General features: G+C 50.9%; 32 protein-coding genes and 3 pseudogenes. 21 read left to right on the top strand and 14 right to left on the bottom strand.

The window, feature by feature from the left end:
- Window positions 1–430: 430 nt before the first annotated feature.
- The 3 genes and pseudogenes from CLV88_RS18595 to CLV88_RS18585 all read left to right on the top strand — a co-directional run.
- Window positions 431–625, top strand: a pseudogene (locus CLV88_RS18595) (transposase); the annotation flags it as partial.
- 226 nt (window positions 626–851) lie between these two features.
- Window positions 852–1742: an NAD-dependent epimerase/dehydratase family protein gene (locus tag CLV88_RS18590; protein WP_106609921.1), complete on the top strand. Its 891-nt coding sequence runs from the start codon at window positions 852–854 to the stop codon at window positions 1740–1742.
- Window positions 1735–2346, top strand: coding sequence for a sugar transferase (locus tag CLV88_RS18585; protein ID WP_106609920.1), 612 nt, complete (start codon window positions 1735–1737; stop codon window positions 2344–2346). The genes CLV88_RS18590 and CLV88_RS18585 overlap by 8 nt, the downstream gene beginning before the upstream one ends.
- An 86-nt stretch (window positions 2347–2432) precedes the next feature.
- Here the strand turns inward: CLV88_RS18585 and CLV88_RS18580 are convergent, their stop codons facing one another.
- Window positions 2433–3506, bottom strand: coding sequence for a tyrosine-type recombinase/integrase (locus tag CLV88_RS18580; RefSeq protein WP_106609919.1), 1074 nt, complete (start codon window positions 3504–3506; stop codon window positions 2433–2435).
- 57 nt (window positions 3507–3563) lie between these two features.
- Between CLV88_RS18580 and CLV88_RS18575 the strand changes: the two genes are divergently transcribed.
- From CLV88_RS18575 to CLV88_RS23425, 5 genes and pseudogenes are all read left to right on the top strand, one after another.
- On the top strand, window positions 3564–3839 hold the full coding sequence (locus CLV88_RS18575) for a ribbon-helix-helix domain-containing protein (RefSeq protein WP_106609918.1): 276 nt from the start codon (window positions 3564–3566) through the stop codon (window positions 3837–3839).
- Complete coding sequence (locus CLV88_RS18570; protein ID WP_106609917.1) at window positions 3823–4182, top strand: type II toxin-antitoxin system RelE/ParE family toxin; 360 nt, start codon at window positions 3823–3825, stop codon at window positions 4180–4182. Before CLV88_RS18575 ends, CLV88_RS18570 begins: the two co-directional genes overlap by 17 nt.
- A 168-nt stretch (window positions 4183–4350) precedes the next feature.
- A complete protein-coding gene (locus CLV88_RS23075; protein ID WP_165798942.1) occupies window positions 4351–5460 on the top strand; it encodes a hypothetical protein in 1110 nt (369 codons plus the stop codon).
- Window positions 5352–5723, top strand: coding sequence for a WGR domain-containing protein (locus CLV88_RS23795; protein ID WP_423827745.1), 372 nt, complete (start codon window positions 5352–5354; stop codon window positions 5721–5723). The genes CLV88_RS23075 and CLV88_RS23795 overlap by 109 nt, the downstream gene beginning before the upstream one ends.
- A gap of 701 nt (window positions 5724–6424) precedes the next feature.
- Window positions 6425–6704: pseudogene (locus tag CLV88_RS23425) on the top strand (integrase core domain-containing protein); the annotation flags it as partial.
- A 413-nt stretch (window positions 6705–7117) separates the two neighbouring features.
- Here the strand turns inward: CLV88_RS23425 and CLV88_RS18550 are convergent.
- Window positions 7118–7618 (bottom strand): hypothetical protein, encoded by a 501-nt coding sequence (locus CLV88_RS18550; protein WP_106609913.1) that lies wholly within the window; start codon window positions 7616–7618, stop codon window positions 7118–7120.
- A 21-nt stretch (window positions 7619–7639) separates the two neighbouring features.
- On the opposite strand from CLV88_RS18550, the gene CLV88_RS18545 reads away from it, so the two are divergent.
- From CLV88_RS18545 to CLV88_RS23420, 4 genes are all read left to right on the top strand, one after another.
- Window positions 7640–8311 (top strand): FkbM family methyltransferase, encoded by a 672-nt coding sequence (locus CLV88_RS18545; protein ID WP_106609912.1) that lies wholly within the window; start codon window positions 7640–7642, stop codon window positions 8309–8311.
- An 809-nt stretch (window positions 8312–9120) separates the two neighbouring features.
- Window positions 9121–9675: an RNA polymerase sigma factor gene (locus CLV88_RS18540; RefSeq protein WP_106609911.1), complete on the top strand. Its 555-nt coding sequence runs from the start codon at window positions 9121–9123 to the stop codon at window positions 9673–9675.
- On the top strand, window positions 9668–10270 hold the full coding sequence (locus CLV88_RS18535; protein WP_106609910.1) for an anti-sigma factor: 603 nt from the start codon (window positions 9668–9670) through the stop codon (window positions 10268–10270). The genes CLV88_RS18540 and CLV88_RS18535 overlap by 8 nt, the downstream gene beginning before the upstream one ends.
- A 1-nt stretch (window position 10271) precedes the next feature.
- On the top strand, window positions 10272–11846 hold the full coding sequence (locus CLV88_RS23420; RefSeq protein WP_133170002.1) for a S8 family serine peptidase: 1575 nt from the start codon (window positions 10272–10274) through the stop codon (window positions 11844–11846).
- Window positions 11847–11932: 86 nt separating this feature from the next.
- Here the strand turns inward: CLV88_RS23420 and CLV88_RS18520 are convergent, their stop codons facing one another.
- Both CLV88_RS18520 and CLV88_RS18515 read right to left on the bottom strand, forming a co-directional pair.
- Entirely contained in the window at window positions 11933–16000 is a 4068-nt protein-coding gene (locus CLV88_RS18520; protein ID WP_106609907.1) for a glycosyltransferase family 2 protein, read from the bottom strand.
- Window positions 16001–16047: 47 nt separating this feature from the next.
- On the bottom strand, window positions 16048–17946 hold the full coding sequence (locus CLV88_RS18515) for a glycosyltransferase family 2 protein (protein WP_106609906.1): 1899 nt from the start codon (window positions 17944–17946) through the stop codon (window positions 16048–16050).
- A 272-nt stretch (window positions 17947–18218) separates the two neighbouring features.
- Between CLV88_RS18515 and CLV88_RS18510 the strand changes: the two genes are divergently transcribed.
- The 4 genes from CLV88_RS18510 (at window position 18219) to CLV88_RS18495 (ending at window position 33432) form a co-directional block, all read left to right on the top strand.
- Window positions 18219–30443, top strand: a complete 12225-nt coding sequence (locus CLV88_RS18510; RefSeq protein ID WP_106609905.1) for a calcium-binding protein — start codon at window positions 18219–18221, stop codon at window positions 30441–30443.
- A 110-nt stretch (window positions 30444–30553) separates the two neighbouring features.
- On the top strand, window positions 30554–32251 hold the full coding sequence (locus tag CLV88_RS18505; RefSeq protein WP_165798939.1) for a tetratricopeptide repeat-containing sulfotransferase family protein: 1698 nt from the start codon (window positions 30554–30556) through the stop codon (window positions 32249–32251).
- Entirely contained in the window at window positions 32193–33086 is an 894-nt protein-coding gene (locus tag CLV88_RS18500; RefSeq protein WP_341477190.1) for a SapC family protein, read from the top strand. The genes CLV88_RS18505 and CLV88_RS18500 overlap by 59 nt, the downstream gene beginning before the upstream one ends.
- Before the next feature lie 103 nt (window positions 33087–33189).
- Window positions 33190–33432: a DUF6447 family protein gene (locus CLV88_RS18495; protein ID WP_106609902.1), complete on the top strand. Its 243-nt coding sequence runs from the start codon at window positions 33190–33192 to the stop codon at window positions 33430–33432.
- 346 nt (window positions 33433–33778) lie between these two features.
- Here the strand turns inward: CLV88_RS18495 and CLV88_RS18490 are convergent, their stop codons facing one another.
- The gene (locus CLV88_RS18490; protein WP_106609901.1) at window positions 33779–35122 is read right to left on the bottom strand and encodes a glycosyltransferase; all 1344 of its coding nucleotides are present in this window, start codon (window positions 35120–35122) and stop codon (window positions 33779–33781) included.
- Window positions 35123–35541: 419 nt separating this feature from the next.
- Between CLV88_RS18490 and CLV88_RS18480 the strand changes: the two genes are divergently transcribed.
- Complete coding sequence (locus CLV88_RS18480) at window positions 35542–37731, top strand: calcium-binding protein (RefSeq protein ID WP_106609899.1); 2190 nt, start codon at window positions 35542–35544, stop codon at window positions 37729–37731.
- Window positions 37732–38370: 639 nt separating this feature from the next.
- Here the strand turns inward: CLV88_RS18480 and CLV88_RS18470 are convergent.
- From CLV88_RS18470 to CLV88_RS18450, 5 genes are all read right to left on the bottom strand, one after another.
- On the bottom strand, window positions 38371–40290 hold the full coding sequence (locus CLV88_RS18470; RefSeq protein WP_106609897.1) for an ATP-binding protein: 1920 nt from the start codon (window positions 40288–40290) through the stop codon (window positions 38371–38373).
- 85 nt (window positions 40291–40375) lie between these two features.
- Window positions 40376–41533, bottom strand: coding sequence for a UDP-galactopyranose mutase (gene glf, locus CLV88_RS18465; protein ID WP_279338361.1), 1158 nt, complete (start codon window positions 41531–41533; stop codon window positions 40376–40378).
- 31 nt (window positions 41534–41564) lie between these two features.
- The gene (locus tag CLV88_RS18460; RefSeq protein WP_106609895.1) at window positions 41565–42302 is read right to left on the bottom strand and encodes a Stf0 family sulfotransferase; all 738 of its coding nucleotides are present in this window, start codon (window positions 42300–42302) and stop codon (window positions 41565–41567) included.
- A gap of 90 nt (window positions 42303–42392) precedes the next feature.
- Window positions 42393–44222 carry a DUF4422 domain-containing protein gene (locus tag CLV88_RS18455; protein ID WP_106609894.1) on the bottom strand — a complete coding sequence of 610 codons (1830 nt, stop codon included), beginning with the start codon at window positions 44220–44222 and terminating at the stop codon, window positions 42393–42395.
- Window positions 44223–44407: 185 nt separating this feature from the next.
- Window positions 44408–45373, bottom strand: a complete 966-nt coding sequence (locus tag CLV88_RS18450) for an NAD-dependent epimerase/dehydratase family protein (protein WP_165798937.1) — start codon at window positions 45371–45373, stop codon at window positions 44408–44410.
- A gap of 205 nt (window positions 45374–45578) precedes the next feature.
- On the opposite strand from CLV88_RS18450, the gene CLV88_RS18445 reads away from it, so the two are divergent.
- A complete protein-coding gene (locus tag CLV88_RS18445; protein ID WP_106609892.1) occupies window positions 45579–48098 on the top strand; it encodes a glycosyltransferase in 2520 nt (839 codons plus the stop codon).
- A gap of 95 nt (window positions 48099–48193) precedes the next feature.
- Window positions 48194–49354, top strand: a complete 1161-nt coding sequence (locus CLV88_RS18440) for an NAD-dependent epimerase/dehydratase family protein (protein ID WP_106609891.1) — start codon at window positions 48194–48196, stop codon at window positions 49352–49354.
- Between the two features lie 246 nt (window positions 49355–49600).
- Here CLV88_RS18440 and CLV88_RS18435 read toward each other — a convergent pair whose 3' ends face one another.
- From CLV88_RS18435 to CLV88_RS23060, 4 genes are all read right to left on the bottom strand, one after another.
- Complete coding sequence (locus CLV88_RS18435) at window positions 49601–50905, bottom strand: HlyD family type I secretion periplasmic adaptor subunit (protein WP_106609890.1); 1305 nt, start codon at window positions 50903–50905, stop codon at window positions 49601–49603.
- Window positions 50902–52887 (bottom strand): type I secretion system permease/ATPase, encoded by a 1986-nt coding sequence (locus CLV88_RS18430; protein ID WP_106609889.1) that lies wholly within the window; start codon window positions 52885–52887, stop codon window positions 50902–50904. Before CLV88_RS18430 ends, CLV88_RS18435 begins: the two co-directional genes overlap by 4 nt.
- A gap of 226 nt (window positions 52888–53113) precedes the next feature.
- Complete coding sequence (locus tag CLV88_RS18425) at window positions 53114–55030, bottom strand: polysaccharide biosynthesis protein (protein ID WP_106609888.1); 1917 nt, start codon at window positions 55028–55030, stop codon at window positions 53114–53116.
- A 396-nt stretch (window positions 55031–55426) separates the two neighbouring features.
- Window positions 55427–55579 carry a hypothetical protein gene (locus tag CLV88_RS23060; RefSeq protein ID WP_165798936.1) on the bottom strand — a complete coding sequence of 51 codons (153 nt, stop codon included), beginning with the start codon at window positions 55577–55579 and terminating at the stop codon, window positions 55427–55429.
- Window positions 55580–55671: 92 nt separating this feature from the next.
- On the opposite strand from CLV88_RS23060, the pseudogene CLV88_RS18415 reads away from it, so the two are divergent.
- Window positions 55672–56120, top strand: a pseudogene (locus CLV88_RS18415) (transposase); the annotation flags it as partial.
- A 429-nt stretch (window positions 56121–56549) separates the two neighbouring features.
- Entirely contained in the window at window positions 56550–57512 is a 963-nt protein-coding gene (locus CLV88_RS18410) for a glycosyltransferase (protein ID WP_243403724.1), read from the top strand.
- Window positions 57513–57671: the final 159 nt, after the last annotated feature.

Genomic DNA, 57671 nt, shown 5'->3' with positions numbered 1-57671 from the left:
CAATAGGTGTCGGCATCAGCGAACCCCTGAGCCCGGGCAGCCAAGTCCTCCGCTTCCCGACGAGGAAGACCACCATCGTATTCAGCGATAGCGGCCCTCTCTTCGAATTGATCGATGTCGGGTAGGGTTGCTCACGACGGCTGACGTCCATCAAGCCCTTCGGTTTACAATTTCCAAGGCCCCCAATCGCAGGTGTCGTCGCCGTTTCGCATGCGAAACATAGTCAAGAAAAATACGAAAATTCAGATACTTATGTGAGAACCTTGTGGAAAACATTCCTGGAGCATGGTCGCAATTAAAAGTGCTGTGTGAAATTTGGGGCGGCTTAGTGTATAGAAGGCAGATGCCTTTTTTAAGCAGGGCTACTGATCCAGCGCCCTGAAATCAGGCCATTGAGGTGTTAGTAATCCGTTCAAGCAAGGGATGGACTATGAAGCGCAGATTTAGTGACGAACAGATCATTGGGATGATCAAGGAATATGAAGCTGGCGTGAAAGCGCATGAGCTGTGCAGGAAATACGGGATCATCGATTCAACTTTCTACAAGTACAAAGCCAGGTTCGGCGGCATTAATGTATCTGATGCGAAGAAGCTGCAGGCGCTCGAAGGCGAGAATAATCGTCTGGGGCGCAATGAGTATGACACTCGAGGGTCGTAGCTTGCGAGGCATGATCCTGCAGCACCGAATGAGACTTAAGGAGTCGCCAGCAAGACGCCTTTAGCTTTGCTCCGGTGGACTAGAACTCAATCCTAATCTAACAATCGAGATATGGGGAACTCGGCAGGATATTTCGTTAGCGATTTGGCCGCCACTGAGCTGTGTGGATAAACTGGTTGAAATATTGGAACGCATGACTGCAGATCGAAAAAAAGTTCTCGTCTTGGGTGGTCGAGGGCGCTTGGGGCGTCTCTTATTCAGAGTATGGGGAGCTGTTGGAACCAGTTCTTTTCCGGTGATTTGGCACAGCCGGAGATCACCCATCGATGACTCCGGAGATTGGGTTGCTTGGGATTTACTCAAACAAGGGCCTCCCACTTGTCTAAAAGGAGGGATAAATACTGTCCTGAATCTTGTAGGCGTTGTTCCGGGTGGCAAGCAGGATCTTTCTTTAAACCGCGAACTCGCGTTGGCCGCAACGGAAGCCGCAAGGGTTTTGGGAGCCCGACATATCTTCCACCTGTCATCTGCAGCGGTATATGGAGACGGAAAATTTGGATGGCATGAAGGCGTGGAGCTCTACCCTGTGTCGGAATACGGAAGAGCAAAGCTGGACATGGAGAGGGCCATTCTTTCGTTAACGTCTTCGGCTAATCCAAGTGAGCCACGTCAGGTGTTGCTGCGATTGGGAAATGTTGTGGGAGCGGATCAGCTTATTGGTGGTGCTGTTGCGAGAGGGGCTGAGTCTTTGGTTCAGTTAGACCAGTTTCCGGACGGGCTTGGTCCCGTAAGGTCTTACATTGGCCCTGTAACCTTGGCTGATGTGTTGCAGGTCTTGTTGCAACGCGCCAGTTGTGTTCCGGGTCTGCCACCAATCTTGAATGTGGCTGCACCGGTGCCAGTTTCTATGGACAGCTTGCTGGACGCATCTGGAGCTGCATGGAGATGGCGGTGCGCAGGAGAAGAAGCCATACAGTACTTACGCATTGATGTCTCTGTTCTTTCAGGACTGTTTTCCTTTTTGCCGAGGCATTGCCAACCTGACCAGATGGTTCGTGAGTGGAAGCGTCTAAGTGATGCCTAAATTGGACTCAAAGAGGATCTTTGACATCATACTTGCATCCCTTCTGGCGATTTTACTGCTCCCAATTTTGTTTATCCTCCTAATTTCTTTGATGGTGCTTGAGGGGCGCCCACTCTTTTTTGTGTCTGAGCGTATGAAATCCCGAGAGGAGTCGTTCAATCTTTGGAAGCTGCGTACAATGCGCCCAGAAACTTCAGATCAGGGTGTTTCAGGGGGGAACAAGGATGAGAGGATCTTTCCGATGGGCCGGCTTTTAAGGAGAGTTAGGCTCGATGAAATACCGCAACTTTGGAATATTCTGAAGGGCGACATGAGTTTCGTCGGCCCCCGTCCTCCTCTGCGCCAGTATGTTGATAGGTTCCCTGATACCTATGACCGAGTCTTGTCTGTTAAACCCGGACTAACAGGATTGGCAACACTTGTTTTTCACAAAAGGGAGGCGGTGCTTTTGTCACTCTGCGAAACATCTGAACAGACTGACGCGGTTTATTCTCGAATCTGCATACCCAGAAAGGCTCGGCTTGATCTTATCTATCAACGGCACCAAAGCCTATGCTTTGATGTCTATTTGTTGAGCCGCACGATAAGAGCCATTTTTACTTAGAGAAGTCCCCCAAGAGTATCTCGGGTGGCGTTTTTCTTTTTTGGCAACTCAATGGGTGGAGAAATAGTACATTTCCACTGCGCCGTTCACCCCAACAGGTCTGCTGCTGGGTTTTCGGCCACATCTACATCGTCATAATACTTCTGAGCCTGCGCCATGGACCGGTGCAGGCTCAATCGCATCGCGGCCTGAATTGGCGCACCGTCCAGCGCCGCCTGAGTCAGGAACCCAGAGCGCAATCCGTGGGGAGAGGCAAATCCGTCGGGATACCCGGCAAGCGCCAGACGCTTGCGCACGATCTGATAGACCGCATCCGGGCTAAGGTTGCGGGGCAGGGCTCGTCCTGATTTCGAGATCGCCCGAAACAATCCACCCTCGGTGATCCCGGCTACCTCGATCCAGTGATACAGCGCCTGCGCCCCGCGACCCTTTAGAACGAGCCTTGGCGTCTCGCCCTTGGATGTGGTTTTGCTCTCCACCATCTGAATCCAGATCAGTCCCTTGCACTGGAACTCTTTTAGCGACACATCTTCCCGCATCAGTCTCGTAATCTCTGATCGCCGCCGTCCACCAGAGGCCCATCCCAGCATCAACAGCGCCCGATCCCGCACACCACGCAGTGATGCATCACAGGTCGCCAAAAGCGCTTCCAGCACCTCACGTGTGATCGGATGTGCTGATTTCGGGGCAGGGGCCCTGGCTGCGGCCTTGCGCCCCTTGGCACGGGCTTGCTTGATCAACGGGGCCGCAAACGGACTCTCAAGGTTTTTCATCCGGTGAAACGCTCGCCACGAGGCAATGCGCCGATCCAGCGTCGAAGGCGCAGGGCAGGCGAGAGTCTTGCGCAATTCCCGTTCAATTAGAGCCTCTGCCACCTGTCGCGCAGGGTCATCATTCGGCGCTTTGTTCAAATCTCGGGTGTGGTCGAGAATGAACATCAGGGCGATGTCTTCCTGTTCGGGCCAGCAGAGAACGGGCTTAGAGCCCACCTGGTCCGCTCTGAGGGCTTTCCAAGCCGTGATGTAGGTCAGATCCCGCTCATAGGCCCTGAGTGTGTTCTGTGGCGTTCCGCGCACATAGAGATCATGTAGCGCGTCGCGATCATGCGCTGAGAGGGCCGGGGGGCTGTTGGGAAGATGTGTCTTAGGCGCTAAGGGCATGTCTACAGGCCTTGCATTCGGTGCGACTGAGTAATACTTTGATTGCAGGAGGCAGGCATGACTGTAAAATCTTCAATCTCTTTGACAGACAGCCAGGCTGCGTTTGCGCGTGGGCTTGTGGAAAATGGACGTGCGGCCAGCCTAAGTGCGGTGGTACAGCAGGGCCTGGAATTGTTGCGAGAGAAACGAAACGCGGAAGCGGCAGAGACCGAGGCCTTGAGGGCGGTGCTCGAAGCCCGCGCCCGCGGCCCATTTGTGGGTGAGGAAGACTTCCGTCGCCACACCGACCAAATGCTGACCGAGGCTTCGCGCAAATATGCCTTGGGAGATTGAATTCTCCGCTTCTGCCGAGCGCGACCTTGAACATCTCTTTTTTCACCTGGCGGACAGCTTCCTAGAATTTGGATCAAATCGAACCGAGGCGGCGGAGCAAGCTTTGCGCCGCGTCCAAACCATTCGCGACACGGCACAGCGGATTGCCTCCGCACCCCATCGTGGCAAGGCTCATGACGACTTAGTGCCCGGCCTGCGCCATCTGACCTTGGACAGGGCAATCTATTGGTTTCTAATTGAGGAAGAGCAAAGCAGGGTGCGTGTTGTTGCGATCTTCTACGGCTCGCAGCATCACCAGCGAAAAATGCTCCTGCGCCTTTTAGAAGACCTTCCAAAAGGGTAGAGGGATTTACCCGACTTCTGACGATACTATCCTGCATTCTAAATCAAATCTTACGGCACTTCGTACTTCATTTCAATTACACATGATAATTGTTACTTATCATGTTTGATTGATCAAACGCCAAATTCACTTGGGTGAAAAACAAAAATCTGTTATTTTGTCTTTAAAATGAAAAACCAAAGAGAAAATAAAGCCAATTTTGAAGAGGCGCAGAGATCTCTTTACGATCCGGAACCGGTGAATGAAGAGGATTTATGGTTTCTGCCCGCGACGCCCGAAGATGTGGCGCCGACTGATATGCCCTGGCCAGTGGCTGCACGAGAATCCAACCTTGAGCCGGAGGTCTGGCAGGCGGCGGAGAAGGAGCAATATCGGGCTTTGCTGGTGGCAGTTCAGGCTGTCTCAAAGTTTGGTGAGCGCCTTAAGCAATTTCCGCCAGAGGTAGCCGAACGCTTTGCCATCGACACGGTGTCGGCCGTGTTGCGCAGCGAGGGCAACTGGCTGAGTTCAGAACAGATTGCGCTCTATCGCACCTTGCGCACTGCCAGCGATGACGCGGCCCAGGATTTGAGTCGCGCTAGCTGGGCCGTGCGACGCTTGTTTGTCGGCCACCAATCGGGGGTTGAGGCAGGGGAGGCTTTGGGCGGACTGCACGGGTTTTTAGGGCGCACACACCTTCTTTCTCCTCAACAAATGCCGGGGGAAGAGCGTGCTGTCGGAGATGAACTCGCTGCCTTAAGTGATCGTTGGTGTGACGGGGTTGGGCGCCTGCAAGCTTGCCACCCTATGACGAGAGCGGCCTATGGGTTTGCCAGCTGGCGAGCGGAGGGCATCACGCCATACGAAGAGTTATTGGAGCCAACTATGGCCGCGCTGTTGATTGGCGCATCTGGACTGGCGCCGTTTTTGCCGATGGCGCAGGGCTATCGTCTGGATCGCCATTCTCTGCGACTGGGCTCGGCGGGAGCGGAGCAGAGACTCGCGGTGTTTTATGGGGCCATTGAAGCGGGTGCGCTCAGTGCGGTGTTGGAACTAGATCGGTTAATGGCCTGGAGAGAGAATGCACAAGAGTCGATTTCTGATCTGTCGGGGCGCACGCCACCCATGATGGCCGAGGCGTTCTTAAGGGCGCGCGTGGTCTCGGCAGACTGGTTGGCAGAGGAAGTGGGGTGCTCGACGATGACAGCGCGACGCAATCTGAACCTATTTATGGATCGCAGCTTGGTACGCGAAGTTACGGGGCAGGACCGGTATCGGTTCTGGACGGTGGCATTGTGAAGGGTGCGACAGTTTATCTTGAGCGCCATGAAGACGAAAACAACATTCATCGCTTCTATGCGGTAGAAATTGTGCGCGATCTGTTTGGAGCTTGGATACTGATACGCCGCTGGGGGAGGGTTGGAACAGGACAGGGGCAATGTCTGATCCGGACGTTCGAAACTGTAGGTAAAGCACGAGCGGACGCCGTAGCAACCTCGCAGGCTAAGCAGCAACGAGGCTACCAAATCATTGCGTCCCGACATCAGACCAAGTGTCTCTAAAGTTCCGCTACATCCCCCCGCCTTCAATGATCATGCCGGAGCTACACGGCAACAAAAGATTGAACCGCCCCTTGTTTCCCAGCGTGAGCTGACCCGCGTGGATTACATCTCTATTTCAAAAGGAAAAGGCCATCCGTTTCTAGGTTTTGGCCATCCGGCCTCATGGGCATCCTTAATATGGCGCTTAAATTTTCGCCCATCCCCCCCAATCTCTTTTACAAGCATATGACCTGCATAAAGCAGGTATGACTGGGCAACATAATCTCCGTAAGCCGCGTCATGATACATACGCATTAGGAATATCCACCAAATGTCTCTCTCTCGGCGGGAAAGTGGCCTCTTTTTCAACTGAAATACCACGCTTTGGAATGTTTTGTTGATCTGCTCAAACTGCTGTTGGAGCGATCCGGATTCGACCGACCCGAACTGGTGAACGTGTGAAAGATACAAGGTCTAATTTGAAGAAATATTGGCATTGGGCGATATTTGCGGCGAAGCACAGCAATGCTGTCTTTTCTGCGCAAGCCAGCTGGGGCAATCCTGATGTCCTTAACGATCTTCTCGTCTGCGTTCGTGGTTGTCTTTCGCATCGTTTACTCCTCGGCGGCTACGATGAGCCAGAAACTCTCTCTTATCAAATCGCCCTATTGTGACCCATGCGCAGATGTTGGACATTCATCTAGCGTGGCCTTGATTTGTAGGCCTATCAGAAGGATGCGGTTCTCGACCCTCTCGACCGAGAAAATCAACGGATAGCTTCTTCATCGAGAGTTTCAACGGTAAATTCCGAGTAGAATGTCTGAACACACACTGGTTAATGAGCCTTGCTGACGCTCGTTCAAAATGGAGGCGCGGCGGAAAGGCGACAGCGAAGTTCGCCCACATAGCGCAATCGGGAATAACCTTAACCGGTTCACCCGCAACGCTGTTACCCACCGGCACTGGCTGATCTTATTTGACGGTCCTCACGACACGTTTTAGCCTTGCAGTTTCAGAAAATATTTAGGAAATGCATTTCAGGCTATCTCATCCCCCATGGATGGCTTTCCACCAGATGCCGTCCCAAGCCACTGGTGGAAGTAATCGCGCAGACTCTAGCGTTGCTGCGATTACAATGTTGAGGCCTGCTGATACAGAACTCTCGGCGGGTCTCAACTATCCTGCTTCATCGAAGCATTCTCCGTCGCCTTTTCTGTCGGTCTCGCCCGGCTCGGGCTTTGGGCGCATTACTATTCTTGCATGCCTAAATCTCGCCAATATTGGCCGTTACTTGAGCAACGTGAGTAGCGAGAGTGCCCCCACCCTCACTTTCACAAACGCGGAGAGAGGGTCCGTCACTGCTGGCAGCTAGTGGCGGGCCACTTCGAGAGTTTACCCTCAATACCGATCCGCACCTACCAAGCCGTGATGTCTGTATAGGCGCTCATTTTGTCGGGGCCGGGACTGGACCGATGTCGACGGCCGCTTGGAGGCTGAAGCCTGGGCAGCGTCCAGAATCGCCTGAATGTCATTGATGCCCGCTGCGTCAATTGCAGTGGCCGGAACAGATAGTTGTAATCAGGGTTGACAGCCATGCAAAGCGTGTTGCCGCCATTGCCAGCCGTGAGCAAATGGTTGCCGGGCTGCGACACCGAAGAATAGTCGAAAATGCCACCGGACTGATCGTTCTCCAAGACCACACCGAAGTCATGGGCGCCGCCTGAAGTGGGGTTGGAAAATGTCACTGTGACAGCGCCGCTGCCGAGTGTCAGCTTTGACAAATTTCCGAGCGCTTCGATGTCCGTCTTGAGTTGATCCAGATCCACGGCTTGCGTGGTCGATAGCCAATTGACCTTGGCATTGTCGCCGGACTCAATTGCAGGACAGTGCAAATCCCCGTAGGTCTCAACAATCATGCACAACTGAACGGAAGTCAGATGCCCACCTTTTCACTTTCAGGTATTAAACTTAGTTTACCCAAGCTTCTTTTGACAGAATCTATCCGCCGGATGCTTGAGAAGGGATGGTATGAAGTTGAGGAGCGAAAAGCGCTGGAGGCGCACCTGCGTTCCGGTGATCGTGTTTTGGAACTGGGTGGCGGGGCAGGGTTTCTTGCGGCATTTAGTGCCCAGTTTGTTGGCGCAAGCCAAGTTACAACAGTAGAGGCGAATCCCAAAATGCTTGCGGTTCTTCAGAAGAATCTTGCAGACAATGATTGCTCTTTGGTCAATGTGCGCCATGGCGTGGTTCTTGGAAAAACAACAGAGAAGGAAACCTCCTTCCATGTTCCAGAGGCTTTCTGGGCAGCTTCGCAAGATACATCTGCAATGGATAGCTCTTGGCTGTCCGTTTCAGTCCCGACACTTTCTTTTGACGCCTTGCTTGGTGAGGAACAACCGACAGTATTGGTGGTAGATGTCGAGGGTTCAGAAGCCAGCTATTTCTTTTTGGATCTGCCTGAATGCCTACGCCTAATCGTCATTGAGCTTCATCCGCAGAAGTATTCTCCCCATGCCATCAGGGCCTTGTTTAATCGCCTTGACCGACAAAGTTTCATATTCCAGCCGCTGGGGTCTCACGGGACGGTTGTCTGTTTTGAGAGGCTCTAGAGTGTGACAGGGGCCTTGTTGAACGAACACTGCAGGAGCTTCTCAGAGCAGATGAGAGTTGCAATTATTAAATTACGCATGGGAGGATATCAGATTTTGAACGCAATAAAGTTGAGTAGGTATAATGGCTTATGACTTCCTGCTAAAAATAATTAGGTTTTCTGGTCGAATTTCTGACTATTGAGTTGAACCAAACGGACTTCTGGGGCGACCCATAACAGAGGACCACCGTCAGAGGATCAGGCTGGCCGGCCCTCTTGTATTAACCATATGGGTCCGGAGTATGCATGCCAGCAAAGTTGACAACCGAGGCGTTTATCGAACGAGCGCGCCAGATTCATGGTGACAGATATGATTACCGCCAAACCCGATATTTGGGAGCAACAAAATCGGTAGAGATCACCTGTATGGAACATGGTAGTTTCAGCCAGCGTGCCTCTCGCCATTTGTCGGGTAGGGGCTGTCCTCTATGTGGTGAGGCTATGAAAGGCCATAATTTCAGAGTGGCAGAAGAGGAGTTTCTTACCCGTGCATCCAAAACTCATGGGAACCGATATGACTACTCAAAGGTGGAATACCGCTCTCTTTCGGTTCCAGTGAAAATTATCTGTCCACTGCATGGGGAGTTCTTGCAGACGCCTCTTTGCCACATGGAGGGGGGAGGATGTGATATCTGCACTTCAGAAGCCGTGCATAGCCAGTGTATAATTTCGGCTGCTTAGGCTCTCTTGTCTGACCACGAACAGATAGCCCCAAGCGCCCAGATAAATGGTTGGCAACGGGTATCACATTCGAGGGAATACAACAGAATGGACGAAGAGCATGTGCGCTTGCTGAAACGTGTGGCCGAGAGGGATCGTCTTGCATTTGCAAAGCTGTATCGCTGCTTTGAGAAACCCCTATTTCGATTTGTGCAAAGCAAATTGAGCGATCCCATCGAAGCCTACGACATACATCATGACACGTTCTTGGAGATTTGGCGGTCTGCAAGAAGGTTCAGCGGGAAATCGAAAGTCAAAACTTGGGTATTTGGTATAGCGTATCACAAAATCATCGATCGGCATCGACGGGCAAAGTGGTTGGAGTATCCAGGAGAATTACCTGTTCAGATAGACGTCAGCAATGATGCGGAGAAAATTGTGTCTAGTATTCAGGAAAGCGATCACCTTCACTTCTGTTTGAAACAGTTGTCGCCTGAGCACAGCATGGCCATTTCCCTCGCGTTCTTTGAGGATATGTCCTACGCGGAGATTTCAGATATCACAGATGTACCGCAAGGGACGATTAAGTCCCGTGTATTCCACGCAAAAAAGGAACTACTGGAATGCTTGAAACCATTCTTGGGGAGGGCAAGGAATGGTTGAATACTCACGAGAAGAAATTCAGACATTATTGCCCTTTATGGCCAACGGGTCTTTGGATGAACAAGACAGAGAAGTAATCGAAATCTGGTTGGAGAGCGATCTGTTGCTTCAAGACGAACTAACGGATTTACAGCGTTTGCGAGATGCCTTCCGTGCGACTGAAATTAGTAGCCCTGGCCAGACTGGGCTGAACCGACTGCTGAGTGAAGTTGGCGAAGTGGAGCCAAAGGTGACAGAAAAGCGCTCCTTCGGACACCTGTCGTCATTGCGTTTTAAAGCAAACAAGGCGCAATGGGTTGTTGCCCTTCTCATTTGCACGCTCATGGTTCATTTTGGGATTTGGATGTATTTAAGAGATGGAGCGCGTGTCGAGCTTGCATCAAGTACTGAGACGGCCAACTTGATTATCGCGTTTCACCCCAAAGTCACAGAAGAGAAAATGCGTTTCGTTTTGTTAGAGCTTGACCTGCAAATGGTTGCAGGCCCATCTTCTCTAGGCCTCTATCGTTTATACAGCAAGGAGCCGGAAGCTGCTTTGCATATTCTTAAGGGATACACGACCGTTGTGGAGAGCGTTACGTATGCGAACGACTAGGTTGGTTCACTATCTCCTTATTACCTTGGGCCTCTGTATTTTACTGAATGTGTTGTCACTTTCTCCTAGGACGGAAATGGCAGCCCATGCGTCTTCATATAGAAATGATGGCGTAGAATCATCTTCACACGGGGAACATGGAGCTCGCAAGGACCACGATCGCGATGGCCGCGAGTACGATGATGAAGGGGAGGACGATGAGGGCTTGGGTAAAGACCGTGATGATCACCCGAATGAACCCAAGGAACCTGAAGAGCCCAAGGAACCTAAGGAACCTGAAGAGCCCAAGGAACCTGAAGAGCCCAAGGAACCTAAGGAACCTGAAGAGCCCAAGGAGCCTAAGGAACCTGAAGAGCCCAAGGAGCCTGAAGAGCCCAAGGAGCCTGAAGCGCCCAAGGCACCTGAAGCGCCAGTATCTCCAGAGAGGCTGATACAGGAGCCGTGGGAGCCGTCGCCAGGCAGTATAGCAGCAGAGTTGCGCCCGTCGCGTCAGGCCGGTGGAACCGTCGTTATCCTGCCTGCAAGTGGGAACCCTGAAATTGTGGCTATTGGGCCGACTAACCAGAGCAATTCTGCGATTGCAGCACTAGACGGAATTGGCGCGACGTTTCTCAGATCTCAAGAACTTTCCTCGTTGGGGTTTAGGGCTTTGTTTTTCGAGTACCCTTGGGGACAGTCAATGGAAGAAGCCGTTGATGCACTGGCGGCCGTAGCCCCAGAAATGCGTGTTGCTTTTAATACGATCTATAGATTTTCAGGAGGCTCACCACGACTCTATGCTTCCTCTTTGGTTGGGGCGGAGCCAAGGGAGGGGTGCAGACTACCACGTTCTGTAAAAATCGGGATGATAGACGGCCCGATTGATACATTGCACCCGGCATTGGCCAGTGCGCGTGTTTCAAGCATCTCTCTTCTGAGAAAAAATGAAAGGGCTGCTCTGAGCGCGCATGGAACGGCAATCGCGGGCTTGCTTGTAGGGCAGGATCCCGCTGGAGAGCTAATGGGCTTCGCAAGAGGAGCAGAGTTACTTAACGTAGAGATTTTCTCCCGCCGGTGGGGCCGCGCACGTGCCGACACAGAACGGATAGTTGTTGCGCTCGATTATCTGATCAGACGTGGGTTCTCAGTGATCAACATGTCTTTTGCGGGTCCGTACAATGCTGCCTTGGAGCTTGTTTTGGACGCTCTGGCGGATCAAGGAGCGCTCATGTTTGCAGCTGCTGGTAACTCCGGTAAGCAATCAGCGCCTCTTCCGGCAGGGGCAGCAAATGTTATTGCCGTGACAGCCGTGGATTCTGATCTTCGCCGTTTTCGAGCCGCGGGTTATGGACAGCATGTGGAATTCTCCGCGCCTGGAGTAGATCTATATGTCGCGCACCCGAAGGGAGACCGCTATGTTTCTGGGACTTCCTATGCGGTTCCAGTTGTTACGGCCCTTGCCGCTGGATATGTTGCGCGCGGCTCAACATCACTGCAGGCGCTTCGGAGAAAGTTGTCGTCATCAGTGCGAGATCTTGGTGCTCCGGGTCGTGATCCGCTGTTTGGTTGGGGTTTGGTTACAACGCCATGGTGCTAAGCGACTTTGCCTTTAAAACTGGGCTATTATTTCGGTTGAGAAAGGGGCCAGATACGGCTCAAAAGTGATACTCGGACTAAAATATTCTAAAGCCGGATGCCCTTTAGAATATCTTGTACATCGGTGCTTTCGTGCCAGCGGCATGATAGATGCGCTTGGTAAATGGTGTCGGTGGAGCCAGACAAACGGTTCTGGTAACGTCTATATTCTTCCGCGTTATTGAAATGCTGGTTGCGGTTCACCTCCTCGTGTATCTTCTCTAGGAACCTTGCATGATATTTAAAGTGCCAAAACAACAGATCCCGCTGGGCAAGGGTGATATCGGCGGCATAGTGTAGCCCAGCTGAAAGTTGCATCCAGGGTTTGTATTTCAGAAGGGCTATTTTTTGTGCCAGAAAAAGATTGGGCCGGGCATCTGGAAACAGGCGGTGACGCGTGGCGCTTGTGAAGGTCTTGCCGTTGCAGAAACGCCCCAGCCCCGGCCATGTCCGCAAAAATGGAGCTTTATCTATATAGCATGCTTGTTCAATGGGGTCTCGTGTGTCGAATGGCGTTTTACTTAGAGGCCCGGAGGGATACATGTCCAGCATGAGCACCCGTCCGGCGTCTGCACCGAATGCCTCCATTTCTTCCAAAAGAGCGTTGAACGACGAGAGACTAGTGCCTTCCAGCACCAGGAATTCATCTGCATCCGCAATCAAGCTCCATTTTCCAACCCTAAAATTCGACAGCAGTGTTTGTTGCCAGACCGCCCCATATTGCGCGGCCTTGTAATCGGTATCTGCTGAAAATACGCTGACGTCTGGCTGATCGAGAAGATACTCTAGCGTTCCGTCATCAGAGAGATTGTCGACAATCAAAAAGCCTTCGACACCGAGCCGACGATAATGTTCCAAAAATTGCGGCAGCATGCGCAATTCGTTACGGACGCAGGACACAACAGTGATGGGTGCAGCAATAATATGCTGCAGAGTTTTTTCCGAGCTGACCAGTTCTAGCGCGTTGCTATTGTAGCGCAATTTCGGGGCAGAGTAGCTGGGCCAGATTTTCTTTGGGTAGAGCTTCCAGCTTTCTTGCAGTTTGACCGCCAAAGACTGTCCCGATATTTCATCCAGATGATGCTGAACTACAGGTGTCGCGCGGCTGGAGAAGAAGCTGTTCTCCCATCGTGGAACAGGGGGAGAAGTAGGGGACAGACGCCTCCGTATGGACACATAATAGTCCTCCTCGCTTACCGTAATTTTAGAAAGCGCAAGAAGATCGCCGATAAGTTTGTCTTCCATGAAGGAGCTTAAGATAAGGTCAATACCGTCCAAGCGGCGCTGGTTTTCTAAGAGGTGAGCCATGGCGCGGCGGCTAAGACAGTATGCGGAACCGCCATCTGCATATGTGGAGGGTTCCGGAGATTTATCGATTTCGAGGCGCCCACGCTTAGACGTTGATTTCTCGCAATGCCACAGACGGTCCATTTGTCCCACTTCGCGTGACAGGAAGCGTCCGTAGTAATCAAATTTCCGGTAGCTTTGGGCATGGAAAAAAGCATCGGCGTCCAGAAAACTATCGTCATCTATCTTGAGTAAGTGACTATAGCAGGTTTTTTCGTAGACCCATTTTACCGCAGCCAGCGTTTTTTGGGGTAACCCCTCATAGTCATCCGGGGCATCCAACTCAAGGATGTCGTCATTGAGTGTTCCTTGTCCTTGTCCCACGACAACAACATAGGGAATTCCCAAGGCATCCAGTTTGCCAAGCCAAGCCGTTTTCATTGCGGGAATGCGGCTATCCAAATGTGCGCGGCAGGAAAACACAACGACCAGAGTATCGAAAATTCCGGAAGGCTCTAGATGGATACGCGTCTCTGGAGGTAGGGCCATCGATGGCATTGAGCTTCCTAGAAACGACGTCAGGACTTTCTGGTACCGGTCGTCTGTTGTCACAGGAACTGCCGAAAGAGCAAAACGCGCTGACAATACGGCTGGTGCCTCGTGAGCCGCCTCCGGCAGATGTTGAAAAAGTTGGGTGATTTGACAGAAGACATGTTGAGTACTTTGAGAGGCTGACAGATCGAGTAACTGCCGAAAGAGCACAAGATACAGCCCAAACCCCAGATATCCGGTTTGTGAATCCATAAGTGCCTGAAGGTTGCGGTCAATCGTTTCTAGTTCCAAGAAGGTCCGTTCATTCTCACCGCCCGAGTGCAAGTTGCGTATTAAGTGCGAGATTTGGTGACTTGCTCGCGTTTGAAGGCTAAGCGCAGGTGCTTTAGGCAGTTCTTCGTAACGCCTGATAATTTCCTGACGTGCCGCGGCACCAAGTTCGGCCTGCTCGGCTTTGGTGAATGTCTCGATCCCTGGATATGCCAACGTTCGTAAGGCAGTTTCGTCGAAGGCCAGTCCCGATGAGCGCATTCTGCCGATCAGGCTGTGTCGAGGTGTGGTGGTGGTTCCCGAAACGCCGAGGATTTCTCTGCGAACCTTCGGTAGGTTGGGACTTTTCAGGGGGGCAAAAAATGATAGGGCGGTTTCTATTGCCGTTTCGTCGTCTCTAGCGCCATTTTCAATCTTCTGGAAGGCGCGTTGTCCTGCCTTGCATTTTGAAGATGGTACGATGGCATGACGTTTTGTAGCCATATCAAGGAGATGCCAGAAATGGGCTGATAGGCCGTGGATACGTAGGATGAAGTCTTCGATCTCATGCCCAAATGGTTCCGGAACTAGATCAATGTGCTCTAGGAAAGTGACTGCAGTTTGAACAAGTGTTGAGCAAGCAGTTCGTCCCCAGGGGACGGATGCCCAACGGTCCATGAGCGCCATGTAAGCCCGGATAATTTCTTCCCGTTGAGCCCACGGCAGAGATACGGGGTGACCGCAGATTACAGCTTGCAGGGTCCAGGCCAAGGCGGGTGTTGCGATGTGTTCACCTGTTTCCACATGCAGGGTGGCCATCAGCTCTGTCATGGCCTCCACGTCTTCCTGAAATAGGAGACGTGGGAGGGCGGTGCCGCGGTGCCATGACATACTGCCCTTGGAGGTAGCTGGGAGAAGATCAAAAAAATGCTGTCCCTGCCGTCTCTTGCCGTCTTTGGAAAAAAAGAACAGTTCGGGCAGTTCTGCAGCGAGGAACCCACGTGTGGTGTTTTGGGGATCTGGAAGTTGGCCAAGAAGATCAATGATGTCTTCGTCAGTGTTGCTGAGCTTTTGAAGCAAGGATCGGGGAATTTTCTCCGCTTCTTTTTTGTGGGGGCTCGAGGCAGTCATCGAGGTGTCATAACTTGGGAGACTGTTGGGAAACAGAAAAGAAGTGACGCCATGGCGCTCGGCTGTCTCCAAGAGACTGTGTTGTGCGTTGTCAGATAAGGTCTCCCAAATCTGGGCAAAGCGTACGTGTTCAATCGCAAGAAGCAGAGTGGTCGTGTCGGGGGATGCACTTTTAGCTGTACAAAGTAATTCGATTATCTCGCGGAGTTCTGGGCGGGAAAGCTGTGCATGCAGACCGATCGGTGTACTATCTGCCAAGAGTTCAAGCGTTAGGGTTTCATATGGGGGAAGGTCAGCCCAAAGTCGGCCAGGCAACAATCCTCGCAAACCAAGCTCTGTTCCTGATTGCCTGTTACGTATTAATTGATCCTGAATGCAGAATGAAAGAAGCCGTGGTGCTTCAGTTGGAGCAGAGCAAGACAGTGAATAGAACGTTGGCTGTGCAGGGGATTGAAAAAGGTGCCCGGCCAGTCGCAGGTCGTGGGTAATGCGTAGCTGGGCATCTGGAGGCGCTACTGTGCAGTCAAGCGCCAAGCTACCATCCACTACACCGCCCTGAAAGTCCAGATACCTGACCTTGTCCAGATGTGGATAGCGGCGCCTCTCAGAGAAAACCTTTTTGCCATTGATGAAGACGGTGACGGCTGGCGGTGAGAGGAGGATTTCAACGTGGTTTTCCGAGAGGCGAAGCGCGACAGCTTTTTTCTGTTCTCCGCCCCAAGTGTCACAGAAGCGCTTATTGAGAACGGCAGTCTGTTCCCCAAACCGCAGGGAAAGATGGAACAGGATGTCCTGGGTTGCGGGATCAAAAAAGGAAAAGTTCGCATAGGAGTGTTCTGAAAACGTGGCGCGACACCTGAGCGCGGCGCGCTTTTGACTATTGAAGGCAAGCATCATGCTGGTGGCGCTCTTAAGGTTTTGGAAGAACTGACTTGGTCAGACAATCATGTTGTGCTTGAAGTTGAAATACCCAGTGTCTCCAAAAGAGTAGGATCGATGTAAGGATCGGGCTGGGAGGCTTGGCCTTGCATAAAACGATCAAGGAGACGGCCGGCCTCGGTAATAAAGCGCTCTCGTTCAGAAGGGTTCGCATGGCTTGCGAAGCGAGCCTTTTCCCAAACGGCCCGCAAAAAGAGCCTGCGCTGCCAACCATTTGGTAAGTCGTCACAACAGCTTCCTTGGGCGATACGGTTGATCGCCCATGCAAGAGCTTGGGGGGTCTCCGGATTTAACCAGAGCTGGCGGTCTTCTGACAGGTCTGAAAGTTCCACGCCGGGGTCAGCGAAATAGAGAATCCGTTCAGCGCAGTTTGCCGCCCACAGACAAACCGCCCAGCTCGCGAGGGGTTCTTCGGGAAACGCAATGGCGTTTTGCTCCAGAAAGCTGCGCCGAAAAATTTTAGATGAGGGAAGCGGGTGCAGCTTCAGCGACGTTTCCGGAGACATCCCAAATGGGCCGGTTCGTAATTTAGTTTCAAGGCCCTTTATGTCATGAAAACCGTTATGATAAATTGGCTTCGTGGGGCCGATGCAAAATCCCGCAAAGCCGAAGTCAGCCCTGTATCGGATCATTTGTTCAACCCAATGCTGTAACATGCCCGGATAAATGATGTCGCCAGCATCCAGAAAGATGACGAAATCGCCTTTAGCATGTCCAACGCCAAGATTGCGCGCCCCACTTACTCCCATTTCCGAGGAGTGTAGAAGCGAGACATGTGGATGGTGGGTTTGCAAAAAACATGTTGCCTCGATCTGGGTTTCGGCAGTGCCATTCTCCTGAACGAGTATGGTTTCTGCATCATAAAAAGAATCTTCGCTTAAGGCATCAAGAGAGCGCTGGAGGTTAGGAGCCAAACGATTGAATGGCACTATGATGCTGAGAGGCGTTTCGCCACGGAGTACCCTCTCCCAAGTACGCCCGATGCTTTCATCCCAATCGGCGGCAAATGACAGTTCGTGCCGTGTCATGAAATCGCGACACGTCTTGATAAAACGCGCACGTAAAGTTGGATCCTTGACGGCTTGACTGCGCTCAAACATAAGCCGAGTAGAGATTTGGCTAAATGCTCGTTTCCACCCGAGATGGCGCGCGGTTTGCATGATACGCTTCATAGTTAACAGGACACCAAACTGATCGAAGACTCGCTCCGAGCCATCTTGGGTGATTTGTCCGGGCCGACCTTGAGTTTGCCAGTAAAGTGGTTGAGGCAGATAAAGCATATGATCCGTTCGGCTTGCCACTCGGTAGAAGAAAGCATGATCTTCGAAGTAGGTCCCTTCGTCGAAACGCAGCCCTTCAATAAGGCGTTTGCGATAAAGCTTGTTCCAAGCGGAAGGGAAGTGGCGCACGATCTGTCCCCAGTCCGTGAAGCTATAAAGATGGGGGTTACTGGGAATGTTGTCCGGAGATACACCGTGGATGGCGGGGTGATCTACCCCGGTATTAGCGCCAGGCGCCACGAATTTGACGGCACAGGCCACCCAATCGGCGCTGCTTTGTGTGAGGGCTTCATAAAGATCTTCGAGGAATCTGGGATGTACACGATCATCGCTGTCGACAAATGCGATAAAGTCACCCCGTGTTTGTTCCAGCCCGGCATTTCGGGCGGCTGAGAGCCCCTTGTTCTCTTGGTTGAGAAACTGAAACCGTAGATCCCCGGTGGCTGCGCTTTGAGCGAGTTTGTAGCTGTCGTCAGTGGATCCATCGTCAACGACAATCACTTCGAAATTCCGAAACGTCTGCGATTGCAAGCTCGCAATACACATCGCACCCATCGGGCCAACATTATAAAGAGGCACGATGACGGAAATAAAAGGCGATGGTGGAGATACGAGGTTATCCATCGATCATATGAAACCGGGGGAAACTGGAAAATTTACATTACCAGTGAACAATCACTACACAACCCCAAAACCACCACCGTGGCAAACTTTCAACAACGTGAGATCAATTCGGGCGGCAAGCAGCCAAAAGATATAAGAAAATGCAGTTCAAGCGATCTTGCCCGTTGACACCTTTTAAGGAAACTCGGATACCTTAAGGCGGAACCCTTTTTGGGGGCTACGTCTGTGCGTATGCCCTGTTATTAAAAATAATCTCTATCAGGAGAAACATCATGGCCGAAATTATTGGGACACCGAACGACGATATTCTCGACGGTACGAACGACGACGACACAATTAAAGGCTTGGCGGGCGATGACCTGATTGACGGCCTGGATGGCGACGACTTTCTGCGTGGAGATGACGGAGATGACGTTGTTTTTGGTAATGACGGCAACGACTCCATTTTTGCCGGCGAAGCGGACGACGGCGACGATTTGCAGTTGGGCGGCGACGGCGACGATGAAATCGGTGGGAATGGCGGAGATGATATTCTTATCGGTGACTCACATGACGGCGTCATGGATTTTGGTGATGCCAGTGATGACGGCAATGACCAGATTTACGGTGGTGACGGCCAGGACCTTCTGATTGGCGGTAGCTACGATAACGATGGGGTCGATGTTTCCTACGCGGGTGCTGCTGACGGCGCGATTGCTGGCAACATCAACGGTACAGGCAACACGGTTGCTTGGGCCGGTGACGGGAACGACATTGTCTATGGTGCGCACGGTTCAGATATTTTGGGCGGCGGTCACGGCGATGATCAGGTTTATGGTCTGGGTGGTGATGATATCATTTTTGGCAAGTCCGGCGATGACACCCTGGACGGTGGCGATGGCGATGATCTCATCTTTAACGGCGCTGGTTCTGATGTTGTCGATGGTGGCGCTGGTGACGACCTTATTTGGGCTGGTGGTGGCGACGACCAGCTGACCGGTGGCGCCGGTGGTGACACGTTCGGGTTTGATGCCGATACAGCAGGTAATGGCAACGACAATATCACCGACTTCAATACTGACGAAGACACTTTGCTGTTGGCAAACTATGGTTTCCAGACAAAATACGATGTCATCCGTGCCATGGCGGATAGCGAAGATGGTGTTGTTCTGACGCTGTCTGATGATGAAGTTGTAACAATTGCGGGCACAACAGTTCTGCAATTCCTGGCGGCTCCTGATTCTGCAATTGAACTGCAAGAGTTTGGTCCTGGTGGTGATGGTGGTTCTAGTTCAGTAACGTACCACACCATTTTTGATCAACTTCCGGAAGGAGAGTCTCCAGAGGAAGAGGCACCGGAAAAAGTGCTGATGTGGGGCTACACTCCTGGCTATGCCGGTGAAGACCATGACCATGACCACGAGGGCGCACATGGTGTTCCGGTCGAAGAGCTTCTGAGCTTTCTGACTACAATCACTGGTCTGGATCTGGCGGAGTTGGGGTTGATCGACGACGATGGAGTCGGTCCGTTTGACAATGTGACGGATATTTCACTGACGCTTGGTGATCTCGGCACCACCAGTGGTGGTGACGGTGGAAATGCTAACAACACCAACACGGGCAGCGGCGAAGATAACGATGCCACCGCAGACGGTGCTTCGGCGAATAGTAGTGTCAGTATCTCGTTCGCTGATGGCTCTGTCGTAAATACAGAAGCCGTTTTGGGCGGTTACTATTTTGACTTCCTGAACAACCTGATCTACGACCAGGAAGGAAATTCGCGTCTGTTCTGGGGTGTCCCGGGTGGTGTGGATGAAGATTCAAGTTATGATAGCGGTGCAGGGTCGGACCGTCTGGTTCTGACCGAAGCTCAAAACTATTGGGGCGATCACAGTGATCTTGATGCTCCAGGCACAGTCGAAGAAAGCTTGGAGCCAGGCAGCTATACTGGAGATGGTGATGATGTCATTGTGGCGGGCCGTTTGGAGCTGCTACATCAGGCATTTATCGAAGCTGGCGCTGGTTACAACGTATTGGAAGTAGACGCCAAAGGCGTTTATGCGCAGCCTCTAAAGCTGGAGAATATTCAAGAAGTCCACATCAACAATCTGCCTAATTTCTATTCGGATGGCAGTGGTAGTTCGACATCCAGCGGATTCCCGAGTGACTATCCGGAAGTAACGGGTAACAACACCTATCCGGACAGCTTCTTGGATCTGTCTCGTGCGACTGAGGTGGAGCGTGTCGTTATCACCGAAGGTGTGGATGTTTTTGAAGGAATCAACATCGGTCAATTGACCGTGGCTGGCATTCGCAACAACGCAGTAGCGCGCTTGGAAGGTGGTTTCCATGGCGGTGTCAATCTGCATTACGGCGAAGGGCAAGAGGGTGGTATTATCCTTGAGTTGAACCTCGGTGATACCGGTTCTGAATTCCTTCTAAATGTTGCACATAACAGCAACACGCTCACCCTTGTATCGATGGGTGGTGGCAATGCGATTGAGGAAATTGACCTTGGAAATGGCCTCCTGACAACCTTGAATATTATTGGTGATGCGCCCCTTTATCTGGGCGACGATATTTCCGACTGGTTTGAGGATGGCCGTCCAGTAACGGTTAATGCCATTGAGAACACAGGTGGAGTTGATCTGAACATCAACAATCATCGTGAAGTTATTATTCTTGGCTCAAAAGGTAATGACGAATGGCAGATTGACCATGCTCGGTCTCTTGAGATGGTGCTGCAAGACGGCGACAACCGTGTAAACGCCAATGATGTTGAATTCTCCAGCATCGTTGGTGGTGACGGTGATAACGTCATCACTCAGGTTGACGTTGAAAGGAATGTCGAAGTTTCAGATGTTACCTTGGGTAACGGCGATAACTTCGTTGCTGTTAATGCCCGTCAGTCGATTGATATTAGTACTGGCGAAGGCGACGACTATATTGTTGTCGGTGGATACTTCTCTGACTTTGAGTTTGGCAAGTCACAAACCACTACCAGCGACGACGATAATGGCGTTCTTGTCAATATTAATGTGGGCGGCGGGGACAACACTGTCCGTCTCGGTTGGAACAAAGATGGCAATGACAAGATGCCGAACCTGGCCGATGGTGTGAACGGTGGCGACGTTGATTGGATCGACGACACTCTTCACGACACAATGGACGGCATTACCGCATTGCCTGGCTCGGTCATTCGGGGCAAGGATATAGCCCTCTTTGTTGATCAAACCAGTGACGTAACGCAGGTTGACTTCTCCGAGGCTAATTTCTCCGAGGTTGTTCTGCAGGGCGATGCTGGCCTTGCTGTCACACTGGGTCAATTCTTGGCGATCGGTCCGGACAAGATGCGTGCGGAATATGGTGCGTTTGACGAGGTTGCAAATGTGACCATTGTTGTCAGCGAAGATTTGAACTTTGATGATCTTGGCGACCTGGAAACCATGATTGACAACGGTGTTCGCATTTCGATCTTCCTGGAAGATGGTGCAATGTTGACGCTGACTGCGGAGCAGCTCGACAAATATGTCGCCAACGACGGCATCCTCACGGATATCGCTGGTTTGACAGGGTCCGTGATGATCACGGACGCAGGCCTGTCTTTCAATGAGTTTGGTACAGACTCCAGCACAGGTGGTGTTGAAGGCGCTGAATTTATTAGTGGTACGCTGTCTGACGATTCAGACTGTGGTTTTGATGACGGTACCGGTGTAACCATCATGCGCACAGCGGATGGTTATGAGCGCCCCGCGCCGACAAGCTCAGATGATGCTCTTAAGATCGACACAGATCCTGGCGTTGTTACGATCTCAGAAGATCTGATAACTTCGGAGACAGACACACTGTTGATTTCTGGGTCCAACGACTTGGTTATCGCAGATGGTGTCTGCATCGAGTTGGATCCGGAAGCCACAGTTGATTTTTCGGGTCTGACCGGGGATCTTACGGGTATGGACTTGCTCCTTCGCGGCGCATCCCAACCAACGATCATCGGCAATGCTGATACGGACAACCGGATTGACCTGAAGCTCGTTGGAGTTGAGGTTTCACATCCCGGCGACAATATCTTTACCGCTGCGGTTGTTGGTGAGGAAGGTTATGACAAAGGAATCAACTCCTCTGGTGTCCAGACCTTTGTTGTCACTGACGTCGATGATGGTGAAGATGACGGCAATGGCACAGTTGATCCGGCAGAACTTCTCAAGTGGAACACCGTTCTGACCGATCAGGAGTTCGCGACTATTTATGTTTGCGATAAGACTGAGGATCTTGAGGTTTTGGGTCTGCAGGGCAACTTCAATGCAGTTGTGAATTTCCTGCAGGTGAATTGGGGTGTCGATCTTTTGCTTGAAGGTGACGGCGCGGTTGATCATAGCGCCAAAGCCAACGGCAACCCTGCTTGGTCGAACATCGGTCAGGTCAACATGGACTTCTTCTGGCCAGGCGCGCCCGCTGTTGTGAATATCAACAACCAGGGTGTCGATCTTGGAGCAGACGGACGTCCGCTTCACGTTGAAGCCATTAACATTACTAATGCCTCAAGCATCACAGTAAATGTTGAAGATGGTGATGCCGTTATTGGGTCGATTAACAACAATTCCGAGTTCAACGGTGGTGTGGGCGTTACCGACTCTGGTACAGGGCCGCATGATGGAGATGCTAGTCTTGATCTGCCGGACTTCTTGGGGTCGGGCAACGAGATGGTCGAAACTCTGACCTTCGTATCTGCCAATGATGTAACGGTTCAAGGTGGCTTTGATCTTGCTGGCCTGTCGACCATCGATGCGAGCGCTGTTGATGGTACGTTCACATTGATGCTGACCGATATGATGGCGGTCAACGATCTCAGCGATGTTGACCTGATTGGTGTTGAAGCGATTGTGTTTGGTAACGATGGAACGCAAGTCACCGTGAGTGCCGATCAGATCATTGATCTGGGTGTTGATGGCTTTGCTGACACATCTGTTGAGATGAGCATGATGACCATGCTCAACGTCAACGGTCTGTCGACACAGGAAATCGACTTCCGCGACATTGATGTCGAGGGCATTGGTGAAGTGGCCTTCGCCGATGTGGACGGTGAATTTACCGTTGCTGCGGGTACAGACTTCGACTGCGCGGAGTGTCTGGTCGTGAACGCTGTGGAAAACGACACCACAGTGGTTCTTACTTATGACCAGCTGCTTTCAGCGGACACGAAGACACCAGACGGCATTGTCGATGTCAAAGTGAACACTGGGATTACCAAGGGTGGTGACACCTTCACGGGTACAGTTGCTCTGACAGACATTGGCGAAGACGACTGCGTTGATGTTTCTCAGTTCGTGGACGGCGGCGTCGCCGAAGGCGATATCAACGTTGAGCTCCGCTTGGTTGATTTCACAGCAAGTGCAGACTTCGGTGTGATTGGCGGCAGCGATGTCGATCTGATTACCATAAATGCGAGCGGCGCTGTTGATCTGACGGCCTCTGGCTCGGAAATGAACGGTAAGGACATCGATGATGTCGATTGCATTGTTCTCGAAGATGGTGCGGTTCTGACGCTCACAGCAGCTCAGGTTGATGCGCTTGAAAACGGCGACGATGAAATCCAGATCAAACTGGCTGATGGTGCTTCGGCAACTCTGAATGTCACCGATCTGTCGACTGAATCGATTGATCTAGACGCTCTGGTTGAGGCGTATCCTGGCCTCAACATCGGAACAGTGTCTATTTTGGATCTGGGTGATCCCGCATCCCCTGGCGCTAGTGACATCGTAATCGATGCCGCAACTACCTTCGGTGGTGCGGACGAAATTGTGACGCCGACAGCTGATGAGAACGACGCCGACGATGGCTTGGAACCAACTACAGTCACGATGACCGTACAGCAGTTCCTGTCCAGCGCAGGCATCATCACTGGTGACTCAGTCATCAACATGACTAATCTGGTGAACAACAACGACAGCGATGGCGACTTTGTCCTTGATGAAGCCGTTGTTGACTTGTCGGGTGTGAACAATGCTGGTTTCGTTCAGCTTGGCGAGTTGACTGTGACTTTGGCGGACGGTTCCGATTTGGGTGATTTCCAGATCCAGCTATCCAACGGTCAGATGATCCGCTTCAACGCGCCTGAACAGGCTGACGGAGCAGATATCGTCGAGATTGGTGGCGGAACTCCAGTAACAGCTGTTGCTTGGTTGTTTGAGAGTTCGGCAATCCAACCGATTGATACGACTAACTACAACGGCGGTATCAACCACCTCTTCATCTCCGAGGAGTTGATTGACAATACGCCTGGCCAGAACGAGGAAGCAATCTGGAACACTCTGGCTTCGTCGATTGTGGTTGAGAAATACAATGCGAACGACATTCCAGACATTGTCATTCCGTTTGATCGAGTGAACACGTTTGAGGCTCTTACTGCAGTCAACGGCGTCGTCTACGATGATCAGGACGAGTATCAGACCATTGCCAATCTGACTATCAATCTTGAAGGTCACACCAATATTGGTGATGTAGGTGTCGGTGATACGGTTGTCGCCGCAGGCGAGCCTTCAATCTTCGATACCCTGACGATCAACTCGTATGAAGATCGCACGACCTTAGGTGCGCTAGACACTGGTTTCGATTTCCTTCCAAACCGTGTTGGTGACATCAGTCTGAACGTGGGTACAGTGGATGAGTTGCTGGATGTTACGATTAACACCGGTGATTTCTTCGACGCAGTTAACGTGAACGGTGCTGCGGCCACTCGGGATGGATTGGACATCGAAGTTGGCACGATCTTCTTCGGTGCCGAGGAGGCCGATAGCCATGCGCTTCTGACGCTGACGGGTGACAACGACATCACGATTGATGATGTGGACATCTCTGACGCGGAAGTTTCTCTGCTGCACATTGATGTTGATGAAGTGTTCGATGGCAACCCACCGGCGGAAGTGACCATTGGTGGTGAAAGCCTGAATGATCTAGCAGATGCCGTTGGTCTGGCAGATGATCTCGACTCCGTCTTCCACATGGATGGCTTTGTAGCCGATGACACGGATTCTCTGGGCACTGCGCCTTGGGATGAGGAGATCATCATTCGTACAGTTGGTGGTGACAACAACGTCAAGGAGCTGGGTGTTGGCTCGGCATTTGAAGTTGACGCGGTTATCATTGAACCTGGTACGACTTTGACGATGACTGCTGCTCAAGTTGCTGCGGTTGGAATCGTTGATGCAGATGGTGACGGTGTTGCGGATAACTGGATTGGCGGCGGCACGTTGCACATCTGTGATCTGAACGGCGAAGATCTGGATCTGGATCTGATTGCCGCGGCAGGCATCAATATCGGTACGATTACGATCGAAGGTGACGGTGTTACGGAACTGCACCCGGACACCACACTTGGTGATGCGGATGTGATCGAGATCATCGCAGAAGACAACGGCACACCGGAAGACGTGACGCTGGTCTTGACGGCAGCGCAGTTCCAAAGTTCGAGCGAAGTGATCATTGAGACAGTCTCGGGTGACGCAACTGCAAGCGTGACGATTGATCAGGTTGCTAGCATCGGTACGGCCGCAGAGCCGGGTGATCCATTGCTGGTTGATCTGGACCTGAGCGGTGTGGCTGTGACAACGGGTACCAACAACCTGTTCTTGACCGATGATGATGACACAAACGTGCCTGCGGACGTGCTCTTCTCAGATACGTCGGTTCTGAACAGTGGTGACAACAGCTTCGCAGTGAATCTGTGGGACATCAATGATGATGGTGGTGCGGTAGCACACGAGCTTGATGGTCAGACTGTTCGCTTCTCGAATGCAGTTCAAGCAGAGCGTGTCGTGAATGTGCTTGGTGCAGATGACGACACGAACCCGGCAAATGACTTGGTGCCCACAGATGCCAACTATCCGATGATAGATGAATCTGAGAAGAACGAGAAGGACACCAACGTTGTATGGGCCTTCAGCTCAATTGTTGGCACCGTGGAAGCTGGCGTTGTGGATGTGTCGGGCTACAATGGCAACCTGGGCCGTCTCTGGCTGCGGGATGACCTCGTAGACGGTGTCAATGTTGATGCGCTCTTCACGATCACGGATGAAAACGGGGACGCTTTCTTCACGTTGGATGCTGATATCATCAAGCGTATCGATGAGACCGATCTGATTGGCTTGCTTGAGCTGAACGTGCCGATTAACCAAACTGTTGAAGTCAGTGCGTTTACCCAACTTGCATTTGGTACTGAGTACACGATCGAAGACCTGCTGGTCAGCGTCGCAAATCTCGATATTAGCTTGGGTGGTGAAACCAGCATTGGCGATCTGTTGATCGACAACTTGCTGGCTGCTCCGGACCCGAATTTCCCGAACTTCCCGGGAGATGATGAGTTCGGTACGTTGACCATCAACTCGTACCTGGCAGATGACAATGCACACTACCTGCTGCCGGATGGTTGGGATCCTGCGGACAATCCGCTGCCGAGCAACACGCTCTACTTCGATGGTGACAACGTCATTGGTGACATCGCAAGTGGCCCAAGTCGTGGTGAGCTGGCCAATGTCGACATCGATACGTCGGCACCTGGTGAGATTGGCGCAAGCCTCGTCTTCGGTACGATGTCGCTGTCGGATGATGATGCCAATTCTACTGCAACGGTTGATATCGACGGCAACAACAACAACGACGTCACTGGTAAAGCGATTGATACTAGCGACGCCGATGTAACGACGCTTGTTGTTGATACTACTGGCTTTAACGGTGTGTTCACGCTCACAGGTGGTAGCCCAGCGTTTGATCTTGACGACACTGAGATCCTGCGACTTGTTGATGCCAACGGTAACAGCACCGTGAACTCGGGCTACGAGCCTGAGTTGGACGGTAACGGCAACCTGGTTCTGAACCTTGATGGCAACGGCGTGCCTTATGCCGGTGTCGCGGGTGCGGATCTGAGCCTGATTGATACCGATGGTCACGATGGTAATGTCAACTTGGGTGTCATTGCGGAAGTTGATGGGGATGATTTCACCCTCGACAACAATGGCAACGCCAACGGCACGGTTACTGCTACACTTGGTGACGCTAACGTCGATGGAAACACAGTGGCGCCAGAATTGAATGATGGCGGCACTTGGGACTTTGATGATGGCAACACCAACGGTCCTGGCATGGAGTTGACCATTCAGGAATCGGCCGAGTTCGGTGCGGGTAACCTTCGCTTCAACCAAGTGGATGTGATCAACATTGAAGGTGACGTCGACTTCACCGGTCTGCTGGCGGACGATGGCAACACTGGTGCTGTTGAAGGCCTGGAAATCATTGGCGATGGCAACTCCAACGACAACACACAGTTCGTGTTGGCCGAGGGCGCAACGCTGAAGATGACTGATGAGCAATTCATCCAGTTTAAGGATGAGTTTGACATCACTGGGCCAGGTACGGACCTCACGGTTGATGCTGCGTTTATCACTGACAATGGTGGTGACCTGACTGAACTCCGTGGTCTCACCTCGATTGATGTTGCGGCAGGTTCCGTTGTCACTATGACACCTGAGCAAGCACGTATTGCGACGGTTGATGGCGGCGCGGTTGGTGATCTGACGGGTATCGATGTCACCATCATCGTTGATGACGAAGATGAATGCGGCGATCCGCTTGGTCCGCTTCTTGATGGCAACGGCAACGCTGTTACCGATGACGTCAATGGCAACAACAACGCAGTTGACAGCTATGAAGACCTGACCGGTGTTATGGGCATCAACACCCTGATCATTGAAGACAGTGACGGTAACCCGAATACTGTTGATGTGACGGTTGGTGTGACTGTTGAGGAAGCAGACGGCCTGGCGACAGGCGGCACTGTGACCAAAAATGGTAACGATCTTCTCGCGGCAGCTGGTGATACCGATGTTAACGGAAATGCAGATGGCAACTTCGTCGATTTGACAGATCCGAATGCTTTGGACTTGTCGCTGGTGGATGCTCTGCTTCTGCAGGATGAAGATGCGACGATCGTTGATCTTACACAGCTTCAAACACTGAGTGGAAATGGCGCGGCGATTATTCAAGAGGACGCGGACGGTAACCCGAATACTCTCGATAATCCAATCATTCTGAAGGCTGCAGGTGACATCTCTGATGAGAACCTGAACCTGGTGGATGGCCTGATCCTGACTGGAGACGCCACTGTTTCTCTGCTTCAGGCAGAAAGCTTCGGCTTTGGGGTTGTGGAAGATCCGGCAGACTCGGGCTTCACGCTCTTCGTGGATGACCTCCAGTTTGACGCGAACGGCAACGCCAATCCAAATGTCAACATCAACCTGACGAACCTTAGCTCGGATACCAATGCCAACGACAATGTGTCGACGGGCCTGAGCAGCGTGGTTCTGAAGACTGATGCGGTGGACGAAAATGCCAACCCGATCACGGTGGAAATCAACTCTGTGGCCGTGGATGGTAATGGGAACACCGTCATTACCGGATTGATGGCAGATGGTGACGGCAACGCGAACACTGTTGATGTCCAAATTGACGACGCCAACCTGTTCTCCAACCCGTTTGATGCCTTCGAAGTGTCTGGCTCGGCTGATTTCGATCAGAACGTCAACCTGAACCTGAACAACTACGACTTCACCTACTCGGGTAGCGGGTCGTATACCAATGACGAGACGGATGTGACCGGAACGTCGACTTGGGATGGTTCGGGTGCAACCGGGGACGTTTCTGTCAACTTGGACTTCGACGACAACAACGCAAATCAGAATACAACCGACTTCACCTTCACGGGGTCGAGCGGTGTGAATGTTGTTGAAATCGTTGACGAAGGTGAGTTGAGCCAAGTTCTTGGTAATGGTGGCACCGTCAGTCTGACAGGTGGTCCGGGTGGTACCGACGAGTTCGTCATCAATGATGACGAAGACGTCAACACCAACCCGAATGGCAACCTGCCATTGGATGCTGTGAGTGGCTTCGAGTATCTGGTGCTAGGTGATCTGGACGGCAATGAGTTCTACGATCTCACGGGCGTAGACCAGTTCATGGCTCTGATCCTTGACGATGCCAATTCGAACCAGAACAGCAACTTCAATGTGAATGGTATCGATGCCAACCTGGCAATGGACATTCGGTTGCGGTTCAATAACGACGGCTTCAATATGATCAATGCTCTTGATCTGGCGCTGGAAGATGCCAATGGCAACACCGATGAAGTTCAGGTTACTTTCTTGATGGATGGGAACGAGTGGGATGACAACAACCAGCCCAATTACATGGAGTTTCTGACCATCGATGGTGTTGAAACCATTACCCTTGTGTCTTCTGGTGATGCGCTTGACGGTAACGGTAACCGGACGGAGAACGATGTTTACAGTCTGTTTGCAGATGCAGTCGAGACTCTGGTTATTGAGGGAGACGTTGACTTCAATGTTAACACCAATAGCGCCCCGATGCTTGACACTGTTGACGCCAATGGTTTCAGCGGTGGTTCATTGAAGTTCTCCGATGGAAACGGTCTGACTATCGATCTGGATTATCTGGGAGCGGCGTCCTCGGCTGACCAAGACGTCAACATCAACAGCAATGATGTTGGGTTGAACATCAACACAGGTGACGGGGAGGATGATGTTAACGTTAACCAGTTCTCGACCTTGGCCTCTGATCGGGTTGAAATCAGCACGGAAGCTGGCGATGACCTCATCAATGTCGATCTAGGTGACAACAACGCGGATGTCGATGTTGAAGCCGGAGCGGACAGCGACGTGGTTCGTCATTGGCGGGGTGGTGATGACATCGACTTCGATCTTGGAACCGGCATGGACTTGTTCGTCGCCACTTACGATGTCAATGGCAACGACGCTCTTTCTGGAGTTAGTGACCTTGTCATCGATGGTGGAGATGGGAACGACCTGATCCTCATCAATCTTGAAGATGGCAACGGTCCTGCAACGGGTGTCATTGCGTTGGGGTCGGGAGCCGATCGTCTGGGTCTGTTGAACAGCTTGAACGATGACGGGAACATCGATGATCGCGCCATTGGTGTCTCTGACTTCGATGTCGACGACGATGTAATCATCCTCGAAGCGTTCGACTTCAATACGAACAGCAACCTGATGTTTGATGGGAATTCCATCCCTGCAGATGCCAACGGAAACAATATCCAAGTTACCGATGACGTCACTTTCGTGACTCAGTCGTTCCCAAGTGGAGCTGGATATGACATTTCCGGTGCTTCTGTGGCTGGCACAACCTTGATCGTTGAGTTCTCATTTGATGCAAACAACAATGCGGATGACTGGGACGCCAACTTCCCGGATGGAGAAGACTTGCTTCGCGGCTTGGACTCCAATGGGAACAATACCGACATCACGGTTACGGCAGATCAGAGCGGCTACATTGTTGCCTACAACAGTGGTGATGCATGGATCTGGGCCTACGAGGATGCCGATGGTAACGGAGATGTCGACTCCAACGAAGTCGAGTTGGTTACTCGCCTCGAAGACATCAACATCGGTGCCTTGGACGGCGACAACTTCGACGAGATGTTCCTCTAAGGAACGAAAGATGAGCCCCGCTTTACTTTGCGGGGTCCATCGAAGATAAACATGGCGCTCCGGTTGTCCGGGGCGCCTTTTTACACGATGTAACTCAATGTTGGATGCGAATGCTCGACGAACGCCGTATAGTCACTGAACTACCTTCGTTTCCGGACGAGGTCACACTCTTTCAAGCCGTGGGAATCTTGGGCACGCTAGATCGCCCCAAAAACCAAAGTCAGCTCATGGAGCGGACCAGCATTCATGATCCGGTTGTCCGGGTCTGGGCTCTTTCATCTCTTATCGCAAAAGCGGCGCGCGTGGATGGTAACTTGCTTGTTATGGCGATGCACGTGGCGCGCAGGAGTGCACATCTGCGCCAACTGCTGCTCCCGCGCTTTCTGAGCACTTTCAGATTTGATCTCGTCAATAAGCTTCAAGAGTTGGAGGAGGCCTCACTTGAGAGCGAAAAAGATCTGCATCTCAAGATGATGGAAGCTACCCTGCAGAATGACTATGAGGCCCAGGTTCTGCTACATGAGAGGCTATATCTCATGACGGGCAATCCCAAACATGTCACGGACGCGCGTGACATAGCCCGTTCAAGGTTGAATTGGAGCAAAGCTCTTAAGCCAATGCTGAGAGCCATTTTTACGCATACGGAACCGCTGCAAGCGTCGCTCATCGGATTGTTGCGTATGCTGGAGCGGGAAGATGCTCGGGATCAGTTCAAGCTCTTTGCTCAGGTTATTCGCCCCAACGAAGAGGCTAGGCTCGCGAGCATCTACGCGTTTGCTCAGATGCATTATTGGGACAAACAGTATCAAAAGTGTATTCAGGTTTTAGAAAAATCGAATGCGCTTAAGCTTACGAAGGACAAGCTCTCTATATTGAATGCGCTTGTGGCAAACGCTTATGAGAAAGACGGCGATTACGAGAACGCGGCGAAGTGGTATCAACTTCAAAACGAAGCGCTGAAGCAAAAAAACCTCAAACCAGAACGTTACATTGCTGATCTTGAAAACAGGGCAGGTTGGCCTGTTCCAAAGCTGCCGGAAGACAAGAACGATAACTACTTTATCATGACTGGATTTCCACGATCGGGCACAACGCTCCTTGAAAACGCCTTGTCCTCGCATCCCAAGGTGATGGCATGCGAGGAGACATCGTCTTTGATCGGATCTATTTTCACTGCTTACAAATCACCGATGTCGGCGGATCCAGATGGAAAGAATATTGGACTTCGAGGTGTGGCGCATCGGCAGCTATACTATCAAAACCTGACAAGATACGTGAACAAGCCTGACGTTCAGGCGATCATCGATAAGACTCCGATCATTGGTTCCAATATCAAATACATGGAGAAGATTTTTCCTAGTAAGAAATACATCTTTTCGATCCGCCATCCATATGATGTCGTGCTGTCAAACTGGAAACAGGATTATGCGCAGAACATTGCCATGACGGCGTTCAACGACATTCATACGTCTTGCGTTCTTTACAATCATGTTATGTCCGACTGGTTTGAAGTGTTTCCAGGCAAAACCGATCGGGTGTATTATATTAAGTATGATGAATTGGTGAATGACTTTGACGCGGTGATCGGTGGGGCCCTCGATTTCTTGGGTGTTGAATGGACGGATGAAGTGCGCAACTTCGCCGAGAACGCATCGAAACGAGCTGTCCGAACGCCAAGCTATGCCAATGTTCGTAAGGGTCTTTCTCTCGGAGTGCAGTCATCCTGGCAGAACTTTGAATTCTTGTTCGATGAGGAATGCCGGAAGCTTCTTGACCCTTGGGTTGAGAGATTTGAATACGCGGCCTGAATCGATGATTGGCTATACACCGGACATTCAGCCTATCCGGCCCAGTGTAGCGAAGTCACATGGCTGGGAGCGTAGGCGAGAGGACGTGCTATCGTTTGCCGTGACTGATGCGTCATGCCCAATTGTTCTCGAAGAAATGCAACTTGCCTTGGTGAGTCTTCCTTTAGCCTTTGCGCGGCGGAAAAGTGGCGAATTTGAACTGGTAGCGGTTACTGGTTTATATGCCCAAGAGAACCTGCTGCTCACAGAAGAAGGGAGCTGGCGGACATCCTATGTTCCTAGCTGGTATCGCGGTTATCCGTTCTATGCTGGTGTGTCTACGGGTGGAGACGGGCAGGACCGTATTGCGTTGTGCTTTGACCATGCGAGTGGCCGTTACAGGGAAGAGCCGGAAACAGCACACGGAGAAGACAGGTTTTTTGATGCGGAGGGTAGCCTGAAGCCTGTTCTTTCACGCCTGACAACCTTCTTTACGAAACGGCATTTGTCTCGGAAGCGTACTCTGGCTGCGATCAAATGCCTAGCGGAGGCTGACTTGCTTCAGCCTTGGGAATGGTCATTTGAAAATCCTGTTCCCGAAAAGCCTCTGCGAGATGGTTTCTGGACAGTGGATCGGGTGCGATTGCGGAATATTTCTGAAGACGTATTCCGTGACCTCTTTGAAACGCGCGCTCTAGAGATGGCCTATCTCCAGCTTGCATCTATGCCACAGTTGGCGGTGTTGCGCCAATTTGCAATGCTTTCAGCTCATAAATCAGAGGATCAAGCACCTGACGAAAGCGGGCAGTCAATTGATCAGTTCTTCGAGGATGATGAGATAGAGTTCCGTTGGTAGGTAAAGGCAGTTGGATTTTTGTGTGCGTGGTTGACGCTTCCCGAGCTTCAGTCTACCAGAACATCGATAGACCTTTCATAGACAATATAAACAGAGGCTCCTGATGGCTGAATCGGAAAAAAACACAATTACAATTGAAGGTACAGAATACGCTGTGGAGGATCTTTCGGAAAATGCCCGTAAGATCATTGTGAATATCCAGTTTGCAGATCAAGAAATCGGTCGTCAGCGGTTGATGCTCGCGTCGATACAGACGGCGCGACAAGCATACGCCCAAGCTCTCAAGCGTGAGCTGGGGGGTGAAAACGGTGAGACTGAAGTTGTCACCGACCCTGCGAAGAACTGATTATTTTCATTAGTCTTGATGTGATCTGACACCGCCCCTTCCCAACAAGCAGGGAAGGGGCGGCACATCTCTTGAAGGAGGTGATGGGCAATCCTCAGTAAAAATGGTGAAATTACTGGTACTTGCAAGAAATCTACTAGGTCACGTTCCGCAAGAAGCGAAGTGTCCCTAGTTTCCTAGATAATTGCCTCGTTCATTTTCTGCTGTCTGATTTTGAAGTCAACAGGCGAGGGCATGCCGTTATTCGATTGTTTGCGCTTCGGGTTATATAATAATTCGAATACCTCCTGACAGACCGTGTTGGAAAATTGGCCAACTGAACCCAGCCGCCAAACGCCGGCGCATATTATACATCGGTTCCTGAAAGTGAGACTATCGGTGGGACTGATGCCGACAAATCTGGCGCGCCGTGCTTGTGATGTTTGAGCAAGTATTTTTTGCTATCGATATCTCCTGCTCGTTTGTTCAGAAGAGGCATGAGGCAGTCAATCAGCCTGTCGGTGTTTTTGTCGAGTGAATGTTTCCCTGAATGGATGAGCTTCTTGGTCCGGCTGGTACACGCATCGTAATAGGACACGTCATCGTAGAGTCTCTCGATGGTAGAAATGATTTTTTCTAGATCGTCCAATTTCGGAATTTTCTTATGAGGTTTTTGGTGAAACTTTGAAGGTAATTCAAGGAAGATGCCGGCATCTCCCAAAATTTCAGGCGTGCCACCAAGTGTTGTCGCAATCACCGGAAGCTCGTTCAGCGCAGCCTCACAAAGAACCCTTGCACCGCTTTCCCACCATAGGCTCGGTGCGAGCAAAACCTTGGCCCTGCCATAAACCGGACGCATATCTTGGGTGTTAGGTGTGACAACAACGTTTTGTGGTGGTTTATTTGACTTGCCCAGATGTTGTGCGGCTGCTTGCACCGCTTCATTCCAATCCCCTCGCGCATTTACCACTTCAAATGTGATGTCGGGGCGGCGGTCAGCCATAATTAGGGCGAGAGCGGCGACGATGTATGCACCCTTTTCAGGTTTTGGTGTCACAAATAACACGCGCTCGGGTGTTCGATCAGTCGCCACAACCCGCTTGGGATCAATAAATGTACCAACCGGGTGCAATGTGAGATCGGATCGGGTTTTGTAGAGTTGTGCGGTGGCCTCACTATCTGTGAGAATCAAATCTGTATCATGACACCAACGGATCCCATGATAATTACCATTCACGACATAGGCGGCACTGGGAATTCCTCGCATCCTGGCTTCCTGAGGGATCAGCAAATCCGCAGGAAAACCGCCATAGTACATGACTAGGTCTGGTTTCAGATATGTCAGCGACTCCTGATATAGTGAATGCCAGTACGCATCTTCTCTGGACATCATCAGACCTTGCTTTTGATGGTGGGTGAGGACTAGCGCATGTGTGATCCTGCCATCCCTATGGACAAAGCTTCTCTGTCTTCGCCGGCGCGCATCCATGATTTGGGGTTGGAATCTCAGAGCACCAGAGGGGTTGTCGAAATTGGTGGCCCCCAAAATATCTACCTGCATACCGCGACTGTTCAGTTGATGGAGCATTTGAAGGGCGGAAAGCGAGGCACCACTTGATGTATCCAGAAGACAGTGCCGGTTTGCCCACAGGATACGGAACGGGCGTTCAGCGGATGCTGGATCTGTAGAGGGTATATCAGTTTTGCTCATAGCGTTGCCTGCTTTTTAGTGAAACGATAGATGTTGCCTTTACCACTCAAGCCCAAAACTAGAGAGGCTTTGGGTTAGCCAAAATGGAATGTGCAGGCGAAGGCGTCTTCTAAACTAGATTGCCTGGTTTGTGCTGTACAGTTTGCCCGTTTTTTGCTGCGGAAAATTAGAGGCGCTACCTTGCGCATGTCCCTGTCGTCGATCGTCGCGCTCTTCTTACAGTTCATCTTTTATGGGTTTTTGATTCGCGGCTTCGGCTTACGCGAACTATTCAGATTGATGCCAAATGATAAACGAAGCGACCATTCTTGGGAGAGCTTTTCCAAAATGGCAACATTGTGGCGATGTTTGGGCAAAATTTTGTGAAGCTTGGGCTACCGTGTTACGCTTTCATGCTGCAGTGCAATTAGGATAGTCCCTTGGAAATTCTTCTCTTTCTCTCGCTGGGAGCGGCCGCTCTAATTTTCGGAACTACCTCGTCAGATTCCGATTCGGATGATGACGCTGTGGAGGATGAAAACTACATCCGCGGGACGGACGAGGATGACTACATTGAGGCAGGATCAGGTATCGATTCTGTCTTTGGCTTGGAGGGCAATGATACGGTCACCGGCCATGACGATGGTATCGTAATCAACCTTAATGAGGGCAATGACGAGGGCTTGGGCGGCGTGGGTTCCGACAGCCTCTTTGGCGGAGAGGGAAACGATGCTCTTGATGGGAATGCCGGAAATGATGTTCTCGTGGGAGAGGAGGGCGATGATTTTCTCGAAGGCGGAGAGGGCGATGATCTTCTGTTTGGAGGAGATGGAAATGACAACCTTTCGGGCGGCATAGGCTTTGATTCACTGAGTGGGGGCGCCGGGGTAGACACCCTTTCTGGGGGTGAGGGAGAAGACAAACTCTTTGGCGGAGATGACGACGATTCCCTTGTTGGTGGATCTCAGAATGATGAGATCGTAGCTGGTGAGGGGGACGATACGGCTGATGGTGGTGAAGGTGACGATCTTCTCTTTGGGGGAGTTGGCGACGACAGCCTGTTGGGTGATGTAGGTTCTGACTCCTTGGGTGGGGGTGTCGGATCCGACACCCTTCTTGGTGGCGATGGGGAAGACAGACTCTTTGGAGGCGAGGGCGGCGATTTCATTGTTGGTGGATCTCAGAATGATGAGATCGTAGCTGGTGAGGGGGACGATACGGCTGATGGTGGTGAAGGTGACGATCTTCTCTTTGGAGGAGATGGCGACGACAGCCTGTCGGGTGGTGTAGGTTTTGATACATTGGTAGGAAGCGCCGGATCCGATACTCTTCTCGGTGGTGATGGAGAAGATAAACTTTTTGGGTACTATGATGGCAGCGCCGATGCTCAATATGAGCCTGAGGACATTCTGGACCCAGACGTAATCGACGGTGGTGCTGGTGATGACGAGCTTCAGTTGGGTAGTGGCGATAGTGGCTATGGTGGAGAGGGGACCGACCTCTTTTACACGGGCACTTGGGTTGATCCTGAGAATGCGCCCGTGCTTCACGACTTTGCGCCAGATGAAATGCTGTTTGTTGTTGTGCCTGAGAGCGTAGAAGTTCTTCCGACTATTACTCTGGAAACAGATCCAACAACCGGTGACACACACGTTCTTGCTGACTCACAAATTGTGGCAGTCGTAAGAGACGCCATTTTGCTGGATCAGATAGGTGTTTACAGGGACGGTTCAGATGCTCCCATTTTTGAGAATGTTATTCAGGGCACGGAGGGGGATGACTTCATTGAGGCGGGACTAGGTGTTGATTCTGTTTTCAGCTTGGAAGGGGACGATACAGTCATCGGTCATGACGATGGTATCGTGATCAGCCTTAGTGAGGGAAATGACGAAGGCTTGGGCGGCGCGAGTTCCGACAGTCTCTTTGGCGGACCTGGAGAAGATGACCTTCAAGGGAACGCTGGCAATGATGTCCTCACGGGAGGGGAGGACGATGACGTTCTCAACGGCGGAGTTGGTGATGATCAGCTGTTTGGTGGCGCAGGCAACGACTCTCTTATTGGTGGGAGCCAACAAGATGACATTGTAGGTGGTGCAGGTGATGATACTGCTGAGGGCGGCGATGGTGATGATCTCCTTGCCGGAGGAGATGGAAATGACAGCCTGTCGGGTGGTCCGGGCTTTGATGTGCTGGTCGGGCGCGCTGGTGAAGACACTCTCAGCGGTGGAGATGAAGCGGACGTGCTGTGGGGATATTACGACGGTGATGATAACTTCCGGTACGAGTCAGAAGACATTCTGGATCCGGATGTGATTGAGGGTGGTGCTGGCAATGACGAACTGGAATTGGGCAGTGGCGATAATGCCTATGGCGGCGAAGGGACTGATACCTTTATTACAGGCACTTGGGCTGACCCTGAAAACGCACCGGTGATCCATGATTTTTCCACTGATGAAACATTGCTTGTTATTGTATCTCAAAGCGCAGTGGAACTTCCGATCATTACTCTGGAAACAGATCCAACGACGGGCGACACGCATATTCTGGCCGACTCGCAGGCTGTTGCAGTCGTAAAAGACGCCATTTTGCGGGATCAGATAGGTGTCTTAAGGAACGATAGGTTTGCGTGATCAAAAGAAAACAGTTGCAGCAGTTTTATATGTGATAATCATAGGCTGCCCAATCTCAGTAGGAACGAAAGTGCCATGAATTTTGCACGAATCTTAGCAATCATGTTCGCTCTTTTTGCGCTGGCTGTGCCTGCATTCGCATGGGAGCCACCTGGAGAGACACGAACGGCGCCTGAACCTCCCGCGGAACCAACACCACCTAGTAACGACAACTTCGAGGCGACAGGAACACCGACGCCTACAAGCACGACTGGCTTTAGCTCTCCAACGGCACCTGCACCTCCTGGGGGGCCAACACCGCCGTCCGACACCCCTGAAGAGGATGAGGAGGATGAAATCCCCCTGTTTGCGAAGAAAAAGGTCTGTGAGGGTGTTTCGGTGGAATGTGTTATCGATGGTGACAGATTACTCGTCAAGTTTTCGGAGCCACAAGATGAAGAGATGGTTCAGGCGGGTCTAAACTTTTGTAGGTCTGCGAAACCAGCACCGGCATCGCTGTGTTGTTATGGGGCAGAAGAAAGTAACTACAAGATTAAGGTCAGTGAGGGTCTGTCCGATCATTCCCATTACAGGGCAAAGCGTTTTTGCATGTGTGCCTGGGGTTTGGATTGATCAATGGCAGATCAATTGGCTCAAAAGTCATTGGGTCAGGTGAATTTTTACTGCGTTAAGTAGTGCCGTTTTGTTCTCAACCAGCCACAAGCGGTTTGGGGGGACTAGATCTCGAATTGCGGGCACCAAAGGGTGAGCTCTATCGATTACGAGCTTATTCTTGAGAAACGGAAGGATGGACTGGATGAGGGTTTCCAATAGTGAACAATCTTCTGTCCAATCTCCGATTGCAAGAACGTCATAGAAGGGCAAGGGGAATCCTTGCTTGAGGTGCTCGGATCCATCTGTGACAAGCATTACGCTCTCAGCAGACGGATTCATGAGAACGGCGTTTATAGCGCGAATATCGTCCGTTTTCTGCCTCTGTAGAGAATGGCTTCCGACGAACGCACGTCCCCGGATAGCTAGGCCGGTTTGAGTTCCGGCGAACAAACTTAAAAAATCGAACGTTTCATTTTCAGCTTGAGGTAGGGAACTCACAAACACCACGGTAGGGATATGGCCTTGATCTGGGACATATAAGTTTAGAAGCTTCTGTCCGTTTTCAAAATGGATAGCACTCAGTTGGGGCTTTGAGTTGATTTCCAAGATTGCGGTCTCTGTTTCATACCAGGGCCGCTCTAGATCATCAGAGATCAGGTCAATACCGCCAAGGTCGAGCCGCAATATGGCACAGGCGCGTTCCAGCATATCAAGTGTTTCTGGATGCACGGGAGCGTTGAATTCTATCAACCGCCCGCCGCTAGAAACGTTGGCAGATTGCTTGAGAAACACTTCTGTGTCTGGGCTCGGAATAGAGGTGGAGATAAATCCCTGAGCTTGCAAAAGTTCTTCGGCCTCCTGGTCCAACTCTATTGGTTTGACTTGTGCAAATTCAGCCTGAAGCACCTTGCGTGCTTTATTTTCCGCACAGATTAATTGTTCAATTGTTGACCTGCCATCTCCAAAAACACTGGCAGGCACCTTTTTGATGATGGAGGAGACCTTTCCGGCGTAGATATTCACCCTGAAAGTAGTTCCGGAAAGATATTTCTCCACGAGGACGCGTCTGGAGTGCTTTCTAGCCTTGCCATAGGCTCCTAGCACTTCCTGCGCGGAATTCAGATTCCCGGTGATGCCAATGCCGCGTTCGGTATCAGCGGGTTTCACGATCACCGGGTACCCAAGCGTTTCCGCGATTTTCACAGCGTGTTTTGAATTGGTCGGAAGGAACCCAGCAGGAACCGGAATGCCGGCACTGCTGAGAACTGCCTTTGTCAAATCTTTATCACCACACAATTGAGTCGCAATCGTGGGCGTTGCATCTGAAAATGTACTTTGAAACAAGCGGCTGTTTTTCCCCCAGCCATACTGAAAAATGTTATGGGGTAATTTCAAAACTGGGATTTCCAGAGCAGCTGCTGCGCGGAGCATACGGGCATTGTTGGCTCCCGGAGGCGCACTTTTTTTTGCTATTGCCATAAAGAGATCTAGCATCCGTTTCTGTTCGGATGTTAGCTCAACCTTTTGTGGGTTTTGAGTAAGCTCGGAGAGCAGCAAGATTACCCAACTCAACGCTATTTTTGCGACCTGAGGATCTTGAGAGGGTAAATCCAACCGGAAGACTAATTTGTTCTCCGGGTTACTACCAGAGGTGAGCGGGTCGGAAACACGCTGGATATGCGCTGCATCCGTGATCGGAATGCCCGCAGCATCCTGGAGCTGAGCAACTGCAGTGCAAATGCTTTGTGCCAATTCCTCTTCTGGAGAATTGCACTTTGTTTCTGACTGCCATCCTGGGCGGTTCATGGGCGCGATGGCCATCAGCAGAATGTTCTGGAGGCTTCCGGACAATCGCTGAGGATCTTCAGGAGACGGTGCAAATGTCAAATTGGCACTGTAAGCGGGCTGCCGCAAACCACGTACATATCCAGTATATATCTTGGCTTGTGATTGAAAGATCTTCATGGACTCATTCTCTGTTTATTGAAGATCGCGGAATTTAGCTGTCAATTCAAACCGTACACCTCTTGAGGGGCTTTGTATGTCAGCTTCATAAATTCAACGGATCTTTCAGAAAGGCAGGGACCTTGCGCGACTTTTCTGTGAAGTCCAGATACATCTCTGCGGTATCCAGTGCTTCTCTGATTGTCACGTCCATATCGATATACCGGTAGGTTCCCAGCCGACCAACAAATGTCACGTTGTTTTCTTGATGGGCGCGATTGGCGTATCGGCTCAGCAGGGCCTTCTCCTCCACCAACCGTATCGGGTAATAAGGGATGTCATCAGGTGTGCAAGCACGAGAATACTCGCGGTAGAGAACTGAGACGTCGTGCTGTTCCCAAGGCGCGAAGTGTTTGTGTTCGGTGATGCGTGTATGTGGTACATCTGCAGATCCGAAATTCATCACGGCACAGCCTTGAAAATCACCTTCATAAACGAAGCGCTCAAAATCAAGAGTCCTGTAACCGAGATGGCCAATATCGAAATTGAAGTATCCGTCGAGCGGTCCTGAATAGAACACATGTTTGAAATCTGTACCGTCCGGCTTTTTGAAATGCTCGGTCAGGCGCACCTCAATCTTTGGGTGATCTAAGATCTTTTCTACCAGTGCTGTGTACCCATGCTTTGGCATGCCCTGAAAAGCGTGGAAAAAATAGTTATCGTTATAGTTGAAACGTACAGGCAGGCGCTTCAGGATGCTGGCGGGGAGTTCGTCGGGATTACATCCCCATTGTTTGCGAGTGTACCCCTCAAAGAACGCCGCATAAAGATCAGGGCCAATGAAACTCAGAGCTTGTTCCTCCAGATTTTTAGGTTCCTCGATGTCTGTTCTGGAGATTTTTTTGATAAAGGCTTGCGCTTCATTTGGGCGGAGTGCTTTGTTGTAGAATTGATTGATTGTATGCAAATTAATGGGAAGAGAATAAACGCCGTCTCCCCAAGTCGTCTTAACCCGGTGCGTATAGGCTTGAAACGTCTCGAATTGGTTCACGTAATCCCAGACTTCGCGGTCATTTGTATGGAAAATATGAGGTCCGTAAACATGCACCAAAACTCCAGCTTCATCATCTCGAACCGTATGACAATTGCCAGCAACATGGGAACGGCTGTCGACAATGACGACATCGTATCCAGCCTCTGCAAGGGTTCGCCCGATGACTGCACCGGAAAGGCCAGCGCCGACAATTAGCAAAGTTCCATTCATTTTTGGCCTCATTTTAGGTTGATCTGACACGCTAAGGTTTGGTGTCGTCAATTTCTGGACCGAGCCACTGTGCGTGCCCTAACTGTTCCATATAACGCGTGACGAGCTTACGATACTGAAAGCGATCGATCACGGTGTTGCTCCCTTGCTTTGCGAGGGGACTGCGCATCTCTTTTGAGAGCGGAACATCCAAAAAATCGCAAAGTTTTTCTCGAAACCCGGGCCGGAACATCTCCTTGTATTCAATCTTTAGTTTTTGGTGCGGTAATGTCGCCAACCAATGTGAGAACAGGAAATCGGTTGTTTCGGCTTCATGCCAATGTTGACTGATCCGGCGGGGGCCTGCATCCAGCTTGTTTTGTTTGAGTGGAGCATGCTTTTGCGCCCAAACCTTTGATTTTAAGGCGGTAATCCATGAAGCGCTCTGCGCCAACCGGTTTTCACGGTAGATATAGATGAGCCGAAGGTTATCGTTCTTGGACAACTCTTGAAGATAAGAGGTGTTGTGCCCGATCATAAACTTGAAACCTACGGCACTGACGTTTGGCTTCGCTTCTTTCCGGAAAAATGCATTGGCAAACCGAGTCGGTGCAATGTCGCGCTCCATGACCTCTTCGAGATCATTTTTGACATCCCGTTCCACGCCAATAATTCGGTATGGGTTGAACAATTCTCCAGCGCATCGAATTTCGGAATGCGAGTTCAAGAGTGTCGTCAGATATGTGGAGCCGCTTCGAGGAAGCCCCAAAATCAAGAAATGTGTTGGCATGGTGTCTCATCTAAGGAAGTTTTCCTGCATCTACATCGCTCTATCACAAATCCAATCCACGTCCATCAACAACCAAGGTAGCTAAACACTCTAACTACGCCACTTCGACCAGTAATATATCTTGAGCAGTGGTGATTTTAGCGTCGGAACTTTCTCTGCGAGCCTTTTTCCTGTCGTGATCACTGCCCTTTGTAGATTTGAACCCCACCGGGTATCCGGCTTTGTGGCCCTGTGCAGGACTTCAACAAAGAAAGGTGTCCGGCTTAGAGCTTGCCAATAATGTTCTGCATCACCGACGGGTTTTGATTGCCAAGGCTTGTTATCTCGATCTGCAAAATGAATGATCCATGGATCTTTTCGAGCCTGCATGGCACGGCTATGTAAGTTTTTAGGCACCCTGCCGTACGACGCTTGTGGCGCATTAAAGACATTCCAGCGTGGGTCTAAGGAGTAGTAATTGTTACTAAAATGCGCATTTAGAATGTCCTGATCCCGGAAAAGATAACGGTTTTGCTTTGCCAATCCCATCAAGATTTTGCCTGTCCGCTCGATTTCGCTACTTTCTTCAAAATTGAAAAGTAGGACACCAGCATTGAAGTACCGTGCTATCTGCTCCTCATTGAGCCCCAAAACATCGCGCTGATAAACACCCAGATCGGGGACCGCCGGATCAATTGTTTCGGTTAGGCCAGTGAGGGTACGGGTCATTATCCAGTCGGGTACGGCGGCGATCTTTGCACCGCTTATATCGGTGTCGTATAGACTGCAAATATCTTTAAGTACAATGAGATCGGTGTCGAGATACAAAATCCTCCTCAAACCAGGAAAAAGCGCGAACAGCAACAGCTTGTTATAGGTAGTGTTCGAAGCGTGGCGACTTATTGAACGATAGCTGCCTTTGAAAATACGACCGGTGTTGATTGGGACAAATTTTGTCGCTAGCCGACGTTCGACCATGGAACGGAGAACATTAAGTTCAGATGAATTAATACTCGAGTGCAGGAAGAAAAAGTTAATCGGGCGAGCTGGATCTGCGTGATCGAGAACGGATCGCATCATCGCAGCCGCGTGCGGTAGGTAGGCCCTATCAGCCGTGCAAACTATATTCACATCCTCAGATGCCAGTTGATCGCGCCTGTCGATATAAGGGACAACAAGAGTATCGCCAATATTCAGAATGGAGACCTCTTTGAGCCGCAATGATGGGTTGTTTTGCTGCTCGTGAAAAATAAAAACTGTTAAGAGGCGTTCTGCGACATGTCCTAGATAACGAGCCTGATTGATGTTGTAGTTATTCCGAGGAAGTTGTGCGGCCTCCAGCTTAAACAAGATGTCAAACAGCCAAGTGCAATACCGATCAAAAAAAGACCGATGCATAAGCGAAAGATTTCCAATCCTCAGGTCAGGACTCTTCCCAACCAATTGAAAACTTATAGAGTATTCAGAGTGGTCTTTTTTGATAATATCTGAAAGGGTGCGCCATTCCCTGTCCGAGTGCCTCGCAAGAAAGTTCTGCTCAACGGTACGCCCCATCCTGTGCAGCCGTGGCACAACAATATCCCAATCAGATCCATTCGCTTTGAGCCAGTTTTCGGTATGTTCTATCCAGTCGGCAACAAAAAACTCGTTTGGGCGTCTTTCAACATCGCCTTTTTGAGGTTGCTCTGTCAGGTCAAGTAAACGCCGGTAATGGAGCAGTCCCAAAAAATCACTAGTTTCGTCATTCTTCCAAGCCCAATACAGGGCGGTCAACTCATTAAAGGCCTCATTGCGCGATGAAATGTTTGTGCCGGTATCGTCACCGATCATGTTTGGTAAGGGAGTATCTGAGCAAGCACGCCCAACTTGGATCGGATGAACACTCGGCCCTTCGACTCTCGGTGCAGACTTGTGATACGCGATGTAAAGTGCAGTTTTCATTTCAGGCAAGTATCAAACAAAGCGTACTGAAGGTTTGATTGCCTGATACCAAGCAGAATTGCTGTGCCAGTGCGATAATTTTCTTGGTTCAGGTGTATTCACTTACTACTTTCCAATCTGGAGAATGTGCAAACATCAAGGTTCACTGAAAAGGCGGTTCCTTGGACCGGTAGTGGTAATCTACGCTATTTTCCTTGGGGCGTGGCCGAATAATAATCAAGCGTCGATCGGAGCCCTTCGTTAAGTGGCGTAAAGTCTCCATCCAAAAGTCGACGGGCATCGTTCGGGTTGACGACTACCTCTCTTGGTTCGGTCTTAAGAAGGTCGGGCGCGGGAACCTTGTTATAATAAAGTGTAGAACTGGATACCTGTTCAATGCCCGAAACGATATCCATTAGTGATACGGATTTGCCTGATCCAATGGTGTTCACCTTCTCAAAGCATTGCTTTCTCGCGACTTGATAAGCGTGAAGGGCAATCGCGCGGGCCACATCTCCAGCATACACAAAATCGCGGCGCTGCAGTCCGTCACCATTGATAACCACTTCATCACCGCTCAGGCATGCGCGCATGAAAGCATGAATGGCACTTTTTTTATTGTCTGAGAATTTTCCGTAAACATTGGTCATCCGGACTATCGAGAAGGAGCCGCCGCGCATACGAACAAGCTTCTCCAGAACCATCTCTTCGGCTGCTTTTGTAGCGCCATAAAAGTTCTTAGGACTGTAGTTTAGCGTGTTTTGGATTTCTGTCGCTCCGTCGAACAACGCACCGGCAGTTGAGATCAATATGAAATGGTCTCCGGGTTGCACTGCTTTCAAAACAAATTGAGAGGGCTGCGTGATGTTGGCATCCACAAAGTCCATTGGTCGATCAAGGGACTCTGCAACTCTTGTTTCGCCGGCCAAGAATATGTGGACGCGAGGCGTGTCAGAATCTGATTGCCAGTGTTCCAGAAACTCCAAAGCATCTGGTGTTTCAAAACCTCGATAGCAGGCGGGAACTGGAACTGCCTCATGTCTAGGCGCAGAATTCGATAAATTGTCTATTACAACTGGCTGCAGCTCAGAAAATGACTTGTCTGAAGCGACGACATTTAGAATGTTTCGGCCAATGAAGCCGAGGCCGCCAATCAGTACTAGTTGGATCAATGTCACTTCCCTTGGCGAACGCAGCTTTACCTATGAGGTGATATCGATAGTTTTGGCACGTGCAAACCCGAAAACAGCAATGGATTTGCCAAAGAATCCAATCACAGGTTGACGCACCTAATCTTTGCGAAGTTTCAAGGGGTATGGAAATGGGGTCTATTCACTGACATCAAATCTTAGCCGCTAATAACAGGGGTATTTTTCTTTGAATCAAAGTTTTGATCTTTCCGTAATTTTGACCGCACATGACGAAACGCTTGTCAGCGGCCCGACACTGCAAGCGGCTGACGCATCTATTTCTTGTGCGGAAGCAGCCGGGATCAGCGTGGAACGTATCATAGCCTTGGATGCTGCCACGGCAGCGACCAGAGCGTGGTTCTCAAATTCGACTTGCAATCCTTGGAGGCGTGTTGAGCTAAATGAAGGTGACCTCGGGATGGCCCGTAACACCATAATTCCCCAGACTGCTGGCCGCCATATCGCATTTCTTGATGCAGATGATTTGTTTTCAGAAAACTGGCTGCGCGAAGGAATGCGGGCAGCTCAATGCGCTGAGGAAAAAGGAGAGCAGGCAATTGTTCATCCTGAAATTAACTGGCTTTTTGACGGCACTTCGTCTGTCGTTGCCAACCTTGATCAGAATGATCCGCTGTTTACCCCCTATTACTTTTACACCATGAACCCCTACGACAGCCTGTGTATTAGCCCACGCGTTGCGCACGAAAACGTGCCATATTCCAAAAGAGATATCCCGAAGGGTCTATCATTCCAGGACTGGCAATTTGCTATCGAAACGATGGCCAGTGGATGGGATCATATCTGCGCGCGGGACACGGTAATTTTCAAGCGCCGGCGCGACGCGTCACTTGTAACCCAAAGCCAAGCGCGCCGTTCCGTCGTTCGCCAGTTGCATCCAATGGCAATTGATCGTGTCGGTGCACTTGCAAAAGCAGCTGGCTTGAAGACCCCAGCACTCAGCCAAAGTCCAAACGCTCGCGAAGAGCAGGTTTCGCGAAATTCCGTACCACATTATGGGGCCACATTTGATGACCACATCGCCCGGGCCAAAATGAGTGTGAGACGCGTTGGTTTTCGAGATCGAGCAAAATATTCAATCATTAAGGAGCACTTTGACTACGGGTTCTATCTTGCCAAATACCAGGATATTGCCGCTTTAGAGAAGTTTGACCCGGTTGCTCATTATATCCGCGCAGGTTGGAAGGAGGGCCGTGATCCAGCCCCATGGTTTTCAACACGCGGCTATTTGGCAAGGTATGAAGAGGTTTCAGACAGTGGCATCAACCCATTCTTTCATTATCTGAAGAAAGGCCGACGCGCCGGTTTTATCCCGCAGCCAGTACGCGAATTTAACACGCTTGCAGAATGTTTGGGTACAACGGAAGCGGACGCCTTTGCTCTTTGGGATGCTAAATATAAGGACCTCAGGCATCGTTTGGAAAAAGGCATTCTTGGTCGGCAGGTTCGGTTGGCAGGTCAGCACGAACCTTTGATTGAGCTGGGTTGGATACAATCGTTCCAGATCAAAATCCCGCCGTTTCATTCTAATGAGGTTGCATTTAGAACTGCAGCTATATGGCGACTAAACTGCGCAGCCAATCATCGCAGAGCGCGTTATGTCATTTGTACTAATCGCGCACGTTTTGGCTCAGCGCCCCGCGCCGAGGGAAATATAGCACGTGCTCTTTCAGAACGTTTTGGCTCGGAAAATGTTTTGGTTGTTACGACCGACAAAAAGGGGAGCATGCCTCTAGGCAAGTTGCCATCTGGCGTGCGTGTCGTAGATTTTGCCAAACTAACACCCAATCTAAAATATGCGACACGGCTGAGAGTTCTAGTCGAGTACTTGCGTGCCTTGCAGCCTGAGGCGGTTTTTAACGTAAACTCCCGAGCTTTATGGGACGCCATGCCTTACTACGGGGATGCCTTAGTCGATTCTGCCAAGCTGTATGCTTGTTTTTTCTGTAATGAACAAACGCAAACCGGTCATTGGACCGGCTACCCACTCAAAAGATTATACCGGAGTTTCGAACAACTCACTGGAGCGATCACCGATAGTCAGGCCTTGGCAGAAGACTTACAACGCCGATATCGGATTGCGCCCAACGACAAGAAACGCTTACGCGTGCTTCCCAACCCAGTTGATCCATCTATTCCGGTCACCTCATACCCCCCCAGAAATGCCCGCCACCGACCTACAGTTTTTTGGGCTGGCCGATTTGATCCACAGAAACGGGTCGATTTGGTATTTGCGCTTGCTCGAGCACTTCCGGATCTGGATTTTCGGCTGTGGGGAAAGCCCGTGATTTCGGCTCCAGCCACAATTCCGCCCTTACCAAATAATCTTTCACTTGAAGGAGCTTATGAAAGATTTCACGAACTACCCCTAAAGTCTGCAGACATATGGCTATACACGTCTGCTTGGGATGGTGTGCCTTCCCAACTTCTTGAAGTTGCAATGACCGGAATACCAATCGTCGGCTCAGACGTTGGCGGCACGACAGAAGTACTGCGTAAAGGGTTGGCCAAATCCCTTTCAGAAACCAATACTATTCAAGATTGGGTCGACGCAATCCGCGAAATTCTCGTGGATCTAGATACTGCAAGAAAACGGGCCGTACAGTTGCGTGACAAACTGGTGATGGAACGTTCAAAGAATGCCCACGCTAAAGTTCTTTTTGAGCTTCTTGACCTGCCGGGGAGGTGATGGGGTTCGTAGTTGCGCTGGAGCTTTGAAGTTCGTAGTAAGTGAGTATCGCAGGTAGTGCTAAAAATCATTAAAAGTTCGATGAGGATTGGGTCTTGAAAATTATTGTTCTTGGTGGCGATGGGTTTTGTGGCTGGCCGACATCCCTTCACCTCTCAAAACAAGGTCATGGGATCATAATTGTTGATAATTTTTCTAGACGAAAAATCGACCGTGAGCTTGGAGCTGAATCGCTCACGCCAATTCGATCACTTGCAGAGCGGGTCGAAACTTGGAAGGAGCTGACCGGTGAAGCCATTAGGATCGAGTCATTTACTATAGGCCGGGACTATGAAGCCTTGTTAGCGCTTCTGAACGAAGTTAAGCCTGATGCTATCATCCATTTCGCCGAGCAACGGGCCGCCCCGTACTCTATGAAATCAGCACCACACAAGCGCTACACGGTTTCAAACAACCTTAACGCAACCAATGACGTGTTGGCCGCAATAGTTGAGAGTGATTGTGATCCTCATTTGGTGCATTTGGGCACAATGGGTGTTTATGGCTACGGAACTTCGGGAATGAAGATTCCGGAAGGATACTTGAAAGTAAAGGTGGAGACTTCTGAAGGCGAAAAGGAAACAGAGATCCTTTATCCGACAAATCCCGGCTCAATTTACCATATGACAAAGTCGCAGGATCAGATCTTCTTTCACTTTTATAACAAAAATGATGGTGTGAAAATCACGGATTTGCATCAGGGTATTGTCTGGGGAACCCAAACTGCTGAAACTCAATTGGATGAGCGCTTAATCAATCGTTTTGACTATGACGGCGACTACGGAACTGTTTTGAACAGGTTTCTGATGCAGGCTTCGATTGAATATCCGTTAACTGTACACGGGACAGGCGGCCAAACCCGCGCATTTATCCACATAAAAGACACTGTGCGTTGTGTCGAATTAGCCCTGAACAATCCGCCGCAAGTTGGCGAACGCGTAAACATTATCAACCAGATGACTGAAACTCACCGAATTCGGGACGTTGCAAGGGTTATTTCTGACATCACGGGAGCGGAAATATCCTTTCTCGAAAACCCACGCAATGAGGCGGTCGAAAACGACCTGCATGTCGTCAACGACAGGCTTCTGAACTACGGTTTATCGCCCATCACTCTTGAGGCGGGGTTAATGGACGAAGTTATGGAAGTATCAAAAAAATACGCCCACAACTGTGACCGCACTAAGATCCCTTGTGTGTCCAATTGGCGCAACTAACTCCCAAACAAACTGACCATTTTACACCGCGAAACTGGCCCTTTTTGCGCCGGAATTGACACCTCTATCCTGGCATTCAGCGCCGTCAAGCGCCACCTTCACTTTGAACTCCGGCATTGCTGCTTCCGTCTCGACATCTCAGATTTCCTCTTCGTTGAAGATCCGCAGACAATAAAACGTAGCTTACGTCAGTGTCCGATTTTCGGGGGGTAGCTCAGTTTCGTTGGATCTACAGAGGGGCAGCAATCAGCTTTCGCGAAATGCCTTATTAAAATATTCCATGAAGGGCTGAACAAGATAAGCTATCGGAGTTCGTGGCTTGGTCTGTATGAATGTTTCAACTGGCATTCCGGGAATGATTTCCAGCTCCGCCAGTTTAGCGAGCTCACCGTCCAGGGGAACAATCTCTGCCATGTAGTAGGATTGCCCTGTATTTTCGTCGGTAAAGGCGTCTGGAGAAACCCTCACTATCTGCCCGTCCAGTTCTGGCGTCGTTCTGGAATTGAAGGAAGAAAACCGGAGCCTAACGGGTTGACCCGGAAAAACTTCGTCAACGTTAATAGTTTCTATCCGGGCGGAGATGACCAATGGGCTGTCTAGCGGAACAACATATAAAACGGGTTGTGCCGATTGAATAACGGAGCGGTCTGCAAACACTTGCAGATCGTATATAATTCCGGCGACAGGGGCACGAATTTCAAGGCGGTCGAGCCGTTCAAGAATCGCGTTGCGTCGCTCAATCAGCTCAATTTCCTGATAGCGCAAATCCCGGAGGCGCGAGATCGCTTCTTCCACATTCTGGGTCTCAATTCGAAGAACCTGAATATCTGTTTCGGTGATTCTGCCTTCGCTTTCAGCACGCGATGCAATCAATTCCCCGATCCGGCCTTTTAATCCAGCTTCTTCGCGCCGAAGAGCTAGAACTCGAGAGGCTTGAGCCAACCCTTTGTCCAAAAGGACTTGCTGATCTGCAAGTTCCTCCTTAATCAACTGAAGCTGCAAGACCAGAGCTTCCATTTGGGCGTCTAAGCCTTCGATCTGATTGCCTATTTGCTGTTGGCGTTTTCGCAGTTGGGAAACTTCCTGCTCAATTGATATTTTGCGTGTATTGAACAGTGCGACTTGCCCGTTAACGACTTCACTTACCGTTTCTGATTGTGCCGCGGCCTTAAGAAGGCGATCTTCAAATTTGATAGTTTCGCTCTTGTCGCGTTCTGCACCTAAGCGGGCACGACGCGCCATGAGCTCGTAAAGCTGTCCTTCTACGATTATAAGTTCCGAGTTTAGGAGCGCACCATCCAGTAGGACAAGTGTAGCGCCGGCTTCTACCTTGTCCCCTTCATCCACGAGAATGTCGGAAACAACCCCTCCATCTGGATGCTGAACAACCTGCCGCTTTTGATCGACTTCGAGCCTCCCCGAAGTGACTACGGCCCCAGCTAGCTGGCTGGTAAATGCCCAATACCCAAAACCACCAACAAGCAACACGAGGGCGATCCCCCCGACAAAAACCGGCATGCGCACGGACCATTTTTGATGCTCTTCGCTCATTTATTTTCTGCCTGTTTTTGTTTGCTGACTTCACTTTTTGTGAATGCCTGATCCGTGTCATCTACTTTGAGGTTGGAACGCGTTTTTTCCTTCTGAGTGAGAGTGTCAGAATTGGTAGTCACCTTGTCTTCTTCAACTGCGTTACTATCGGCCGAGCCAGAGTCGGCTGCAGAACGTGACCCCGCCTTAGTTTCATCTGCGGCGCGCTTTGCGCTACCTGGTACGGCCGCACGTCTAGGCAGAGGTGTGACTTTGGAGTCCGGTATGTTTTTTTGCACAATGTCGGCGTTACGCAAGGTTTGGCTCAACACTTCGTCTCGGGGCCCAAAGGCCTTTCGCATACCATCTTCCAAAACCAAAAGCGTGTCACATTCCTGAATAGCTGCGGGTCTGTGCGCCATAATGATGACAGCATTTCCATCGGCTTTGAATTGGCGAATAGCTGCATTGAGAGCCTTTGAGCCGTCTGCGTCTAAGTTCGAATTGGGTTCGTCAAGTACCAGAATGACTGGATCTTCATACATTGCCCGCGCCAAGCCAATACGCTGAATTTGACCTCCCGACAAACGGCTTGCAGCAGCTGAAACACGGGTATCATATCCGTCTGGCAGCTTCACAATCATTTCGTGTACAGCTGCGCGTTTCGCTGCTTCAACCACCTTTTCTGAATCCGGTTCAGAGTTCAGGCGGGCGATATTTTCTGCGATTGTGCCATCAAATAAAGTTACTGCTTGCGGAAGATAACCGATGTAACGCCCCAAGGTGTCCTGATTGTACTGTCCTATACCGGCGCTATCGAAGCGAAGTGCTCCTGTTACCGGTCTCCAGATGCCGGTTATGGCTTGCGCAAGGGAAGATTTACCTGATCCGCTGGGACCAATGACACCCATCGCCTGACCCGGCTGCAAGTCGAATGACACAAGACGTAGAGACGCCTTGCGTTCGCCGGGCGGCACAATGGTGATCTCGATCGCTTCGAGCGATGCTTTGGGTTTGGGCAGATCCGTCAGTTGCACTTCCGGCGGTACCGTAGATAATAATTCACCAAGCCGTTTCCAGCCTTTCCAAGCCATTTGCACCAACGGCCACTGACCGATGGCTTGTTCAACGGGAGCCAGTGCACGGCCCAGGAGAATAGATCCGGCAATCATTGATCCTGCGGACATCTCACCCTGTAGAACCACCCAGGCCCCCACACCAAGCATCGCGGACTGCAGAAAAAGGCGCAGCGTCTTGGTAGAAGAACTGAAGAAGCCCGTCTTATCTGATGAAGAAATCCCAGAGGCGAGGGATACACCACGTGCTTGCAGCCATCGCTTGAATGCCGCGTCCTTCATGCCCAAGCTATACACAATAGCGGCATCATTTCGATACTGGTGTGCCAAATGCTCAGCCTGAACGGTAGCCGAGTTTGCCTGTGCCACAGCGCGGCTTGTTGTCCACTGGTTGAGGATTGCCAGTGAGATCAGAACAGAGCCGCCAATAACAGCAACAGTTCCCAACAAAGGATGAAAAATGTAGATGGCCATTAAAAAAAGAGGGGTCCAAGGAATATCAAATACAGCTAGCAATACAGGTGAGGCCAACAGTTTTTGTACGGATTCCAAGTCTCTCAAGCCCTGTTGGGCGGCGATTGTTTTATCGGGCTGGCGAGCTGCAATATCTAGGCAAGCACCAAAGACACGCTCGTCCAGCCGCGATTGAAACCGCGCTCCTGCCCTAGCCATCAGGCGCCCACGCGCATAATCCAGCATACCCATCATTGCGAACAGGAAGGCCATGAGAATGAACAGGGAAACAAGAGTCTCTTCGGAACCGCTTCCTAGGACTCGATCATAAATTTGCAGCATGAATATCGGGCCAGTCAACATCAAGGCATTGACGAACATGCTGAACACAAACGTCTTAATAAAGAGCAGACGGTTTGCATTCCACGCTTTGCGAAGCTCTTCCCGACCCCTTTTCAACTGCGGGTTCGACATTTTATTTCCCCTTGCTAGGTTTCTGCCCCAAAGACCGCTTGTTATATTTTGGCCTTCTAAGGCCATGCGACCTTGTCAAAATCTTGAATGCCTTAATACCTAATCTGACTTTGGTTGCGGAACGGTTGCCACACATGGCACTTAACTTAAAGCTCCCAAAAGACAACGTCTTTGGCATCTGAAACCGGAAGCTTTTGTGAGTGTGGGATATCTAAGAGACATCGCCTTAGTCGCTTTGTGTCGTTGAGCCAAATACTTGCGTCGTTAAGCCAAATGCCTTGGCTTGCAATCGGTCCCGCTTATAGCCATCAACCCAGCGTACTGCAATATCTGTACAGGCCTTCTTGTCGCCAGAGGCCACGGCGGTTCGTATCGCACGGATAACTGCCGCGACGTGGATCTCAGGCAGCCCGACATCGACTGCAATCATTATTTTGGGATGTTGCGTGGGCTGAAGAGGTGTGTTTGTGATCAACTCTTCATGTAACTTTTCTCCTGGTCGCAACCCAGCAATTTCGATCTCGATGTCTCCATTTGGGTTGGCGCTATCGCGAACTGTATATCCGTTTGCCTCAATTATCTGCCGAGCAAGATCGTAAATTGGCATCGGTTTACCCATATCCAGCACGAAGATCTCTCCCCCAGATGCGAAGGTTCCAGCATGTAGAACAAGCTGCACAGCTTCCTGAGCCGTCATGAAGTAGCGGGTCGTATCGCGGTGTGTCAGGGTCAGGGGGCCCCCACGAGCAATCTGCTCTTGAAAAAGTGGGATAACCGAACCGCTGGATCCCAAAACATTTCCAAATCTGACGACCGAAAAAACGCATACTGTGCTGCGGCTTGCCTGATCGAGCACAACCATTTCCGCCAAGCGTTTCGAGGCTCCCATAAAATTGGAAGGTCGTACGGCTTTGTCCGTGGAAATAAGGATAAACTTTGCAACACCAGCAGCCATGGCTTCCCGCGCGAGTGAGTGGGTTCCAAGAACATTGTTGGCCATACCCGCAAGAGGGTTTTTTTCCACCAATGGGACATGCTTGTAAGCTGCTGCATGTAGTACGATTTCCACATTGTTCGTCTTCAGAACATTAGCGACAAGTCGGGCATCTGTGACCGAGCCTAGAATCGGAATGAGATCCACGTCCAGATCTCGCGCCAAGGCACTCAACTCCTTTTCAATATTGTACAAAGCAAGCTCATTAAGCTCGAAAAGAACAAGGCGCTTGGGACGAGCCGCCAGAATTTGTCGACTCAACTCACAACCGATGGACCCGCCAGCACCCGAAATAAGAATAACGCGATGTGTATACGCATTTGTCAGATCCGGTGCATTTTGGCTCAGGTGGGTGCGCCCAAGAAAAGCAGCAGGAGAAATATTCTGAAGGCGATTGACTAGAGGCTCCTCGCCAACCAATTGGGAAAAAGAGGGGAGAGTTTGGACTTCAACTCCCAGCGTTTCTATATGTTTCGCGATCTGAAGTTGCTTTGGCATGCTCAGAGAGGGCATGGCTAACAGGACTCTGTGCACTTCATTCTTCTCAATAATGTCGGGCAACTTGAATCCCGGATAGACCGACAGGCCCGCCGCGCGTGTTCCAACGAGTCTGGGATTGTCTTCGACAAAGGCGACAGCTTCGATTGCCTCATGCGTCTTGAGTGCTGAGGCGAGTTGTATACCCGTTGTTCCTGCCCCGTAGATCACAACGCGACACCTTGTATGCGCGCGGCGATAAATGGTGAGCAGGATCTGTAGCATTGCGATCCTGGCTGTTGCGCAAGTCAAGAAGTACACTAGGGCAAACAGAACAAAAAAACTACCTGGGAACGACACGGTGAACACAACACTGAGTCCCGCACCCGCCACCCCCAACAACGTCGCAAACAGCGCCGTTTGCCAAACCCCGTGGATGTCATAGGCGCTAAGGCGAATACGTGAAATTCCCAAAGCCCACGAAAATACGAAGGCCGTGCTACAAAGCGCTACAAGAAGCAGGCTCCATTCCCTCAACACCGTGTAATCGGGAAAGGTATTGCGCTGAACAGCAAGCGCTCCGACAAAAGCGATTGGGAGCAGCAAAAGATCCACAACTATGAGGATCATCTGCTTTTGGTGGCGAGAGAGGTTTTTCAGAAGTGAGGACAAGAGGGGCCGGGAATCCTTCTGCGTGATATCGTACTTATTGTGTGCTCCTTGGGGGAGAACGATGTTGTAGTTTCATTGGAGTTGCCCCCACACTGAAGCCCGAGGCTAAACTTCATGCACCACCACCCATCGCAAAATACCCATGGAGATACAATGTGGTTTCTGAGGTGTTCGCGTTTCCTAGGTGCTCATATTGTTCAACTTTCTGACGTCTGCCTCCGAAGTCAACGGGTAACACATCGCATTCTGTCCCAATGCGATCAAAATAATCTGAAGCACACGGCCACAGAAACATTATCCCAAGCTTCGAGAGGTGGTCGCGAAAATTAGGGCCAGTGTCTGACGTCAGCGCAAGCACGCGCATAATCAAACCAACCAGATGAGCCAAATTCTCCCTTAGATTGGGCCGCCTTTGGTGCCAAAAATCCTGACGACGGACAAAGAGATGGTGAGGTAAATCTGATTGGCGTTCTGGCGCGTGCCCTCGTTGTGAAGAAGCGCAGAAACGTAGGTCGCATAAATTTCCGTGATCTCGGTATTTCCTGTCATTCAATCAGCACCACTGTTTCAAATTTTCGCGCCTTTGGCTTAAGAAAGGTGTTCTCCACGCTCAAACCTGCCTGCGCAGCATAATCTTTCACTACTGCCACAATCTGGTCATGCCGCCTGCCCGACAGGCTTTTGCGCAGCAAACGCCGAGAGGAGTGGATTGGTACAGTTGCAAGGTTTTGGCTTGGCGGCTGTCAACAGTATGGATGCGGACTTCTGCGTTGAGGCCCTGAAAAAGGCCGTATCGAAACACGGCAAGCCTGAGACATTCAACAGCGATCAAGGCGGCCAGTTCGCCAGCGGCGCGTGGATCGACGTGCTGACGGCCGCAAAGATCAAGATCAGCATGGACGGGAAAGGCGCATGGCGTGACAACCGGATGATCGAAAGACTGTGGCGGTCGTTGAAGTACGAATGCGTCTATCTGAACGCCTTTGAGACAGGTTCAGAAATGCGCGCCGGGATCGGCAAGTGGCTGAGCTACTATAACTGCGAACGCCCGCATTCGACGCACGGCATATTGACCCCTGATGAGGCCTATGTCAGCAAAACAGAACCAATGAGATTCGCAGCCTGACCTGCAACCCTGATCCACCTTAACAAGGCTGCGAACTGGTCGAAAATCTAGGACCACCTCTCCGTAAGGCACCTGCCCCGGCCTACCCGTTCAGAGAACGGGTAGCGAAAGTTGGACGGAAGGCATTTTTCTTCGGTGGTTTTGCCGCGTTCTACAGCTTGGTAAAACCACATCGATAAAGTAACACTCCGCTCACGCCATCCTTAAATGTGAATACGTTGGTAAGCTATGAGGACATCCCGACTGCTCTTACTTTAAGACAAGAACACCCCGCCAGCGGCCCACTCTATTGCACTTGGCATCTTTTGGTAATGAAACCGGGTAGCCGAAACGCTATACGGTCTCAAGTTGAGTCCGTTTTCCCAATACCACACAAACATTCAGGCACTGGAATTGACAAACTCTATAAAGCTTGTGGCGGTTGTCGTAACCTACAACCGGCTTGAGCACTTGAAAACGACGCTCGCCAGCCTTGCAACGGAACAATGCAATCAGATTGTTGTTGTTGATAACAACTCGACTGATGGTACGTCATCGTGGCTAAAGGAAACTCAAGACAACAGGCTTGTGCCGCTTTTTCTGGAAAAGAACCTTGGAGGAGCAGGCGGTTTTGAAGCTGGGATGCGTTACGCATTTGAAACGTACCAGCCTGACTGGATGGTGCTGCTTGACGACGACGCGCGTCCTTATCCCGGGGCGTTTGACAGGTTTCGGGAAGTCGTCACCGCAGAAGAGCGCTGGTCGGCCATTGCCGCCGCCGTCTACTATCCAAACGGCGAAATCTGTCCCATGAATCGGCCTTCCCTTAATCCTTTCTGGAGCCTAGCTGCGTTCTGGCGAAGCCTGCTACAGGGACGCGCCGGGTTTCATTTACCAGACCGTGATTTTTCCGCATCAAACCTTCTTCCAATAGATGCGGCGTCCTTTGTTGGTTTTTTTGTATCGAAAGCTACGGTCTTGGAGGTCGGTTTCCCGGATCCGGCTCTTTTCCTGTACGGAGATGACGTTCTGTATTCTTTGAAGGTTCGTAAACACGACCGTAGCATCGGTTTTGCACCTCCAATCCGCTTTGAACATGATTGTGAAACAATGTCACAGATAGACGGTGTCGTTGAACCGCTCTGGAAGGTTTACTTCTACCGGAGAAATCAGATTCTTGCGTACCGTTCCGCAGCGGGGACCTGGTTCTGGCTGGTCCTGCTGATTATCCTGCCCAAATGGTATCTGGTCGGGTTCCGGTATGGTACTATGCGCCGTACATATAATAGAGTTTTGCTTAAAGCGATCAAAGACGCCCTGCGCCGCAATCTCACCCCCTCTCTCAAAGACATACAGCGCGTCTGTGAGGAAGACTGAGCAAGACCCCCTTCATACATGGAGCCGTTTTCATGCCCTCCGGCCCAGTTAAATACTAAACCAATACCGGCTGACGCCGGTAGGTTTCCTTTTGGAATGCAGTTCCAAATACTGAAGTATGACATCGTCGGTGACATTTCCTGAGGTGGTCGAGAAATA

It is taken from the genome of Shimia abyssi, from assembly GCF_003014475.1.
GTDB classification, from domain to species: Bacteria; Pseudomonadota; Alphaproteobacteria; order Rhodobacterales; family Rhodobacteraceae; genus Shimia; species Shimia abyssi.
The sequence above is the reverse complement of the archived record's forward strand: the minus strand, read 5'-3'. Positions and strand labels throughout refer to the sequence as shown.

Excerpts from the sequence above, each read along its gene's own strand:
- CLV88_RS18590 (WP_106609921.1), top strand. The coding sequence starts at position 852 with ATGACTGCAGATCGAAAAAAAGTTCTCGTCTTGGGTGGTCGAGGGCGC.
- CLV88_RS18585 (WP_106609920.1), top strand. The coding sequence starts at position 1,735 with ATGCCTAAATTGGACTCAAAGAGGATCTTTGACATCATACTTGCATCC.
- CLV88_RS18580 (WP_106609919.1), bottom strand. The coding sequence starts at position 3,506 with ATGCCCTTAGCGCCTAAGACACATCTTCCCAACAGCCCCCCGGCCCTC.
- CLV88_RS18575 (WP_106609918.1), top strand. The coding sequence starts at position 3,564 with ATGACTGTAAAATCTTCAATCTCTTTGACAGACAGCCAGGCTGCGTTT.
- CLV88_RS18570 (WP_106609917.1), top strand. The coding sequence starts at position 3,823 with ATGCCTTGGGAGATTGAATTCTCCGCTTCTGCCGAGCGCGACCTTGAA.
- CLV88_RS23075 (WP_165798942.1), top strand. The coding sequence starts at position 4,351 with ATGAAAAACCAAAGAGAAAATAAAGCCAATTTTGAAGAGGCGCAGAGA.
- CLV88_RS18550 (WP_106609913.1), bottom strand. The coding sequence starts at position 7,618 with ATGATTGTTGAGACCTACGGGGATTTGCACTGTCCTGCAATTGAGTCC.
- CLV88_RS18545 (WP_106609912.1), top strand. The coding sequence starts at position 7,640 with ATGCCCACCTTTTCACTTTCAGGTATTAAACTTAGTTTACCCAAGCTT.
- CLV88_RS18540 (WP_106609911.1), top strand. The coding sequence starts at position 9,121 with ATGGACGAAGAGCATGTGCGCTTGCTGAAACGTGTGGCCGAGAGGGAT.
- CLV88_RS18535 (WP_106609910.1), top strand. The coding sequence starts at position 9,668 with ATGGTTGAATACTCACGAGAAGAAATTCAGACATTATTGCCCTTTATG.
- CLV88_RS18520 (WP_106609907.1), bottom strand. The coding sequence starts at position 16,000 with ATGATGCTTGCCTTCAATAGTCAAAAGCGCGCCGCGCTCAGGTGTCGC.
- CLV88_RS18515 (WP_106609906.1), bottom strand. The coding sequence starts at position 17,946 with ATGGATAACCTCGTATCTCCACCATCGCCTTTTATTTCCGTCATCGTG.
- CLV88_RS18510 (WP_106609905.1), top strand. The coding sequence starts at position 18,219 with ATGGCCGAAATTATTGGGACACCGAACGACGATATTCTCGACGGTACG.
- CLV88_RS18505 (WP_165798939.1), top strand. The coding sequence starts at position 30,554 with ATGCTCGACGAACGCCGTATAGTCACTGAACTACCTTCGTTTCCGGAC.
- CLV88_RS18500 (WP_341477190.1), top strand. The coding sequence starts at position 32,193 with ATGAGGAATGCCGGAAGCTTCTTGACCCTTGGGTTGAGAGATTTGAAT.
- CLV88_RS18495 (WP_106609902.1), top strand. The coding sequence starts at position 33,190 with ATGGCTGAATCGGAAAAAAACACAATTACAATTGAAGGTACAGAATAC.
- CLV88_RS18490 (WP_106609901.1), bottom strand. The coding sequence starts at position 35,122 with ATGAGCAAAACTGATATACCCTCTACAGATCCAGCATCCGCTGAACGC.
- CLV88_RS18470 (WP_106609897.1), bottom strand. The coding sequence starts at position 40,290 with ATGAAGATCTTTCAATCACAAGCCAAGATATATACTGGATATGTACGT.
- glf (WP_279338361.1), bottom strand. The coding sequence starts at position 41,533 with ATGAATGGAACTTTGCTAATTGTCGGCGCTGGCCTTTCCGGTGCAGTC.
- CLV88_RS18460 (WP_106609895.1), bottom strand. The coding sequence starts at position 42,302 with ATGCCAACACATTTCTTGATTTTGGGGCTTCCTCGAAGCGGCTCCACA.
- CLV88_RS18455 (WP_106609894.1), bottom strand. The coding sequence starts at position 44,222 with ATGAAAACTGCACTTTACATCGCGTATCACAAGTCTGCACCGAGAGTC.
- CLV88_RS18435 (WP_106609890.1), bottom strand. The coding sequence starts at position 50,905 with ATGAGCGAAGAGCATCAAAAATGGTCCGTGCGCATGCCGGTTTTTGTC.
- CLV88_RS18430 (WP_106609889.1), bottom strand. The coding sequence starts at position 52,887 with ATGTCGAACCCGCAGTTGAAAAGGGGTCGGGAAGAGCTTCGCAAAGCG.
- CLV88_RS23060 (WP_165798936.1), bottom strand. The coding sequence starts at position 55,579 with ATGACAGGAAATACCGAGATCACGGAAATTTATGCGACCTACGTTTCT.